The organism is Actinophytocola sediminis, assembly GCF_054779715.1.
The window spans coordinates 1-56181 of the sequence record NZ_BAAGXS010000020.1 but is presented as its reverse complement, the minus strand read 5'-3'; the positions used below and the strand labels follow the sequence as shown (position 1 = coordinate 56181).

Genomic DNA, 56181 nt, shown 5'->3' with positions numbered 1-56181 from the left:
GCAGAGTGAGATCGAGCACGGTTGTGTGGTCGCCGAGGCCGAGGGCCTGCACGGCGCCCAGATCTGGCTCGATTTCCCCAGCGTCGGCGCGACCGAGAACATCCTGATGGCCGCCGTGCTCGCCAACGGCACCACGGTGATCGACAACGCCGCACGCGAGCCGGAGATCGTGGACCTCTGCACGATGCTGCAGCAGATGGGCGGCAAGATCGAGGGCGCGGGCACGTCGACGTTGACCGTGCACGGCGTCGAGGCCCTCCAGCCGACCCAGCACCGGGTGATCGGCGACCGGATCGTCGGCGCGACCTGGGCCTTCGCCGCGGCGATGACCCAGGGCGACGTGACCGTGCGCGGAGTTGACCCGCACCACCTCGACCTCGTGCTGGACAAGCTACGCACCGCCGGCGCCGAGGTGACGAACGTCGACAGCCACGCCTTCCGGATCGTCCAGCACGACCGTCCGACCGCGGTCGACTTCGTGACGTTGCCCTATCCGGGTTTCGCCACCGACCTGCAGCCGTTCGCCATCGCCCTGAGCGCCATCGCCGACGGCACGTCGATGATCACCGAGAACCTCTTCGAGGCGCGGTTCCGGTTCATCGAGGAGATGATCCGCCTAGGCGCCGACGCCCGCACCGATGGCCACCACGCGGTGGTGCGCGGCGTGGACCGGTTGTCCAGCGCACCGGTATGGGCCTCCGACATCCGCGCCGGCGTCGGCCTGGTGCTCGCCGGATTGTGTGCCGACGGCGTCACCGAGGTGTGGGACGTCTTCCACATCGACCGCGGCTACCCACGTCTGGTCGAGAACATGGTCAGCCTCGGCGCCGACGTCCGCCGAGTAAACGCCGCGCCCGACCGCGCCTGATCGCACCGGACTGCGCCCAACTGCGCCCGAACGCGCCCCGCCGCCTCACCGCCCCGCCGCTTCACCGGCTCCACGCCCACCGCGCCCGACTGCGGCCCGAACGCGCCCGACCTGCGCCCGGCCGCGTTCGATTCGGGTTCGAACGCGCCCGCCCGCGCCTGGCCGCGACCGCCCCACGTTCGAACGCGACCGTCACGCGCTCGAACGTGCCCGCCCCACGTTCGAACGTGCCCGACCCGTGTCCGACCGCGACCGACCCGCACCCGAACGGGGGCCGGCATTGACCTGTTCGTACTCGGTTGACCACGAGTCGTTGTGTCTTGCCGCCTGGGCGAGTAAGACAGTCCGGGAAGGTCAACTCCAGGAGATGAGGGCGGCATGCGCGGAGGTCGTTTCGGGTCGGCATTGTCGGTAGGGCTCCTGTTGGCCACAGCGCTCACCGCCGGGGCGACGACCGCAGGCGCCGATCGGTCCGTCGACCAGTCTGCGGACCGGTCTGCCGATCAGTCGGCTGCTCGGTCGTCCGATCGGTCCGTCGAGCGGCCAGTGGCGGTTGGCTACGGCGGCGCGGTCGCATCCGACACCCTGGAGTCGACGGAAGCCGGGATCGAGGTGCTGCGCCACGGCGGCACCGCCGCCGACGCGGCGGTCGCGGTCGCGGCGACGCTCGGGGTCACCGACCCGTTCGTCGCCGGCCTCGGCGGCGGTGGCTTCATCGTCTACTACGACGCCCGCACCCGGCAGGTCTCGACCATCGACGGCCGGGAGACCACCCCAGCCGCGGGCGGCGAGACGATGTTCATCGACCCGGCGACCGGCGAGCCCTACGAGTTCTCCACGGCCGTCACCAGCGGCCTGTCCGTCGGCGTGCCCGGCATGCTGGCCACCTGGGAACGAGCGCTGCAGCGATGGGGCCGCTTCGAACTCGACGACCTGCTCAAGCCAGCCATCCGAGTAGCCGACAAGGGCTTCCCCCTGGACCAGGCCGTTCGCGGCCAGATCGCCTCGAACGCCGACCGGTTGGCGCAGTTCACCTCCAGCGCCGAGCTGTTCCTGCCCGGCGGTGAGGTGCCCGAGGTCGGCACCCTCATGCGCAACCCCGACCTGGCCGACACCTACCGGCAGATCGCCAAGCGCGGCACCGACGCCTTCTACGAGGGCGCCATTGGCCGCGACATGGTCGACGCCGTCCAGGAACCGCCACTGGCTCCGGACGCCACCATCGATCCGCCGGCCGGGTTGATGACGATGTCCGACGTCGAGGCCTACCGCACGGTCGACCGCCGGCCGACTCACTCGCGCTACCGCGACTACGACATCTATGGCATGGCTCCTCCTTCCAGCGGTGGCATCACGGTCAGCGAGGCGCTGAACATCCTCGAGCGGTTCGACATGTCCGGCATGGACCGGACGCAGGCCCTACATCACTACCTGGAGGCCAGTAGGCTCGCCTTCGCCGACCGGAACCGCTACATCGGCGACGCGGACTTCGTTGACGTTCCTCAGCGGCAACTCCTTTCTGATCGTTTCGCCGCCCAGCGCGCGTGCCAGATCGACCCGAACGCCGCCGGCACCAGCCCGGCCGCGCCCGGGGACCCGTTCGGCCCTGGTGGGTGCCAGACGGCAGGCCAGGCCACCCCCGGCGGTCTGGAAGGCACGCACACCAATCACTTCGTGGTCAGCGACCGCTGGGGCAACGTGGTGTCCTACACCAACACCATCGAGCAACTCGGCGGCAGCGGAATCGTCGTGCCGGGTCGCGGCTTCCTGCTGAACAATGAGCTGACCGACTTCAACTTCGCGCCGACCCAGGGCGACGCTCCCGACCCGAACCTCCCGGCCCCCGGCAAGCGCCCGCGGTCGAGCATGTCGCCGACGATCGTCCTTCATCACGGCAAGCCGTTCTTCGCGATCGGCTCCCCGGGCGGGACGACGATCATCACGACGGTGCTGCAGATCGTGGTCAACCGGCTGGACTTCGGGATGTCCCTGCCGGAGGCGATCGCCGCGCCTCGCGCCACGCAACGGAACACGGCCAAGACCCTGGCGGAGTCGGCATTCATCGACGCCCCCACCGGTGTTGCGCTCAAGGCACTCGGCCACGAGTTCGACACCAGTACGGGCATCGGTATCGCCGCCGGTCTGGAGTTCCGCCGAGACGGATCGGTCGTCGCGGCGGGTGAGCCGGTCCGCCACGGTGGCACGTCGGCGGCGGTGGTCCGCCCCGCGCGTTAGCGCTCAGTCGCCGCGGGTGGTCGGTTCGGCCTGCTCGCGGCGGCGCTCGCGCACCCGACGTACCACGAACACGACGATCACCAGGACGACGAGCCCGATGACGATCTTCTGGAACGTGCCCGCGTACTGGTCCACGACCTGCCAGTTGGCACCGAGGAGGTAGCCGGCCACCACGAAGCCGGAGTTCCAGATCAGGCTGCCCGCGGTGGTGAGGGCGAGGAACTTCCAGATCGGCATGCGTTCCACGCCCGCGGGTAAGGAGATCAGGCTCCGGAACAGGGGCACCATCCGGCCGAAGAACACCGCCTTGGTGCCATGCCGCTGGAACCATCTCTCAGTACGGTCGAAGTCGGACCCCTTCAGCAGTGGGGCCCTGATGATCAGTGACCTGGTTCGCTCGCGACCGAGCAGCGCACCGAGGTAGTAGGTGAGCATGGCGCCGGCCACCGAGCCCACAGTTGTCCAGATCAGCGCGCTGACGAGCGTCATCGTGCCCTGACTCGCGGCGAACCCGGCCAGCGGCAGCACCAGTTCGCTCGGCATCGGCGGGAACACGTTGTCGATGCCGACGAGCAGCGCGGCTCCCGGTCCACCCAACCTGTCCATCAGGTCCACGGCGAGACCGGCGATACCGTCCATCGGCTCGGCGGGTGCGGTGAGAGACAAGTTCATCAAACGGGCCTTTCGGTCGATCGGGGCGTTGACGATCTCCACGCTAGGGATGGCGGAGCCGGTCGGCCACGCGGTTGACCGCAGGATCTGAGGGGGAAATACCGCAGGTCAATCATGCGGGAAACCGCAATGTGCGGCTCGGCACACTCGCCTAACCTGGCCTCATGTTCGTCCCAACTCGCCGAAACCTCTCCCGGCGCGCGGTCCTCGGCTTCGCCGGGCTCGTGCTGGGAGGTGTTGGCGCGGTCGTCGAGATGGCCTACCTCGTCGTCGTGCTACCGGCACTCGCCGTGCCCGCCACGCGCCGCCGCGTGCGTGCGGGCGGGCGCCGGCTCGCGGAGGTCAACTGCGCGCGGGTCGCCCGGTACTTCGGTTACCCGAAGGAAGACGGCGACTACACCGGCGCCCAGGCCATGCGGTACCTGTCGATGCGCAGCGTGCTCGGCCTGTTCGGCGTCGGAACCATCTCGCTGTTGACGTACGGGCTGTACGGCGCCGCGATCGTGATCTGGCAGATCGTCACGGGGTCGCCCATCGGCGGCGACGACGGCTCTCCGACGGCGACGGCAGAGGAGGGTCTGGCCGTCATCGCCATCGGTGCGCTCCTGCTGTACATCATCGTGTGGGGACTCGTCGGCGTCGCCATCCTGGAGGGCGTGCTCGTCCGGCACTATCTCGGTCCGCGCGAGGCGGAACTGCTACGCCGTCGGGTGTCCGAACTGGCGACTTCTCGTGCGGGCGTGATCGAGGCGGTCAACGAGGAGCGCCGGCGCATCGAACGCGACCTGCACGACGGCGTGCAGCAACGTCTGGTCACGCTGGGCATGCTCGTCGGCAGAGCCCGACGTGCCACCAGCCGGGACCGTGTTGATGAGTTGATGGAGCTCGCGCACCTCGAAGCCCAACAAACTCTGAGCGATCTGCGGGAGGTGACCTGGCGGATCTTCCCGGTCGCACTCGACCAGGGCGGGCTGGCTCCCGCGCTGGAGTCGGTCGCGGAACGGTCCAGCGTGCCGGTCCGGCTGACGGTCGACCTGGCCGAGCGACCCGACCTGGCCACCGAGACCGTGGCGTATTTCGTCGTGTCGGAGTCGGTGACCAACGCGATCAAGCACGGCAGCCCCGATGGCATCGACATCTCCGTAGGTCGGGATGGCCACTGGCTCACGGTGAGTGTGCTCGACGACGGGAGCGGCGGGGCACGGCTCACCGGCACTGGGTTGTCCGGTCTGGCGAGACGTGTTGCCGCGGCCGACGGGGAGTTCAGTGTGGACAGCCCGCCTGGCGGGCCGACCTTGGTGTCAGCGAGGTTGCCGTGCGGCTGATCCTGGCGGAGGACCACGTCCTGTTGCTCGAGTCCTTTCGGCGAATGCTCATCGAGGAAGGGCACGAGGTGATCGCGTCGGTACGGGATGCCAAGGCATTGATCGACGCGGTCGAACGGGATCAGCCGGATGTGGTGGTGACCGATGTACGCATGCCGCCCGACCACACCGACGACGGGATGCGTGCCGCGCTGGAGGTGCGTCGCCGTTGGCCGGAGGTGGGCTTGCTGGTGTTGTCCCAGTACGTCGAGAAGCGGTACGCGGCGGAGCTGATCAGTGGGGACGGTGGGCGGGTCGGCTACCTGCTCAAGGACAGGGTGGTGCACGTAGGCGATTTCCTGGAGGCATTGGAACGAGTGGGCGCGGGTGGAACCGCGTTCGATCCGGAGGTGGTGCGGGGGTTGGTGGCGCGGACAACGCATACCGACCCGTTGGCGAAGCTCACTGTGCGGGAGCGTGCGGTGCTGGAGAAAATGGCGGAGGGCCGTACCAACGCGAACGTCGCGCAGGTGTTGTGCATCTCGTTGAGTTCCGTGGAGAAACACGTGAACGCGATCTTTGACAAATTGATGCTGGTTCCCCAGGCGGGTTACAGCCGGCGAGTGCTGGCAGTGCTGCGCTACCTCGGTTCGTAGCCGGCCAGCGCGGCGGACACCACGGCTGGTGGCGAGCCGAGGTGTCCACCGTGGCGACGGGTCTCCCGACAGGACGACGTGCACGTCGTGGTGACCGAGCGGCGCTGCATCGAGGTTCGCCGCTGGGGCCTGAAACCCGGCGACGGCCTCGGCGANACCTGAAGGGCGGACCTGAAGGGCGGACCTGAAGGGCGGACCTGAAGGGCGGACCCGGGCGGCGGACTCGGCGGTGAACTCCCGAAGGAACGGCCGTGGTCTGCGTGCGGGCTTCGGTCGAGGCTTCGGGGATCGTTGGTGGTCCTGGTGGTCAGCGTGCTCCGGGCCAGGGGCCTGGCGGCGATGCCGGTATGTCCTCGTCGGTGGTTTCCGTGCGGTAGATGCTCATGCCGCGCGCCTGGTAGTTCGCGAGCGCGGCTGGACCGTCCAGCGAGCAGGTATGCACCCACACCCGCTCGTCTGTCAGCTCCCACGCCCGCCGCAGCGCGACGGTCAACAGATGCCCACCGATGCCTCTGCCGACGAAGGCCGGTAGCAGCCCGAAGTACGCGATCTCGACGCCATCACCGGCATCACCGCCATCACCGGTGGCGCCGTCCAACTCGACGTACCCCACCGGGGTGCCGCGTAGGTATGCCACCCAGGTCTCCACTCCGGGGCGATTGAGCCAGTCCTGCCAGCGCTGCCACGACCAGTCGAGCCGGTCGATCCAGTGCCAGTCGCCGCCGACCGCGGTGTACAGGAATCGGCTGAACTCGGGGTTGGTCAGTTCCGAGCGAGTGCAGGTCACCGCTGCCGGGGCGGCGGGACGGAGCTGGTCGGCGGCGGTCTGTTCCAGGTACCAGGTCGTGATCTCCACAGACCGATAATGCCGTTGCGCCTGGTACGCCGCTGTCCGCGGGGGCATGCGGATGGCACGTGTTAGTCGTCGAGCAGGGTGCGTACCGCCGTGTCCTGATCGGTGGGGAAGACCAGGACGCGCAAACGTTCGCCATCCTCGGTTGGCACGGTGGTGGCCGTTACGCCCGCCGCCTGTAGCCGTTGCTCGACGAACCGGGCGGCGGCCGTGGACGGCACCGTCGCCACCTCGCGCAGCAGTCCGTAGTCCTTACGGTGCGCCTTGTCCGTGTCGAGGTTCGACGCCCACCACAGCACCGCCGCGAGCAGGCCGATCACGCCCAGCGGTATGAACAGGGTGTAGGCCACCATCCCATTGTCCTCCGTGCGGCGTTCACCACAACATCTGCTGACGGGGTTACTGGCCAGTACTCTCGGGTGAATCCGGGTCGACGGGGAGGTGTCCGATGCCGTATCCGACCGATGACGAGCGGGATCGTCCGTGGGTGATGCGTACCTACGCCGGGCACTCCTCGGCCGCCGCGTCGAACCGGCTCTACCGGCGTAACCTCGCCAAGGGGCAAACCGGGCTCTCGGTCGCGTTCGACCTGCCGACCCAGACCGGCTACGACCCCGACGACCTCCTCGCCCGCGGCGAGGTCGGCAAGGTCGGCGTCCCGGTCAGCCACCTCGGCGACATGCGTCAACTCTTCGACGGCATCCCGCTGGCCGAGGCCAACACCTCGATGACCATCAACGCCACCGCCATGTGGCTGTTGGCCCTCTACGTCTCCCTCGCCAAGGAGCAGGCCGACGAGCAGGGCGCGGACTGGCACGAGGTCGTCGGCAAGCTCAGCGGCACCACCCAGAACGACATCATCAAGGAATACCTCTCCCGCGGGACCTACGTCTTCCCGCCCGGGCCGAGCCTGCGCCTGATCACCGACATGGTCGCCTGGACCGTCGCCAACGTGCCCCGGTGGAACCCCACCAACATCTGCAGCTACCACCTCCAGGAAGCCGGCGCGACCCCGGTCCAGGAAGTCGCCTACGCGCTGTGCACGGCCATCGCGGTGCTCGACGCCGTTCGCGACTCCGGGCAGGTGCCGCAGGACAAACTCGGCGACGTCGTCGCGCGCATCTCCTTCTTCGTCAACGCCGGCGTGCGGTTCGTCGAGGAGACCTGCAAGCTGCGAGCCTTTGCGACGCTGTGGGACGAGATCACCCGCGACCGGTACGGCGTGCGAAACCCCAAGCACCGTCGGTTCCGCTACGGCGTGCAGGTCAACTCGCTCGGGCTCACCGAGGCCCAACCCGAGAACAACGTGCAGCGCATCGTGCTCGAGATGCTCGCGGTCACCCTCTCGCGCGGTGCCCGCGCCAGGGCGATCCAACTGCCGGCCTGGAACGAGGCACTCGGCCTGCCCCGGCCATGGGACCAGCAGTGGGCGCTGCGCATTCAGCAGGTACTCGCCTACGAGACCGACCTGCTCGAGTACGAGGACATCCTCGACGGCTCACCGGTGATCCAGGCCAAAGTGGACGAGATCGTCGCCGGCGCGAAGGCGGAGATCGAACGGGTGCAGGACCTGGGCGGCGCGGTGGCCGCCGTCGAGAGCGGCTACATGAAGACCCAACTCGTCGCCTCGCTGGCCGAACGCCGCAGGCGCATCGAGGGTGGCGAGGACATCGTCGTCGGGGTCAACCGGTTCGAGACCACCGAACCCAGCCCGTTGGCCGGCGACGGTGCGATCGAGACGATCACCCCCGGCGCCGAGGAGGAGGCCGTCGCGGCGATCGAGGCCTGGCGCGCGCAACGTAACGAGTCCGAAGTGGACAAGGCACTCGAACTGCTGACCACCGCCGCGCGCACGGACGCCAACCTCATGGAAGCCACCATGGAGTGCGCCCGCGCCGGGGTCACCACGGGAGAATGGGCAGGCGCGCTGCGCGAGGTGTTCGGCGAGTACCGAGCGCCGACCGGGGTCTCGGGTGCCGCCTCCGGGCACGACACCGCGAGCAGCCTCGCCACCGTCCGGGAGCGGGTGGCCGCCACCGGCGAGGCCCTCGGCGGTCGGCTGCGCATGCTGGTCGGCAAACCCGGTCTCGACGGCCACTCCAACGGCGCCGAGCAGATCGCCGTCCGCGCGCGGGACGTCGGCTTCGAGGTCGTCTACCAGGGCATCCGGCTCACCCCGGAGCAGATCGTGGCCGCCGCGGTCCAGGAGGGCGTGCACGTGGTCGGCCTGTCGATCCTGTCCGGCTCCCACCTCGCGGTGGTCCCGGAGGTCGTGGCCGGGCTACGGGCCGCGGGTGCGGGCGACGTGCCCGTCGTCGTCGGCGGAATCGTCCCGCCGGAGGACGCGCGCGTTCTGCGCGAACACGGCGTCGCCAGGGTGTTCACGCCCAAGGACTACGAACTCACCGAGATCATGGACCAGATCGTGGACGTCGTCCGGGAGGCGCACGGCATCCGTACCGCGGCGGAGTGAACCAGTCCACGACGCGTCGAAGTTCCGCGCTGGCGCCGCCGATGCACCGCACTCCGGAATGCGGCGAAATCCGGTACCGGCGCGGCGCGTGAGTTGCAGGTCAGCGGCGCATGGCCAAGGCTGGTCGAGCCAGGATTACCGCGATCGCCGGGCGTCCGTCGTGATCTCTACATCTCTTTTTGCTAACAGCACTCCATGATCCTTCACCTACCTTTGACCCGTTCGAACGATGCCCCTACGTTCATTTTTCATTCGGTGTAGCGAAACGTGAACGTGTGTACGAAAAGGACTGACATGGCTAATTGGACACGGCGGGACTTCTTCAGGGTCGGCGCGATCACCGGGGCGGTCGCCCTTGGCGGACCGACACTACTCGCGGGGTGCTCGGAGGTGCCGCAGGCCGGTGAGGGCGGCACACTGCAGCGGGTCAGAGACGCGGGCTCGATCAAGGTCGGCATCGCCGGCGAGGTCCCCTACGGCTACACCGAGAACGACGAGGTCACCGGCGAGGCCCCCGAGGTCGCCAGGGCCGTGTTCAAGGCCATGGGCATCGACCGGATCGAGGCGACGCAGGTCGAGTTCGACCAGCTGATCCAGGCGCTCACCGCCGGCCAGTACGACATGGTGGCCGCCGGCATGGCGATCCTGCCCAAACGCTGCAAGAACGCCCAGTTCTCCATCGTCGACTACGTCACGCCCACCGCGTTCCTGGTGCCCAAGGGCAACCCACAGCAGATCAACAACTTCGACGACCTCAAGGCCAAGGGTGCCGCGGTCGCGGTACTCGCCGGCACGGTGGAGGAGCAGGTCGCCGAGGACCTCGGGGTCCCCGCCGACAAGATCCAGCCCTACGAGGGTCAGCCCGAGATGCTGCAGGCCCTGCTCGACCAGCGCGCGTACTGCGGCGCGCTGACCGACATCTCGCTGCGTCGGATGGTCGAGGACAACCCCGACGCCCCGCTCGAGGTCACCGAGGGCTTCATCCCGGTGGTCAACGGCAAGGAGCAGGTCCAGGCAGGTGGGTTCGTGTTCCGCCCCGGCGACGCCGACCTCGTCGACGAGTTCAACACCGAGCTGAAGAAACTGCAGGACAGCGGCGAGTGGCTGCGTATCGTCGAGCCGTTCGGCTTCACCGAGGACAACCAGGTGCCCGACGGCGTGACCACCGAGAAGCTCTGCGAGGCCACCTGAGAGTAGGCGGCCATGTTCGACAACATCGGATTGTTCGTCGAGACCATCGCCGCGGGCCTGCTGCTGACCGTTGAGGCGACTCTCGGTGGCATCGTGATCGCCATCCTGCTGTCGTTCGTCTTCGGGCTGGCGATGCTGTCCCGCCTGCGGGTGGTCCGGGTGCTCGCCAGGATCTACGTGGAATTCTGGCGCGGCACGTCCGAGGTGGTCCAGCTGCTCTGGATCTACTTCGCGCTGCCGGTACTGATCGGCTACCAGATCGTGCCGCTGGTCGCGGGCATCGTGGTGCTCGGCCTGAACTTCGGCGCCTACGGCGCGGAGATCGTCCGCGGCGCCGTCCAGTCCGTGCCGAAAGCGCAGTACGAGGGCTGTGTCGCGCTCAACCTCACCCCCGCGCAGCGGATGCGGCGGGTGATCCTGCCGCAGGCACTGGTCGAGATGGTGCCGCCGTTCAACAACCTGTTCATCCAACTGCTCAAGGGCAGCGCCCTGCTGACCATGATCACCGTGCACGAGATGACCTACCAGGCCCGCGAGGTCCTGATCGACCGGCACGTCTCGCAGGCGGCCACGATCTGGATCGTCGTTCTGCTGTTCTACCTGGCGCTGGCGATCGTGATCACCTTCTGCATGCGGCTGCTCGAGCGCTGGGCCGGCCGGCTCGTCGGGCGCAAGCCACCACGACGGGGGATCTTCAGCCGGGACAAGAAAGCCGTGTTCGTCGACGCCGGCGTCGGCGGGCTGGCCAGTGCCGACCCCCGGCCAGGAGGTGACCGGTGATCTGGGACTGGGACTACGCCTGGGAGGTCCTCCCGGAGATCGTCTCGGACGGGTTGCGGACCACCCTCGTGGCGACCGTGCTCGGCTCGATCATCGCCTACACCTTCGGTCTGGTGCTCGCGTTGCTCCGCCGGTCACCGATCCGGGTCGTCAGCACCATCACCTGGGCGTTCATCGAGTTCATTCGCAGCACCCCGCTGCTGGTGCAGATTTTCTTCTTCTTCTTCGTGCTGCCCGACTTCGGGTTGAAGTTCGACCCGCTGACCACCGGTGTCATCGCGATCGGACTGCACTACTCGACCTACACCGCCGAGGTGTACCGGGCCGGCATCGAGGCCGTGCCGCCGGGGCAGTGGGAGGCGGCCACCGCGCTGAACCTGCCGCGCCGCCGGACGTGGACCGCGGTGATCCTGCCGCAGGCCATCCCGCGGGTACTGCCCGCGCTGGGCAACTACACGATCTCGATGCTCAAGGAGACACCGCTGCTGCTCATGATCGGTGTGCTGGACATCGCCGGGGAGGCCCGCCAGGCCGGTTCGCGCGCGTTCCGGTACGTCGAGCCGATCACGATCGCCGGCGTGCTGTTCCTGGTGTTGAGTCTCGCAGCGTCCCTACTGGTTCGAGGGTTGGAGCGGCGTGTCAGATACCGCAACTGAGATGATCCGATTCGACGACGTCGTCAAGAAGTTCGGCGACGTCGTGGTGCTCGACGAGCTGAACTTCTCGGTGCGGCCGGGCGAGTTCGTCACGCTCATCGGTCCGAGCGGATCGGGCAAGACGACGATCCTGCGGCTGCTGATGACCCTCGAACAGGTGACCAGCGGCCAGATCTCCGTCGACGGCGAGTACCTGAGCCACATGCGGCGCGGCACGCGGCTGGTCCCCGCCGACGAGAAGTACCAGCGGAAGGTGCGCCAGCGGATCGGGATGGTCTTCCAGCAGTTCAACCTGTTCCCGAACATGAAGGTGCTGCAGAACCTCACCGAGGCGCCCATCCGCTCGCTCGGCCTGTCCAGGCCGGAGGCGGAGGAGCGGGCGCACGAGCTGCTGGAACTGGTCGGCCTGACCGACAAGGTCAACGCCCACCCCTCCCAGCTCTCCGGTGGCCAGCAGCAGCGGGTCGCGATCGCCAGGGCGTTGGCGATGCGACCGGACGTGCTGCTGCTCGACGAGGTGACCTCGGCCCTGGACCCGGAACTGGTGGCCGGCGTGCTGGCGTTGCTCAAGGACATCGCGAGCACCACGGACATCACGTTCCTGTGCGTGACCCACGAGATGAACTTCGCGCGCGACGTGTCCGACCGGGTGCTGATGTTCGACAACGGCCAGATCGTGGAGGACGCCGCGCCGGACAAGCTGTTCAGCGAACCGGACAACGAGCGGACCCGCACGTTCCTGCGCGCGGTGTTGGAGCGCGGCTAGGCACGCGCGCCCAGACACGCGCGCCTAGGCTCGGCTCATGTACGAGCACCTGCTGGTCAACCGGGACGGCGACACGGTCCGGATCACGATGAACCGGCCGTCGCGCCGCAACTCGTTGTCCTTCGACCATCTCACCGAGCTGCTGGCCGCCTTTCGGGAGGCGGCCGGCACCGAGGCCACCGGGATCGTGCTGGCCGGCGAGGGTCCGGTGTTCTCCGCCGGTCACGACTTCGGTGACGTCGCCGCCCGCGACCTCGTCGGCGTGCGGGACCTGCTGGCGTTGTGCACCGACCTGATGCGCACCATCCAGTCGGTGCCGCAGGTGGTGGTCGCCCGCGTGCACGGCCTGGCCACCGCGGCCGGCTGCCAGCTGGTCGCCTCCTGCGACCTCGCGGTGGCCGCCGAGTCGGCGGGGTTCGCGCTGCCCGGCGGCAAGGGCGGCTGGTTCTGCCACACCCCGGCGGTCCCGGTCGCCCGCTCGATCGGCCGCAAACGGCTGATGGAGCTGGTGCTCACCGGCGACACCGTCGACGCCGCGACCGCTCAGGACTGGGGCCTGGTCAACCGGGTGGTGCCGGACGCCGACCTCGACGCCGCGGTGGCCGAGCTGCTCGGCAGGGCCACCCGGGGCAGCCGGGCGAGCAAGGCCATCGGCAAACAGACCATCTACGCCCAGCTCGACCGGCCAGAGGCCGACGCGTACGCCATCGCGGTGGAGGTGATGGCCTCGGCCGCCCAGCTGCCGGGCGCCCGCGAGGGCATGGCCGCGTTCCTGGAGAAGCGCGCCGCGCGATGGCCTGACTGAGCCGGGGAGGGGAGTCGGCTAGCCTGCCCTGCGTGCGTCTCGTGATCGCTCGTTGCCAGGTCGACTATGCCGGCCGACTGACCGCCCACCTGCCGATGGCCACCAGGTTGCTGTTGGTGAAAGCGGACGGCTCGGTGTCGGTGCACTCCGACGACCGCGCCTACAAGCCGCTGAACTGGATGAGCCCGCCCTGCTGGCTGACCGAGGAACCGGGGACGTGGACGGTCCAGAACAAGGCCGGGGAGAAGCTGATCATCACCCTGGAGGAGATCCACCACGACTCCAAGCACGAGCTCGGCGCCGAGCCCGGCCTGGTCAAGGACGGCGTGGAGGCTCATCTGCAGGCACTGCTCGCCGAGCACATCACCACCCTCGGCGATGGCTACGCCCTGGTCCGCCGCGAGTACCCGACCGCGATCGGTCCGGTGGACATCCTCTGCCGGGACGCGGCCGGCGTGGCCGTGGCCGTGGAGATCAAGCGGCGCGGGGAGATCGACGGGGTCGAACAGCTCACCCGGTACCTGGAACTGCTCAACCGGGACCCGCTGCTGGCGCCGGTGAACGGGGTCTTCGCGGCCCAGCAGATCAAGCCGCAGGCCCGCACGCTGGCCGAGGACCGCGGCATCCGCTGCGTCACCCTCGACTACGAGGCCCTGCGCGGCCGGGACTCCAACGAGTTCCGGCTGTTCTGACGGCGGCGAACAACGAGGTACCTCGCACATGCCGCCCGCCAAGTGGCTACGGTGCACGTGTGAGGGGATTCCTGTTGGCCGTGGCCACGCTGTTACTGGTCGCCGGGTGCGGTACCCAGGTCGACACGGCCAAGGTCACCTACCCGCGGACCACGCTGCCCGCCGGCCAGGCCGCGCCGACGGAGGCCACCGGCGGCACCGAGCCCCCCGTGGCCAAGACCAACGACCCCGCGTTCGCGCCGGACAAGCTCCGCGCGATCAACCCGTGCGACCTGCTCGACCCGGAGGTCCTCGAGGAGGTCGGCGCGCCGGCGGAGGAGCCCAACCACGGCGGGTTCGACGAGTGCGCGAACTACATGACCGACGGCAAGGGCAACGACCTCAACATCACGCTCACTCTCGGTGACGCGGTCGGGAACGCGGTCGACGCCACCGAGAACATCGGCGGCCTGCCGGCCATGGAGAAGACGCTCGACACCGGCGACGCCTGCTTCGTCACCGTGATCACCTCGACCTCGCCGAACCTCGGCCTGGTGGTGCAGGTCGGCGGGAGTGCCGAGGAGCTGTGCGCGGCCGGCCGCACGGTGATGACCTCGGTCGTCGAGCGCATCCGGTCCGACCCGCCTCCCTACGACCTGGCCAAGGGCTCGCTGATCGACCTCGACCCGTGCACGCTGTTCAAGGCCGACGAGCTGACCGAGCCGCTCGGCGGTGAGGTCGAGCAGCAGGCCTACGACCTGCACCAGTGCTCCTGGTCCAGCCCGGTGGTCAAGCTCGACGTCCGGCTGCGCCTCGGCTACGACCCCGACGCCAGCAGTGATGGCGCCACGGTGGACCTCGGCGGCGGGATCACCGGCCATCAGGAGAAGACCATCTCCGCCGCCGCGCGCTGTGTGCTGGACTGGAAGCACCGGTCGTTCGCCGGCGACGACGCGGAGATCGTCTCGCTGACCTACGAGAAGCGCACGGCCGAGGAAGGCGACGACCCCTGCGCGCCGGCCACGATGATGGCCAAGAACCTCATCTCGACCCTGCCGAAGGCCTGAGCGGCCACGACCGCCTCGTGAGCTGAGCCACGACCGCCCAGCCAATCTTGTTACCGGCAGGTAGCATCCGGCGTGCCCGGTTCGTCGGTCTTCGGAGGTTGCGATGGCGCGCGAGTTCGGCTGTGTCGGGGTTGTCGGGCTGGGCACGATGGGTGCGGGCATCGCGGAGGTCGTCGCGCGGACCGGCGTCACGGTGATCGGCGTCGAGCGCGACGCCGCCGGCATCGAGCGCGCCCGGGAGCATCTGGCGTACTCGACCGAGCGCGCGCTCGCCGGCGGCAAGCTCGACCCGGCGGCCAGGGAAGCCCTGCTGGCCCGGATCACCTACACCACCACGCTGGCCGACCTCGCCGACGCCGACCTGGTGGTCGAGGCGATCCCGGAGAGCCTCGAGCTCAAGACCCAGGTGTTCGCCGAGCTGGACCGGGTGTGCCGGCCGGACGCGGTACTCGCGTCCAACACCTCGTCGCTGTCGGTCACCGAGATCGGCGTGCACACCGGGCGCCCCGGCAAGGTCGTCGGGCTGCACTTCTTCAACCCGGCGCCGGTGCTCAAGTTCGTGGAGATCGTGCGCACGGTGGTGACCGAGCCGGACGTGGCCGCCGACGTCGAGGCGTTCGCGCGCAAGCTCGGCAAGGAGCCGGTGGTGATCGGCGACCGCGCCGGGTTCATCGCCAACGCGCTGCTGTTCGGCTACCTCAACCACGCGGCGTCGATGTTCGAGTCCCGCTACGCCACCCGGGAGGACCTGGACGCGGCGATGCGGTTCGGCTGCGGCTACCCGATGGGTCCGCTGGCGCTGCTGGACCTCATCGGACTGGACACCGCCTACGAGATCCTCGAGACGATGTACCGCCAGTCGCGCAACCGGTTGCACGCGCCCGCGCCGATCCTGCGCCAGCTGATCACCGCCGGGTTGCTCGGCCGCAAGAGCGGGCGCGGCTTCTACACCTACGACGCCGTCGACTCACCGGTCGTGGTGCCCGACGGGCACACCCCGACCCCGGCCGCCGCGGCCGGGCGGTCCACCCGGGAGGTCACGCGGGTCGGCGTGGTCGGCACCGGCACGATGGCGACCGGCATCGCGGAGGTGTTCGCCAAGAAGGGGTTCGACGTCGTGCTGCGGGCCCGCGCGCAGGACCGGGCGCGGGCCGCGCTGGCGGCGATCCGCGGGTCACTGGACCGGCAGGTGGTCAAGGGCAGGCTGGCCGAGGCCGACCGGGAGGCGGCACTGGGCCGGGTGCGCGGCGTCGTCGAGTTCGACGAGCTCGCCGACTGTGACCTGGTGATCGAGGCGGTGGCCGAGGAGCTGTCGATCAAGCGCGCGGTGTTCGGCGCGCTGGACGAGGTGGTGAAGCCGGGCGCGGTGCTGGCGACCACCACGTCATCACTGCCGGTGATCGAGTGCGCGGCGGCGACCACCCGCCCGGCTGATGTCGTCGGGCTGCACTTCTTCAACCCGGCGCCGGTGATGAAGCTGGTGGAGGTGGTGTCGACGATCTCCACCGCCGACGACGTGGTGGCGACCGTGGCGGCGCTGTGCCAGCGGGTCGGCAAACACCCGGTGCACTGTGCCGACCGGGCCGGGTTCATCGTGAACGCGCTGCTGTTCCCGTACCTGAACGACGCGGTGAAGATGCTGGAGGCGCACTACGCCGAGGCCGACGACATCGACACCGCGATGAAGGTCGGCTGTGGGCTGCCGATGGGCCCGTTCGAGCTGCTGGACGTCGTCGGCCTCGACGTGTCGCTGGCGATCGAACGGGCGCTGTACTACGAGTTCCGCGACGCGGGCTTCTCGCCGGCGCCGTTGCTTGAGCACCTGGTCACCGCGGGCCGGTTGGGCCGCAAGACGGGCAAGGGCTTCCGCGACTACGGCTGATCACGGCTAGCCGCAGCAGCCGCCACCGCAACAGCCGCCACCGCCACCGCCCGCGCCGGCCGGTGCCGGCGCGCCCGCCCCGCCGGTCAGCGCGACGGTGGAGAGCAGCTTGACGGTGTTGGCGTGGCCTGCCGGGCATTCAGCCGGGTCGCCGGAGGCGCTCATGGGGCGCTGGACATCGAAGGTCTGGGTGCACTCGTGGCAGCGGTACTCGTAGGTCGGCACGTCTGTATTGTGCCCTGCCGCTACCGTGAACAGTCGTGCCTCGCCGTAATCGGGAGCGCCGCGCCGCGGCGCCGCCATCCCCAGCGCTGACCGGTGGCTGGCAGCGGCTGGAGGCCGCGGCCGACGGCGAGTGGCTGGTCCGCCGGGTGACCGGCACGCAGACGACCAAGCAGTATCGATGTCCCGGTTGTGACCAGGAGATCCGGCCGGGTACCGCACACGTGGTGGTGTGGCCGGCCGACGAGACCGGCGGGGTGGCCGACCGCCGCCACTGGCACGAGTCCTGCTGGCAGGCCCGGCATCGCCGGGGTCCGATTTCCCGGCGCTGGTGAGGCCGCTGCTCCGTTCGGGTGGCCGGGGAGAAAGTTCGCGAAAATCATGGGCGCCCGTGTCTGTCCGAGCGTCTCCGTTTCGACGTGTCTGTAAGGAACGCGGAATTCGGAGGACACCATGTCGCACCCACTCGGCCCGCTCGCCCACAACCTCACCGCCTACGCCATCTACGCCACCGCGCAGTCCGAGATGCGGCGCGCGTACTCCCTCATCGACGCCGGCCGGTACCCCGACGCCGCCAGCGAGATCGACTCCGCCGCCCGCGCCGCCGAGGTGCTCGTCAGCGCGTCCGCCGCGGTGGACGAGAAGCACGCCGAACACTGGCGCCGGGTCGTCGTCGCCAGGCGGCGCTTCGCCGAACGGGTCCGCGCCGCCACGCCGGTCACCGCGCACGCGGCGTGAGGCGTCGAAGACCGTCGTAGGTGGACGGCGAGGGGACGGTCAGCGCTCGAACGCGCGGGCGGCGGCGAGGAACGCGTCGTTCTCCTCCGGCAGGCCGACGGTGACGCGGGCGCCCTCACCGAGGAACGCGCGCACCACGATCTTCTGCGCGAGCAGGTGCTCGTTGAACTCCGCGGTCCGGTCGCCCAGCGGCAGCCAGACGAAGTTCGCCTGCGACGCGGGCACCTCGTAGCCCATGGACACCAGCTCGGCGCGCACGCGTTCGCGCTCGGCGCTCACCGGCAGGCAGCGGGCGAGCAGCTCCGGCGCGGCGTCCATGGCGGCGATGGCGGCGGCCTGCGCGACCCGGCTGACCGCGAACGGGATCGCGACCTTGCGGACCGCGGCGGCCACCGTCGGTGACGCGACGGCGTAGCCGACCCGGATGCCGGCCAGACCGTAGGCCTTGGAGAAGGTGCGCACCACGGCCAGGTTCTCCCGGTCGGACACCAGGGTCAGGCCGTCGGGCAGGCCGGGGTCGGTGACGAACTCCCGGTAGGCCTCGTCCAGCACCACCAGCACGTGGTCGGGCACGGCGTCGAGGAACCGCGTGAACTCCTCGGTGTACAGCGCGGTGCCGGTGGGGTTGTTGGGGTTGGCGATGAACATGACCCGCGTGTTGTCGTTGACCGCGGCCAGCATCGCGTCCAGATCGTGGCGGTAGTCGCTGGTCAGCGGCACCCGGATGCCCTGAGCGCCGGCGATCTGCGTCACGATCGGGTACGCCTCGAACGACCGCCAGGCGAACACGACCTCCTGGCCGTCGACGCACATCGCCTGGATCAGCTGCTGGCACAGGCTGACCGACCCGCACCCGATCGCGAGCCGGTCCGCCGGCATGCCGACGTACTCGCTCGTGCGCGCCAGGAGATCGTCGTTGGCCATCTGCGGGTAGCGGTTGACCTCGGTCGCGGCCTCGGCGATCGCGGCCAGCACGGCCGCCGGCGCTGGGGTGGAGACTTCGTTGCTCGACAGGTTGACCGCGCCGGGGATCTTGCGTCCCGGGATGTAGTCCGGGAGGTTGGCGAGGTCAGCTCGGACGGTGAGGGCCATGCCCGCATCATTGCATTCGACGGTGGTGGATGGTGACCTGCACATGAGTGACCCGGTCGTGTTGTTGCACGCGTTCCCGCTCGACTCCCGGATGTGGGACGGGCTGCGGCCCGCGTTGGGGTCGCGCCTGGTCACCCCGGATCTGCCGGGCTTCGGCGGCGCGCCTGCGCCGGTGGCACCGTCGCTGGCGGCCGCGGCCGCCGCCGTGCTGGCGTCACTCGACGAGCGCGGGGTCTCCCGGGCGGTGTTCGGTGGCTGTTCGATGGGCGGCTACGTGGCACTGGCGGTGTTGCGCGCGGCGCCGGCCAGGGTGAGTGGGCTGGTGCTGGTCAACACGAAGGCGTCGGCGGACTCGGCGCGGGCGCGGGAGAACCGGTTCGCGATGGCCGAGCGGATCGACGCGGAGGGCACCGGCTGGCTGCCCGACGCGATGCGCACCGGTCTGCTCGGCGCGACGACGCTGGCGCATCGACCGGCGGTCGAGGCGCGGGTGCGGTCGCTGATCGCCGCCCAGCCAGCGGCGGCGGTGGCCTGGGCGCAGCGGGCGATGGCCGACCGGCCGGACTCGGTCGAGCTGTTGGCCGGCTCGGGGGTGCCCGCGCTGATCGTGCGCGGGGTCGAGGACACGATGATCCCGGCCGAGGAGGCCGAGGTGATGGCCTCGGCGTTGGCCGGCTCGACGTCGGTCGAGCTGGCCGGTGTCGGCCACCTCGCCCCGTTGGAGGACCCGGCCCACGTCGCCGACACGCTGACCGGCTGGCTGGCCCAACACTGAACGCCCCAGGTCAGCGGCGTCTGCGTCGCGCCCGGGGCTCGTCGTCCGGCCGCAGCGGGACGTGCGGTTCCTCGTCGCCGAGCAGGCCGAGGAACTCCGCGGCGATGCGCTGGGCCGACTCCGCCACGGTCGGCGGCTCCTCGCCCGCGCGGCGCAGGCTCGCCGAGCGGAGCCTGGCATAACCGCGCACCGCGGTCGGCCTGCGCTGGCGCACCACGAACGCCGGCTCGTCGGTGAGCACCTCGGACAGCTCACGGTCGATCAGCACGGTGCCCGGCCGGGCGATCGAGGTCAGCCGGCTGGCGATGTTCACCACCGAGCCGAAGATGTCGCCATATCGGCTCAGCACCCTGCCCAGCGCCAGGCCCGCGCGCAGCGGCGGCACGTCGGCCGCCGCCTCGGCCCGCTCCACCAGGGTCAGCGCGATCTCCGCGCCGTCGGCGGGGGAGTCGGCGACGAACAGCACCTCGTCGCCGAGCAGCTTCACGATCCGGCCGTGGTTCTCGGCGACCACCTCGGCGACGATCGCCTCGAAGTGCTCGATCACGGTCTCCAGCTCGGCCTCGGTGGAGCGGCGGGTAAGGCTGGTGAACCCGACCATGTCGGCGAACCCGACGACCTGCCGCCGCTCGTCGAGATCCTCGTCGGGGGCGACCAGCATGCGTACCGAGTACGCGGCGAGGTGCCGGCGCCACACGAAGTTCAGCAACTGCTCCATGGCCGGCGTGATGTGCTCGACGAGCTGGGCGAGTTGGCGCTCGTCGGTCAGCTCCGGGTGGGCCGTGAGCAGGTCGCGCAGCAGCAGGACCTGCGACTCGGCCAGCCGGGACATGTGCTGGCCGAGCATGCGCGTGGTGGACAGCGCGGCGGCTGGACCGACCACGCCCGCCTGGATCAGCCCGTTGGCGATGCGCAGGGCGCTGATGTCGCCGTCGGTGAACACTGTCGCGTCGTCGCCGACGGTGGCGAACCCCAGGGCACGCCACAGGTCCAACGCCCGGTCGACCGGCACGCCGGAGCGCTCGGCGACCTCGGCGCGGGTGTACTGGCGGGCGCCGCCGAGCAGGATGTGCTCGATGCGCTGCTGCAGCGCCTCGACATCCGGCTCGGTCACGTGGTGTGCACGATGAGCACGTCGACGTCGGACTTGCGGGCCACCTCGGCCGGCACCGAGCCGAGCAGCCGGCCGGCCAACGTGTTCAGGCCGCGGTTGCCGACCACCAGCAGGTCCGCGCCGCGCTCACGGACCACTGTGGACAGCGTGGGCACCGGCTCGCCGTCGACGACCACGGTGTCGATCTTCGTCGCGCCCGCGGCCCTGGCGCGATCGGCGGCCGCCCGGACCGAGTCCTCCGCGGGGGTCGAGCCGACGACCTGGTAGGCGACGTCCTCGCCGAGCTGGTCCTGCGCGCGGGCCACGTCCGGTGGCCGGGCGGGGTGGTAGGCGCACGCGATGACCAGCGTGGCGCCACTGTCCGCGGCGATGCGCGCGGCGCGGTCGACCGCGAGGTACGAGGAGTCCGAGCCGTCCGTGCCGACGACCACGGTCTGGTAAGCCGCCATCTGTGCCTCCCGGATAGCGCTATCTACTCGCGAGTAAACCTACCCTGCGGTGCAAGTGCCGCCTCCGGCCCCCGAGATCCAGCCCAATGACCGGCACCGACGGTTTCCTGGGCGTGGTTGGGTGGGGTATGGACGACGCGGTGGGGATGCTCGAGGTCGCGGTGGACGAGGCGCGCAGGGGACTGGCCGAGGGTGGGATCCCGATCGGCGCCGCGCTGTTCGGTCCCGACGGCGCGGTGCTCGGGCGCGGACACAACCGGCGGGTCCAGGACGGCGACCCGTCGACCCACGCCGAGACCGCCGCCTTCCGCGACGCCGGCCGCCGTCGCCACTACCGCGACACGACGATGGTCACCACGCTCTCGCCGTGCTGGTACTGCAGCGGCCTGGTGCGCCAGTTCGCCATCGGCCGGGTGATCATCGGTGAGGCGACCACCTTCCACGGCGGCCACGACTGGCTGGCCGACCACGGCGTGGCGATCACCGTCGTCGACGACGCGCGGTGTGTCGCGCTGATGCGGGAGTTCATCGCCGCGCGCCCCGACCTGTGGTTCGAGGACATCGGCGAGTAACCGCCCTGAATGCCCCATTCGGGACGGTGAACGTCGCCAATGCCTCATTCAGGGCATGGCGGCGGTGGGGTGACCTAGTTCTTGACGATGCGCCTGGTGGTGGCGTGTGCGACGTCGTCGGGGATGCGGTCGAGATTGGACTCCCACGGCTCCCTCGCCGGGCCGGGGCCTGGCCGGGGGCCGGGGGTCGGCTTCTCGGGCTGCTCGTCGGGCAGCGGCTCGAATGCCGGGGCCGCCAACTCCAGGCTCTCGTGCGCGTCGGTCACCAGGTCGCGGGCCGTCTTGAGCTGGTGGGACACCTTGGCCCGCAGCTGACGCAACGCGTTGACCCGCTGCGCGGCGTGCGCGATCCGGCGGTTGGCCTCCTCGGTCGCCTCGCGGACCCGGCGATGGGACTCGTCGGTGGCCTCCTGCAGCCGCGCGGTCGCCTCGGTCTTCGCCTCGTGCCGGCGGCGGTTGGCCTCCTCGGTCGCCTCCCGCACGCGGCGCTCGGCCTCCGACTTGCTCGTCGCCTCCTGGGTCGCCAGCGCGCGCATCGACTCGGTGCGCCGCGAGGCCATCGCGATCTCGAAGTCCTCCTCGACCGCGGTCCGCCGCTGCTCGGCCTCGGTGTCGAGCCGGGTGCGCTCCGCCTCCGCCGTGGCCGTGATCTCCGCAGCCTCGGCGCGGGCCTTCTCCAGGACGCCCTTGTGCTCGGCCTCCATCGCCGCGCGGCGATCGTTCAGTTCGGCCAGCTGCTTCTCGTGTCGCGCGCGCATCTGCGCGGCGTCCGCGTCGGCCTTGGCGCGGATGTGCTCCGCCTCGACGTCGGCCTTGGCCTTGGTCTCGTCGCGTTCCTCCTGGGCGAGGCGCAGCATCCGCTGCAGCCGCTCGCTCAGACCGGCCATCGTGGTCGGGGGCAGCGAAAGGCGCTCGACCTGACCGCGCAGGTCGTCGATGGCCGAGCGGGCCACCTCCAACTGCGCGGTGAGCTCGCCGGCCTGAGCCGCGGCCGCGTTGCGGTCGGCGGCCAGCAGCTTCAGTTGTCCGTCCAGCTGTTCGAGGTGCTCCTCCACCTGCGCGCGGCTGTAGCCCCGCTTGGTGATGTCGAAGCCGGCTCCCAGCGGTACGAGATCGCGCTCCTCACCTAACGCCATGCGCTCACGCTACCTTGCGCCGCTGATTCCCGTCGGGTGATGGCCATCCCGGCGCCTCAGACCCCCCGGAAACGGTTGATGGCAGGCAGGTGACGGGCCCGCGTCTCCTGGTCGGTGACCCCGAGACCCTCCTCCGGCGCGAGGCACAGCACGCCGACCTTTCCCTGGTGCGCGTTGCGATGCACGTCGTAGGCGGCCTGCCCGGTTCGTTCCATCGGGTACACACTGGACAGTGTCGGATGGATCTTGCCGCGGGCGATCAGCCGGTTGGCCTCCCACGCCTCGCGGTAGTTCGCGAAATGCGAGCCGACAATGCGCTTCAGATGCATCCACAGGTACCGGTTGTCGTACTGGTGGAGAAACCCGCTCGTCGACGCGCAGGTGACGATCGTGCCGCCGCGTTTGGTGACGAACACGCTCGCGCCGAACGTCTCCCGGCCGGGGTGCTCGAACACGATGTCGGGATCGTCGCCTCCGGTCAGCTCGCGGATCCGGGCGCCGAAGCGCTTCCACTCCTGCTGGTCCTGGGTGTGCTCGTCCTGCCAGAACCGGTAGCCCTCGGCGCTGCGGTCGATGATCAGCTCGGCGCCCATCCGCCGGCAGATCTCCGCCTTGCGCTCACTGGACACCACACACACCGGCGTCGCGCCGCCGTTGAGCGCGAACTGGGTGGCATACGAGCCGAGTCCGCCGGAGGCGCCCCAGATCAGCACCGTGTCGCCCTGCTTCATCCCGGCGCCGTTGGTGGAGACCAGCTGCCGGTAGGCCGTCGAGTTGACCAGCCCGGGACAGGCCGCCTCCTCCCAGGTGAGGTGTGCCGGCTTGGGCATCAGCTGGTTGGACTTCACCAGCGCGAGCTCGGCCAGCCCGCCGAAGTTGGTCTCGAAACCCCAGATCCGCTGCTCGGGGTCGAGCATCGTGTCGTTGTGCCCGTCCGGGTGTTCCAGCGCGACGTCCAGGCAGTGCGCGACGACCTGGTCGCCGGGCTGCCAGGCGTTCACCCCCTGCCCGGTGCGCAGGACGACGCCGGCGAGGTCGGAGCCGACCACGTGGTAGGGCAGGTCGTGCCGCTTGCCGAGCGGCGAGGTCCTGCCGAGGCGCCGCAGGAAGCCGAAGGTCGCCATCGGCTCGAAGATCGAGGTCCACACCGTGTTGTAGTTGATGGAACTGGCCATCACCGCGATGAGCGCCTCGCCTGGGCCGAGCTCGGGAGTGGGGATCTCGTCCACGTGCAGCGACCGGCGCGGGTCCTTGTCGCTGGTCGGCAGGTCGGCGAACATGTCGACCTCGTCGGCGTGCACGGTGACGCCCCGGTAGGACTGGGGGACCGGAAGGGAACCGAGCGCCGCGAAGTCGCCAGCGAGGATGGCGTCGATGAGCTTCCGCATGCCAGGTCACGCTACCGGCCAGTAACGGTCCAGGACCAGCAAGGTGAGCGGCGTGTCACATCGTTTGACCGGCCGGCCAATCAAGGAGCATGATGAGTGACGAGGCTTCCCAAGGCCGCAGAACACGGAGGTGGTCTCGATGACGAATGAATCCGCAACGGTCCGTCCATGGACCCGGCCATATGACTGGGCGGAGGTCGTGCTTGGCGTCGTGGCGGTGCTCGCCGCGATCATGGCGGACACCAACAACGCCGCGATGTGGACCATGATCATCCTCGGCGCGCTGGTCGCCCTGGATGGGCTCGCGTCGCTCGCGGCTCCCCGCCAGGTCTACGGCGAGGGGATCCAGATCGTGCTCGGCGTGCTCATGTTCATCTCCCCCTGGGTGCTGGGCTACACCGAGTTCGGCGGGATCTCCTGGACATCGTGGATCGTCGGCGCGCTGACGGTGATCGCCGGCGCGGCCGCACTCCCGGCCGCCCAGGCGGCGCACCGGGCGAGCGGTGGCATGGCCGGGCAACACTGAGGTGAGCCCCGGCGGCCGATTCCCGGAAATCGACTGAACGAGGACGCGGTCCACGACGTGCCCATTGACGGGCTACGTTGTGGACCGCGTTCCTGTCGAGAAGGGGGGACACGACATGCGACTGACCAAGAGAAAAGGCGCCGACCCGTCCGCGCGCGAGCGAATTCTGTCGGCGGCCGAGGAGTTGTTCGCCGAATCCGGCTTCGACGCGACCCCGACTTCCAGGATCGCCGAGCGGGCCGGGGTCCCCAAAGGCCTCGTGCACTACTACTTCCAGCGCAAACCCGACCTGTTGGCCGCGCTCGTGGAGCGGTTGCCCGACGAGCGGGTCGAGCCGGCGGGCGTGGTCGTGCCCGGCGACGTCGCGGCCAGTCTGCGCGGGCTGGTCGCCGAGCTGGACGCGCGGCTGCGCGCCTCCTACCTGCTGTCCCACCTGTTGTGGCGGGAGGCCGACACGCACGCCGCGGTGCGCGACGCGCTGCACCAGCGGTTCACCCACATCGTCGACCAGGTGCGGGCGGTGATCCTGGCCGCGTCCACCGGCAGCCCGCCATCGGCGATGGTGGACACCGCGGCCGGGCTGCTCGCGCTCGCGGTGAGCTACCGGCACTCGGTGGCCCGCCACGACGAGACCGACGGCATCGCCAGCGCGGCGGCGATCGAGCGGGAGGTCGACTTCATCGCCGGCGCGCTGACCAGGCCCGCGCGGGAGGCGTGAGGCCGCGGGGTCAGTCCTGCCGCGGGGCCTGCTCGACCAGCTCGACCAGCACGCCGCCGGCGTCCTTGGGATGCACGAAGTTGGCCCTGCTGTTCGCCGTGCCGATCATCGGCTGCTCATAGAGCAGCCGCAAACCTTTGGCCCGCAAGGCATCCATCGCCGCCTCCAGGTCGCTGACCCGGTAGGCGAGCTGCTGCATGCCGGGGCCGGCACGGTCGAGGAACTTGGCGATGGTGGAGTCGGCGTTCAGCGGGGCCAGCAGTTGGATGGCGGTGCCGCCGGTGTCGCCGGGGGCGCGCATCATCGCCTCGCGGACGCCCTGCGTCTCGTTGATCTCCTCGTGGTACAGCTCGAGGCCGAGGACGTCGCGGTAGAAGGCGATCCCCTCGTCCAGGTCGCGTACGGCGATGCCGACGTGGTCGATGCCGATGACATACGAGGTGAGCTCGTCCATACGTGACAAGGTATCGCGCGGATCACCGAGAGTCTGTGCGGCTACTCACATCGTGACCGGTCCGGCAGGCGAGTGCCGAGTATGGTCAAGTTAACGGCCGCTAGCATTTCTGGGAGGCACCAAGTGTCGGGTTCCGTCATCGTCGCCGGGGCGCGTACGCCGATCGGGCGTCTGTTGGGTTCGCTCAAGGACTTCACCGGCGCGCAGCTCGGCGGTATCGCGATCAGGGCCGCGCTCGAGCGCGCCGGGATCGCGCCTGAGCAGGTGCAGTACACGATCATGGGGCAGGTGCTGACCGCGGGCGCCGGCCAGATCCCCGCCCGCCAGGCCGCGGTCGCCGGCGGCATCCCGATGAGCGTGCCCGCGCTGACCATCAACAAGGTCTGCCTGTCCGGCCTGGACGCGATCGCGCTGGCCGACCAGCTCATCCGCGCCGGCGAGTTCGACATCGTCGTCGCCGGGGGACAGGAGTCGATGACCCAGGCCCCGCACCTGTTGCCGAAATCCAGGTCGGGCTTCAAGTACGGCGATGTGACGATGCTCGACCACATGGCCCACGACGGGTTGTTCTGTGCCTTCGACCAGGTCGCGATGGGCGCCTCGACGGAGAAGTACAACGCCCGCTACGGCGTCACCCGCGAGGAGCAGGACGCCTTCGCCGCCCGGTCCCACCAACTGGCCGCCGCCGCCCGCGAGCGGTTCGCCGAGGAGATCGCGCCGGTGGCCGTTCCCCGACGCAAGGGTGACCCGGTGGTGTTCGACACCGACGAGGGTGTCCGCGCGGACACCACGGTCGAGGGGCTGGCCAGGCTGCGCCCCGCGTTCGCCGCCGACGGGACGATCACCGCGGGCACCGCGTCCCAGATCTCCGACGGCGCGGCCGCGGTCGTCGTCATGAGCAAGGACAGGGCCCAGGAGCTCGGGCTGACCTGGCTGGCCGAGATCGACGCGCACGGCGTGGTCGCCGGGCCGGACGCGAGACTGCACGAGCAGCCGGCGAACGCGATCAACGCCGCGCTGGCCAAGGCCGGCCGGTCGGCCGCCGACCTGAGCCTGGTGGAGATCAACGAGGCCTTCGCCGCGGTCGGCATCGTGTCCACCCGGTCGCTGGGGATCAGCGAGGACATCGTGAACGTCAACGGCGGCGCGATCGCGCTCGGTCACCCGATCGGCGCGTCCGGGGCGCGGCTGGTCGTGCACCTGGCCTACGAACTGCGCAGGCGCGGTGGCGGTCTCGGTGCCGCGGCGCTCTGCGGCGGCGGCGGGCAGGGCGACGCGCTGCTGCTGAGTGTCTAGTGTGGACGTTCCGGCGCTGGTCGCGGACGCGCGGGCCGGTCAGGCCCGTGCGGTCGCCCGGCTGATCTCGCTGGTCGAGGACGAGAGCAAGTACCTGCGCGCGGTGGCCGCGGCGTTGTCGCCGCACGCCGGCCGGGCGCGGGTGCTCGGGTTGACCGGGCCGCCGGGGGTCGGCAAGTCGACGTCCACCTCGATGCTGATCTCCGCGTTGCGGGCGCGGGACCTGCGGGTCGGGGTGCTGGCGATCGACCCGTCGTCGCCGTTCTCCGGCGGGGCGCTGCTCGGCGACCGGATCCGGCTGCACGACCACACCACCGATCCGGGGGTGTTCATCCGGTCGATGGCCACCCGGGGGCACCTCGGCGGGCTGGCGACCGCGACCCCGCAGGCGGTGCGCGTCCTCGACGCCGCGGGTTTCGACGTGGTGCTGGTGGAGACCGTCGGAGTTGGACAGTCCGAAGTGGACATCGTGGCGCTCGCGGACACCACGGTCGTGTTGCTGGCGCCCGGAATGGGCGACGGGATCCAGGCGGTCAAGGCGGGCATCCTCGAGGTGGCCGACGTGCTGGTGGTGAACAAGGCCGACCGGGACGGGGTCGACCAGGCGGTGCGCGACCTGCAACACATGATCGCGCTGGGCAGGCGGGGGACCGGACCGTCGTGGCGGCAACCGATCGTGCGCACGGTGGCGACGACCGGCGCGGGCGCCGACGAGCTGATGGCCGCGCTGGACGCCCACCACGACTGGCTGGTCGAGCGCGGGGAGCTGGCGGTCCGGCGGAGCAGGCGCGCGCGCGGCGAGATCGAGGCGATCGCGGTGCGGGAGCTGCGTGCGCGGCTGGGTGGCGTGCGCGGCGGTGCGGTGCTCGACCGGTTGGCCGGGCAGGTGGCCGCCGGCGAACTCGACCCCTACACCGCCGCCGACGAACTCACCGGCTTCGCCACCCCTCGGCCTTAGTCATGCCCTGAATGAGGCATTGGGGACGGTGAACGTCCCGAATGACCCATTCAGGGCTTCAGCTGTCTGTCGGGGGGAGGCAGCGGATCGCCGACAGGTCGCCGTCGATGGTGACCGCGCCCGCCGCGTGGGGCAGGACGAACGTCTCGCCGGTGGTCACCGCGATCGAGCCGGCGTGCTCGGTGTGCAGGACACCGTTGCCGGACAGGGCGACCAACACCGCGAACGACGGCGCCAGCTCCGCTCCGGCCCGCACCCGCTCGGCACGGAAGAACGACTGCGCCGGCTGGCCGAACAGATCCCGCACCGGTGCCCCGGTGTCCTCCTGGTGGCGCACCAGTTCTCCGAGGTGCTCCCCGCCCCAGCCGCGCCGGTCGACACAACCCAGCGCCGTCTCGAAGCCGACGCCGAGGTGGCCGCCCGCCTCATCGTCGAGAAAGTCCTTCCACTCCAACGTGACCGACAGGTCCGTCGGCTGCTGGAGCTCCACGATGAACACCCCGGCGTCGATCGCGTGCGGCACCCCCGCCGGCACGAACACCGTGTCGCCCGGCCGGACCCGGACCTCGTTCAGCGCGCCGAGCATGGCTGCCGAGTCCTGGCGGGCGACCCAGTCGGCGACCGTGGCCGGTGACTGCTCCTCGGTGAATCCCACGTAGACGGTCGCGTCGTCCTCGGCCGTGCCGACCACGATCCACGCCTCGGTCTTGCCGTAGCGGGAGTTGTAGTGCGCCGAGGCGAACTCGTCGGACGGGTGGCAGTGCACCGGCAGCCGCTGGCCGGCGTCGAGCAGCTTGACCAGCAGCGCCGAGTCTGCCCCGTAGTTGGCCAGATGTGCCGCGCCGAGCCAGTTGTCGGCGTGTTCGGCGACCGCGTCGCGCAGCAGCCCACCGGAGGGCAGCCGGGACAGGCCGAGATCGCGCTGACCGTGGAGCGTGGTGCACGAGGCGACCCAGTCCTCCGGGCCGAACGTGCGCGCCCCGGCGTCTCCCCGCAGGGCGGCGATGGCCGCGCCGCCGCGGTAGAACCGCTCCGGCTGGTTCGCCGCCAGCAGCACTGGACGGCGTCCTTCGGTATCGGTCACGGGCCAACCTCTCCGGATCCTCGTGGTATGAGCCGAACCGGAAGCACGATACGGCGGGGTGGTGCACTGTCGCCGTCCAGCCGGGCGAACAGCAGCTCAGCGGCGGTCTGACCGAGCACGCCGGGGTCGACGGCGACCACGGTCACCGGCGGGTCGAGCAGGTCGGCCAGTTCGAAGTCGTCGAAGCCGACCAGTGCGGGGCGGGTGGGGGCGCCGGCGAGCGCGCGCAGCAGCAGCACGGTGATCCGGTTGTTGCCGGTGACCACGGCGGTGGCCGGGCTGGCGCCGCCGCGCAGCCTGGCCAGCACGCCGGGCAGCGCGGCCGCGGTGTGCGGGCCCATGGCCACCAGCGTGTCGTCGTAGGGGATGCCGGCGCGGGCGCAGCCCTCGCGGAAGCCGCGCAGGCGTTCGCCCGCGGTGAAGATCTCCTGCGCGTCGCCGAGGAAGGCGATCCGCCGGTGGCCGTGCCCGGCGAGGTGGGTGACCGCGGTGGCGGCGCCGGCGAGGTTGTCGACCAGCACGGTGTCGGCCACCACGTCGCCCGGCGGCCGGTCGACGAACACCACCGGCAGGCCGGAGGTGATCTCCGGCGCGAGGTAGGCGTGCTGGCGGCCGGCCGGGACCACGATCAGCCCGTCGACCCGGCGGGCGCAGAACTCCAGGGACAGCTCGCGTTCGCGGCCGGGGTCCTCATCGGACGAACCGGTGAGCACCTGGCGGCCGTTGCGCCGGGCGATCTCCTCGGCGGCGCGGGTCAGGCCGGAGTAGAACGGGTTCGCCACGTCCTCGAGCACGAGCCCGATGGTGCCCGTCGACGAGCCGCGGCGGAGGTTGAGCGCGCCGACGTTGCGCCGGAAGCCCAGCCGTTCGATGGCGGCCAGCACCCGCTCGGCGGTCTCGGCGTGCACGCCCGGCTCGTCGTTGACGACCCGGGACACCGTCTTGATGCTCACGCCGGCGAGCCGGGCCACGTCGCTCATGGTGGCTCGGCGAACGGTACGCGCGTGGGGCGTAGACAACGTTGTCATAGTGGCTGCGAGGAGTGGGGGTCGAGGGCTGGAGGTCGTCACCCATCCTGACGTGGCCGCAATGTTTCCGCAAGTCGCCCGCCCAGGGGGAAACCACCGACAAGGTTGTCACCCACCCCCCGGGCCTGAGCCCGAACCCCCAACTCACCTGTCCCGAACGTCGGACTCGCGAACCTCGCGAGTCCAACGCTCCCGCCCGGCGAGTCCAACCGTCCCGACAGCGCGGCCCGCTCGCCAACACGTCACCGGCGTTGGACTCGCGGGTCACGAGGGTTGGACTCGCGACGGTCAGGGGGTGGCTTTGGCGCCGGTGGGGGTGGCGGCGTGCCAGGTGCCGGCGACGCCGTGGCCGAGGGTGTCGCCGGGTTGGCGGTCGCCGGTGAAGCGGTAGAGGGGCCAGCCGTTGATGGTGACCTGGCGGTCGCCGTCGACCCGGGGCATGGTCGCGGCCAGTTCCCTGTCCAGGCCGGCGACGACGAGGTCACCTGCGGCCACCAGCGGCTGCCACGTCACCGTGCACGAGGCGTCGCATTCCGAGGTCGGTGGGTCGGCGCTGTCCTGGTCGAAGCGGTAGAGGGTCATGCCGTCCTGGTCGGTGAGGACCGCGCCGAGACCGTCGATCCGCGCCGCGTTGAGCGAGACCGTGGCCGGGGCAGGCGGCGGCGCCTGGCGCACCGCCGCGATCCTGACCGGCTCGGCGGAGCCGCCGGTGGTCTGGCCGCAGGCCGCGAGCATGCCTACTGCCGTGAAAGTTACCGTGACCAGCAGACTTTTGCTTGACACCAGCGTCCCCTCTCGTGCCCGGCAGGTGTTGACCTGTCCAGCACACGGATTTCGGCGCCGTTTGGTTCAATCTTTTTTCGAGAATTTCGCCGTCGCCGCGAGCAGCGCCTCGGCCATGCCGGTGGTCGCCGTCTCGTGTGCGCCGTCGTCGATCATGATCAGCTGCCCGGCTGGCCACGCGTGGTCGAGTTGCCACGGCGTCCCGGCGAGGTTGCCAAGGTCGAGCTGTCCCTGCACGATCACGCCCGGGATGTCGGCCAGCCGGCCGGCCTCGGCGAGCAGCACGCCGTCCTCGCCGAGGAAGTGCCCGTTGCTCCAGTAGTGCGTGACGATCCGCGCGAAGCCAAGGCGGAACCGCGGGTCCAGGTACCGGGCGCTTGGCGGCATCGTCGGCAGGATCGCGTCCTCCCACGCGGTCCACGCGCGTGCGGCCGCCTCCCGTTCGGCCGGGGACGGCGAGTTGAGCCGGCGGGCGAACCCGGTGGGGATGTCGTCGGTGAACTCGTCGAGGCCGGCCGCGTCCCGGAACGCCGCCCACGCCTCGGGGAACAGCTGCCCCAGCCCACGGACCAACAGGTCCACTTCGGACTGGCGGCCGGTGGCCACCGCGAACAGCACCAACTCCGACACCCGCGCGGGAAAGCGCTCGGCGTAGGCCAGCGCCAGCACCGAGCCCCACGAGCCGCCGAACACCAGCCACCGCTCGATGCCCAACGTGGTGCGCAGCGACTCGAGGTCGGCGAGGAGGTGCTGGGTGGTGTTCGCGGTGAGCGAGGTCGAATGTTCCGCCGCGTGTGGGGTCGATCGCCCACAGTTGCGTTGGTCGAGCAGCACGACCCGGTAGCGCTCGGGGTCGAACCACCGCCGTTGCCCTGGCGTGCAACCGGATCCGGGCCCGCCGTGCAACACCAGTGCCGGCTTGCCGTCCGGGTTCCCGCACTGTTCCCAGTAGACGCGGTTGCCCCCACCGACCTCCAGCATGCCGTGCTCGTAGGGCTCGATCTCGGGATACATGCGGTTCTCCTTCTCCTGCTCGACTATGTTCACGCAGGTGAACGGCAATGGGAACGCCGCGGTGGTGGTCGAGGACATCCGCAAGGCGTACGGCGATCTCCAGGCGGTGGACGGCGTCTCGCTGTCGGTCGCCGAGGGGGAGTTCTTCGGGATCCTCGGCCCCAACGGCGCGGGCAAAACCACGACCCTAGAGATCATCGAGGGTCTGCGTAAACCGGATTCCGGCTCGGTGACGCTGCTCGGCCAGTCGCCGTGGCCGCGCCGGGTCGAGCTGCTGCCCAGGATCGGGGTCCAGCTGCAGGCGTCGTCGTTCTTCGAGAAGCTCACCGCGCGTGAGCAGTTGGAGACGTTCGCCTCGCTGTACGGGGTCGGCACCACGCGGGCGCGCGAGATGCTCGAGCTGGTCGGGTTGACCGACAAGGCCGACACCCGCGAGGACAAGCTGTCCGGTGGTCAGCGTCAGCGGTTGTCGATCGCCTGCGCGCTGGTGCACGACCCGGACGTGGTGTTCCTCGACGAGCCGACCGCCGCGCTGGATCCCCAGGCGCGCCGCAACCTGTGGGACGTGCTGCGCGCGATCCAGGCCAGGGGCAAGACAATCGTCTACACCACCCATTACCTGGACGAGGCGGAGATCCTCTGCGACCGGGTGGCGATCATGGACCGGGGCCGCATCCTCGCGATGGACCGCCCGGCGGCGCTGGTTCGCGGCCTGGACGCGCCGACCCACGTGATCCTGGAACGCGGCTCACTGTCCACATCGGACGCCAAGGCGCTGCCGGGTGCGGAGGACGTCACCGAGGACGAGCTGTCGGTGACCATCACCACCCGCCGCGCGGCCGACACCCTCTCCGCGCTGGCCGACCGGGAGGCCCTGTCCGGCCTACAGGTCCGCACCGCCACCCTCGAGGACGTCTTCCTCGACCTGACCGGACGGGAGTACCGGGCGTGACCGCGTTCAAGAGCCTCTCGGTTGCCATGCTCAAGGGGTTCTTCCGCGACAAGGCGACCCTGTTCTTCACCTTCGTGTTCCCGTTGATGTTCCTGATCGTGTTCGGGCTGCTGTTCCGCGACGCGGGCACCGACAAGATCACCATCGGCGTGGTCGGCGAGGGCCCGGTGGTCTCCGCGCTCGGGGAGACCGGTGTGCTGGAGCTGGAGCGGTTCGACGACCTGGACGCCGCGGTCGAGAAGGTGAGCGACGGCGACCTGCCGGCGGTGGTCGCCCAGAACGGCAACGACGTCACCTTCCGGTTCGCGGCCAGCGACCAGACCCAGGCCGGCACGGTGCGCGGCATCGTGGTCGGCGTGGTGGACAAGATGAACCTGATGGCGACCAACCAGCCGCCGAGGTACCAACTTGACGTGTCCAATGTGGAGGACTCGTCGCTCAAGCCGATCCAGTTCATCACGCCGGGCATCATGTCCTGGGGCGTGGCGACCACGGCCGTCTTCGGCTCCGCGCTGACCCTGGTGAGCTGGCGCAAGAAGCAGGTCCTTCGCCGGATCCGGCTGGCGCCCATCCACGCCTCCACCGTGCTCACCTCGCGGGTGGTGGTGACCATCGGCGTGGCCGTCGTGCAGGCGGTGATCTTCCTCGGGATCGGTTCGTTGCCGCTGTTCGGGCTGCAGCTGGTCGGCACCTGGGCGCTCGCGCTACCGGTGTTCCTGCTCGGCGTGCTGGCGTTCTTCGCGATCGGCATGCTGGTCGGCGCGTTCTGCAAGACCGAGGAGGCGGCGACCGGCGCGGCCAACATCGTGGTGTTGCCGATGGCGTTCCTGTCCGGCACGTTCTTCCCGATCGACCAGGCGCCGCCGTGGATGCAGTCGGTGTCCTACGCGTTTCCGTTGCGGCACATGAACGACGGCATCATGGACTTCCTGGTGCGCGGTCAGGACGCGAGCGCGCTGCTGGTGCCGTGCCTGGTGCTCGGCGCGTTCACCGTGGTGGTCGGCGGGATCGCGGCGAAGGTGTTCCAGTGGGAGGACAAGTAGTTCGAGTCAGTCAGTCCTCGAAGTCACCGACGGCCTTGCGGACCTTGGCGAGCAGGTCGGTCAGCTGCGTGGTCTGGCGCTCGGTCAGGCCGCGCAGCCCGAAGTCGATGTCGGTGACCGCGGTGGTCGCCTCCTCGCGGCGCGCCCGGCCGGCGTCGGTGATCTCGGCGAGCGTGGTGCGCCGGTCGGTCGGGTGCGGCAGCCGCCGGACCAGCCCGTCGCCCTCCAACCGGTCGACGATGTTGGTCACACTCGTGGGGTGCAGTTGCAGGCGCTCGCCCATGACCCGCATCGGCAGGCTGCCGCGTTTGGCGAAGGTCAGCAGGACCAGCGCCTCGTACCGGGCGAAGGTCAGCCCGTGCGGGCGCAGCGCGGCGTCCACCGCCGACTGCAACACCTGCTGCACGCGCATGATGCTGGTGACCGCGGCCATCGTTCCGGACGGGCCGACCCGGTCCTCCCACATCTCCGCCGCACGGGCGATGGGGTCGAACGGTAGGACTCGCGGCGTCATGTCGGTTGAAGTTACCAGTCGGTACCGGCCAGGGTGCCTTCGCACAGTTCAGCGGGAGAGGAGACGCACGTGCTTGTCGCGTTCAGCGTGGCCCCAGCGGGTGGCGAGTCGGACAGTGTGAGCACCGCGGTGGCCGAGGCGGTGCGGGTGGTACGCGAGTCCGGACTGCCATCGGAGACCACGAGCATGTTCACCACGATCGAGGGGGAGTGGGACGAGGTCATGGCCGTGGTGAAACGGGCGGTCGACGTCGTCGCGGCCCTGGCGCCGAGGGTGAGTCTGGTGCTCAAGGCCGATATCCGGCCTGGCTACACCAACCAACTCGTGGCCAAGGTCGAGCGGGTCGAGCAGCACCTGGCGGACTAGTCCGGCGGTCGTGCCAGGATAGAAGTGTGACAAGGCCAGATCCACGTCAAACCGCAGCTCTGTCCGCCGCCCTGTCCGGCGCCGTGGACCTTTCCGCACTCAAGGCACGGGCGGACGCGGCCAGCAGGACGCCCGCGCAGCCGGCCGGGCAGGCGCCGCCCGCGGGTGGCGGCGCACCCAGCACGAACGGCGCCTTCGTGTTGGAAGTGACCGAAGACACCTTCCAGTCCGAAGTCGTCGAGCGATCGATGCAGGTCCCGGTGGTCGTGGACCTGTGGGCCGAGTGGTGTGGCCCGTGCAAGCAGCTCTCGCCGATGCTGGAGCGGCTGGCACAGGCCGCCAACGGCGCCTGGATCCTCGCGAAGGTCGACGTCGACGCGAACCCGAGGATCGCGCAGCTGTTCGGGGTGCAGTCGATCCCGACGGTGGTCGCGATCGCCGGCGGCCAGCCGGTGGAGGCGTTCGCCGGCGCGCAGCCAGAGCCGCAGGTCAAGCAGTGGCTCGCGAGCCTGCTCGACGCGCTGCGCGACCGGTTGCCCGGCATCCAGGCGGCCGAGGCGGGCGCGCCTGCCGGCGAGGTCGAGCCGGAGCCAGAGCCGGAGGACCCGAGGTTCGTCGCCGCCGAGACCGCCTTCGAGCAGGGTGACTACGCCGCCGCCGAGGCCGCCTACCAGAAGATCCTCGACGCCGAGCCGGCCAACGAGCAGGCCAAGGACGCGCTCGCGCAGGTCCGGTTCCTTGCTCGCGCCGACGCGGCCGATCCGGCGGTGGTCGCCAGGGCCGACGCCGCTCCCGACGACATCGACGCCCAGCTCGCGGCCGCCGACGTCGAGGTGGCGAGTCAGCGGATGGAGGAGGCGTTCAACCGGCTGCTGGACGTCATCCGCCGCACCGCCGGCCCCGACCGCGACCGCGCCCGCACCCACCTGGTGGAACTGTTCGGCCTGTTCCCCGCGGAGGACCCGGCCGTGGCCGCCGCCCGCCGCGCCCTGGCCAGCGCCCTCTACTGAGCCCCACCCCGCGAGTCCACTGCTCCAGGAGCGGTGGACTCGCGGGGGCTTGGGGTCAGGCGAAGTCGGTGGAGCAGGGGGCTGAGCCTTCGATGAAGCCTCGGCGGAAGGCTTCCACGCGGGCGAACCCGGAGGGGATCTGCTCGCCGTTGACGTCCGCGGCGATCAGGGAGTCCTCCTGGAGCAGCTCGGCCACCGCCTCGTCCAGGTCGCCGATGGCCAGCCGGAGCCGGCGCTCCTCCTGGTTGGTGTAGCCGGCCCAGGCGCCGGTCAGGCACGCGGTGCGCAGGCCGGCGTTCTCGTCGTCCAGCGGCGCGCCCTTCGCCTTCTGGATCGACAGCGCGTACCGGGAGGCGACCTCGGCGAACGCGGCGAAGTCGCCGAGCCCGCCGGAGCCGGTGTCGCCCGGTGCGGCGTTCGGGTCCGGCTTGGCGGCCAGGTCCCGCAGCGCGTCGGCGTCATAGCCGACGACGTTCTGCTCCGGGCAGTAGGTCACCGGCTTGGTGGCCTCACCGTTCTCGCAGGTCGAGCCGTTGTCGACGATATCGGGCTGCTCGGATGAGTTGTCCGCGAACGCCTCGTCGAGGCTCTCCTGCAGGGCGTCGATGGTCTCGGTCGGGTCGATGTCGCCCTCGTCGGACCTGCTCTGCTCGGTCTCGTCGCGCTCCTTCTCCGCGATCCGGCCCTCGATCTCCTCCTGGTCCATCTCCGCGCAGCGGGTCGGCGGGTTCTGGAACCCCTCCTGGAACGCGTACACCCGGTCGAAGGCCAGGCCGTGCGCGCCCTGCGTCCGGTGGTCGAGACCGGCGGGGTCGCGGATGAAGAACAACGTGGCGAGGATCTGGTTGAGGCCCTCGCCGGTGTTGATCTGGAAGTGCGTCGCCTTGTCCTCGGCCACGTACCGGAAGAAGTTCCCCATGTAGCAGTCGGCCTGCTGCTCGCGCACGATCGTCGACGTGGCCTGGTTGATGTTGCTCTTCTCCCCGAGCCGGTACTGCACCGCGTGGCCCATCTCGTGGGCCAGCACGCCGACCACCGACATCGAGCTGAACATCTCGTCCAGCGCCGGCAGCAGCTCACCTCGGTCCCAGGCGATGGCGTCCTCGCCGCCGCCACCGCAGTAGAACGCGTTCACCAGCCCGGCCGTGCTCTCGCCGCAGATCTCCACCCCGGCGCCGTTGGCGTCGTAGGACACCAGCCGGGCCAGCGGCTCGAACTCCTGGTCGAAGTGCTGTGGTAACTGGTCACCCCAGTACTCGTACAGGTCGGCGATCGCGTTGGTGGCCAGCCGGTCTATCTGCTCACTGTCGGTGCCCTCCACGTCGAGCCGCGCGTCCTCGGCACCTTCCCGAAGGCCGCTCGGGCCGTTGGTCACCGGCATGCCGCCGGCGTTGGTGGTGTCGATGCTGCCACCGGATGCCACCGGCGACCCCACGACGGTCTGCCCAGAACACGCCCCCAGCGAAGCCACCGTCGCCGCCACCACGGCGAGCGTCACGCCCGCCCGCAGCACACCTCGCATCAGCTTTCCCCTCCGTACAACTCCTACGCTGCTGGGCACAGTACTGGCCTGCGCAGATCGCTGTACGGACAACCGGCATTCGGGCATTCAGGACAGCTCGCAGGCCTCCACGCCCTCCAGCGTGCCGACGCGGAACACCGACACCCGCTCGTAGCCGGTCTGGATCGCGCCACCCGCGCCGTCGCGGCCGGGGTAGTCGTAGCGCAGCAACACCTGGATCGCCTCGTCGAGGTCGCCGGGGGACAGCGTGAAGCCCGACGTGCGGTCCAGCAGTACGCCGGTGTACGAGCCGGCCAGGCACAGCAGCTGCCGCTGGGTCTGCTCGCCCTCCAGCGGCTTGGCGAGCGCGTCCAGCGCGGCCATGCCGTAGCGGCTGGCCAGGATGATGCCGGTGGCGTAGTCGCCGACCTGCTGGTGCAGTTCCGGCAGCTCGCCGTCGGCGGAGATCTCGATCTCGTCACCCTCCGCGCAGAAGGCGATCGGCCCCTGGTCGCCGTCGCACTCCGGCTCGCCGTCGACGGGCACCAGCGACGGCGCGGTCCACTTCCCGCCCTGCCCGGTGACCACCGTGTTGAAGTAGCCCCCGAGGTCGTCGGTCATGTTCGCCACCAGGTCCTCGAACGGCAGGTTGCCGCCGCGCTCGGCGTCGTCGGCCGCCCGGAAGCCGCGTTGGGTGAACCGCCGGTTGTCCACGCTGATGTCGGCGCACAGCTGCGCGCCGGAGTCGTAGCCGTCCTGGAACGCCGACACCCGGTCGAACGCGTCGCCGTGCGCGCCGGCGTCGGTCGGCTCGGTGCCGATCGGGTCCCGGAAGGTGATCAGCGACTCCAGCGCGGAGTCCAGCCGGTCCTCGGCGATGCTCAGGTGCTCGGCGTTGTCCTCGACGACCCAGCGGACGAACGAGCCCGCGTAGCAGTCGGCCTGTGCCTCGATCAGGATCGTCGGGTACCGCTCGGGATCGGTGCGCTGCTTCTCGACGGTGACGCCCGCCCTGCGCTGCACCGCGTGCCCCATCTCGTGGGCCAGCACGAGCATCACCGACGCGTCGCCGAAGCGCTCCTTGAGCACCGGCAGCAGCGCGGCCCGGTCCCAGGCGATGATGTCCTCCGACGGGCAGTAGAACGCGTTGCCCTCCACGTCGGCGGCCTGTTCCACGCAGGGTGGGCTCGGCGCGTCCGCCGCGGCGGTGTCCACCGAGAAGTAGCCGCCCTCCAGGTCGGCCCACTCCTGGCCGTCGAAGGTGGCGGGGAAGGTCTCGGTCCAGTACGCGCGCACGTCGGTCAGCACGGCCGCGGCCAACTGGTCGATCTCGCCGCCGTCGGTGTTCTCGATGAACGACGGGTCGACCCCGCCGGGCTTGCCCGGCTCGGGGTTGGTCACCACCGATCCGGTGCCGACCGGCTCGCCGGCCACCGAGGTGGTGCATGCGGACACCGAGAGCACTGCCAGCGACAACAGCGGCACGGCAAGGCGGAGGGCGCGAGCGCGGGCGGTAGGCACCCGCCCAGTGTGCCGAACGCGGCGTGTCCAGTGGGTGAGTCCGGCGCGATCAGGTCACCGCCTTGGCGAACCCGGCGGCAGCCCGGACGCCGCGAGCGCCACCATGCCCAGCTGCGCCACACCGGCCGTGAGCAGGATCGGGCCGGTGTCCTCCGGCCCGGCCGCGGCCCCCGCGAGCAGCCCGCTGACGCCGTTGCCGATGCCGAACGCCGCCCACATCACGCTGTACACCCAGGCGAACGCCTCGATCCGTTGCGCTGGCGGGCTGTGCTCCCCGATCAGCAGCTGCTGCAACGTCTCCACCGGCCCGGTCAGCAGTCCGACCGACACGAACACCAGCCCGAACAGCAACAACCCGAACCCGGCCGGCCACACCAACGACCCGAGCGCCAGCGCGACCGCGGCGCCGAGATGCAACACCACCAGCTGCGCGCGCGCCGAGCCAGGCCAGGTCCGCGCGCCGTAGGCGATCCCGCTGACCACACCGCCGATCGCGAGCGCGCTGGTGAACAGCCCGGCCGTGCCCTCGGCCCGCATCGCGGCGACCGCCGCGAACTCCTGACAGCCGAGCGCGAACGCGTCGAGCCCGACGATCACCAGCATCAGCCGGACCGGTCCGCTGGCCAGCGGACCGAACCACCCCCGCCGCAGCCGGTCCGCCGGCGGCCTGGCCAGCAACGCGGGCGCCACGGCCACCAACACGTCCCCGGCGACACGCCCGACACCGGTCAGCGCGATCACCCAGACCGGCGGCAGGACCAGCAGCAGCCCGCCCGCCAGCGCCGGTCCGCCGATGAAGGTCCCGGTGTTCAGCGCCGCGTCGAACGCGTACGCGGTGGTCAGTCGCTCAGCGGGCACCAGGTGCGGCCACAGGCTGCGCACCACCGGGCCGGCCGGCGGCACGCTCACCCCGAGGACAACGGCCACCGCGAGCAGGACCCAGATCGGCGCGTGCGCGGCGATGCCCAGCACGAGCCCGAGGTAGGCGGGCGCCTGGAAGGCCAGCAGGAACAGCATCAGCCGCCGGGGCGATCGCCGGTCGGCCGCCCGCCCGCGCACCGGACCGGCGATCGCGTTGGCCAGCGCGAAGACCAGCATCACCGACCCCGCCGGCACGGGGCCGTAGATCACGGTCGCCGCCACGATCACCGACAGGTTGAACATCGACGTCGAGAGGCGGCCGAGCAGCACCGCCGAGGTCAGCCGGCGCACGCCGGGAATGCCGAGCAGCTCCCGATATCGGCGCATGCCTCAGGAGTCTGGCACCAACCAGGTGACGCCCTGCGGGGGCAGTTGCAGTACCGCCGAGGCGGGCTGGCCGTGCCATGGCTTGTCGGTGGCCAGCACGCCGCCGAGGTTGCCCCAGCCCGAGCCGCCGTAGTCGTGCGCGTCGGTGTTCAGCAACTCGCGCCAGCGGCCGGTGAACGGCAGGCCGACCCGGTAGTCCCGATGCGGATGTCCGGCGAAGTTGGCCACACAGGCCACGATCGCCCGCTCGTCGTCGGGGTCGCGGCGCAGGAAGCTCACCACGTTGTTGGCCGAGTCGTTGGCGTCGATCCAGGAGAAGCCCTCCGGGACGACGTCGGCGACATAGAGCGCAGGCTGCTCGCGGTAGTGCTGGTTGAGGTCGCGGACCAGCGACTGGATGCCGCTGTGTCGCGGGTACTCCAGCAGGTGCCAGTCGAGCGACTTGTTCTCCGACCACTCGTCGACCTGGCCGAACTCGCAGCCCATGAACAGCAGCTGCTTGCCGGGGTGGGCCCACATGAACGCCAGCAGGCAGCGCAGCGCGGCCGCCTTGTTCCAGTCGTCGCCCGGCATCCTGGCCCACAGCGAGCCCTTGCCGTGCACCACCTCGTCGTGCGACAGCGGCAGCACGAAGTTCTCGCTCCACGCGTACATCAGCGAGAAGGTGAGCTCGTTGTGGTGGTAGGAGCGGTGGACCGGGTCGTGCGCGATGTAGCTGAGCGTGTCGTGCATCCAGCCCATGTTCCACTTGAAACCGAAGCCGAGGCCGCCGAGATGGGTCGGCCGGGTGACGCCGGGCCAGGCGGTGGACTCCTCGGCGGCCATGATCGTGCCGGGGTGGTGTTTGTAGACGGTCGCGTTCAGCTCCTGCAGGAACCGCACGGCGTCCAGGTTCTCCCGGCCGCCGTGCTCGTTGGGCAGCCACTGGCCGTCCTCGCGGGAGTAGTCCAGATAGAGCATCGAGGCGACCGCGTCCACCCGCAGCCCGTCGATGTGGAACTCCTCGATCCAGTAGAGCGCGTTGGCCACCAGGAAGTTGCGCACCTCGGAGCGGCCGAAGTCGAACACCAGCGTGCCCCAGTCGGGGTGCTCGCCCCGGCGGGGATCGGCGTGCTCGTAGAGCGCGGTGCCGTCGAAGCGCGCCAGCGCCCATTCGTCCTTCGGGAAGTGCGCCGGTACCCAGTCCATGAGCACACCGATGTCCTTGGCGTGCAGGGCGTCGACCAGGTGGCGGAACTCGTCGGGGGAGCCGAACCGCGCGGTCGGCGCGTAGTAGGAGGTGACCTGGTAGCCCCACGACCCGCCGAACGGGTGCTCGGCGACCGGCAGCAGCTCGACGTGGGTGAAGCCCTGTGCGGCAACGTAGTCCGCGAGCTCGGTGGCCAGCTCGCGGTAGCCGAGGCCCGGCCGCCACGAGCCGAGGTGCACCTCGTAGACGCTCATCGGGGCGTTGTGCCAGGTGGTGGCGTCGCGGCGGCTGACCCACCGCTCGTCGGCCCACTCGTAGGTCGAGGCGGTCACCCGGGAGGCGGTGGCCGGCGGCACCTCGGTGGCGTAGGCCATCGGATCGGCCTTCTCGTGCCAGGTGCCGTCCTCGCCGAGGATGCGGAACTTGTAGTACGTGCCGGCGGGCAGGCCGGGGATGAACAGTTCCCACACGCCGGACGCGCCGAGGGAGCGCATGGGATTGGCCCGGCCGTCCCAGCCGTCGAAGTCGCCGATCACCCGGACGCCGCGCGCGTTGGGTGCCCACACCGCGAACGAGGTGCCCTCGACCAGGCCCGCCGGGGTGTCGTAGGACCGCACGTGCGCGCCGAGCACCTGCCAGAGGCGCTCGTGGCGGCCCTCGCGGATCAGGTGCTGGTCGAGCTCGCCGAGGGTCGGCAGCCAGCGGTACGGGTCGTCGACCAGCACCGGGTCGCCGCCATAGTCCACTTCGAACAGATAGCCGCCCGGCGGGTCGGGCAGGACGGCGGTGAACACGCCCTCCGCGGTCTCGCTGAGCGCGTGGCGGTGTTCCCCGGCGAGCAGGATCACCGTCTTGGCGCCGGGGCGGTAGGCCCGCACGACGGTGGTGCCCGCGTGGTCGGAGTGCACGCCGAGCACCGAATGGGGGTCGTGGTGGGCGCCGGTGACCAGCCGCCGGAGGTCGTCTGGCGGCAGGACACTCGGGTCGGCAGCCGGGTTCACGTCAGTCATTGGTGTTCATTCTGCCGCTGGGGCAGTTCGGCTGCCCAACGTGTCCCTCGACGCCAGTTGGATCGAGCGTTGCTCCCGGCTCCACGGGCGGTCGAGTCCGGTGTCAGAACCTTCGATCAGGGCCAGAAGTCCACTGCCCCCAGTTGGAGGAGCACAATGCGTACGCGGGTAATCGCCGCACTCGTCGCCCTACTTGCCACCTTCGCCCTAGCCGCTCCGGGAACCGCTCAGGCGGCGGCCGGCTGCGGGAGCAGTGTCGACCAGTGGGTCGGCACCTACACCGGCACCTACTTCTACCAGCCGTGGTGGGAGGAGCCCGACACCTACGCCCTGCGGGTCGAGTTCACCAGCGTCGCCTCCGGGAGCCTGCGGTCGGTCACGACCGTCGACGGGCAGGTCCTCGCGCAGCACGAGGAGCCAGAGTACCTCTCGGACGGGATCTTCAGCTGGACCACCACGGCGACCCACCCGCAGCGGTACTACGCCGACGAGGTGAGCTGTGCCGGCGGCGTCGTCTCGAGCGCCAGCGGTGAGATCTGGGCCCACGACGGGCCGCCGTACGGCTGGATTCCCATCGGGCACTACGAGTTGGTCCGCGGCGCCTGAGGTCAGCCCGCCACGTGCCGGTGGGGTTCGCGTGCTGTGGTGTCGCGGTGGTCAGCCCTGGGCGATGTAGGACTCGAGCTGTTCGCTCTCGGACTCGAGTTGCTCGATCCGGCTGCGCACCACGTCACCGATGCTGACCAGGCCGACGAGTTGGCCGTCGGCCACCACCGGCATGTGGCGGATGCGGCGTTCGGTCATGATCGCGGCCAGTCTGGTGACCGCCTCGCCGGGGCCGCAGGTGACCACCTGGGTGGTCATGATCTCCGCGATCGGCGCGTGCAGCAGTTCGGCGCCGCGTTCGTTGAGCTGCCGGACGACGTCGCGTTCGGACACGATGCCGACCAGGATGCCGGTCTGGTCGACCACGACGATGGCGCCGACGTTGTGCCGGGACAGATCCTCGAGCAGGCCGGAGACCGACAGCTCCGGAACCGCGGTTACTACCTCAGATCCCTTGTGTCGCAACAGATCCGCAATTCGCACCTGGACACCCCGATTCATATCGTCGAAGTACTCCTGTGTGCCAGGCTAACTTCGGGGGGTGGTGGCCGCTAGAGGAAACGCCAGCGGCGGATCGCCGCCAGCGGGATCGGCCGCCAGTCCGGGCGGTTGTGGTGCTCGTAGCGGACCTCGTAGACCGCCTTGTCCAACTCCAGCGCGCGCAGCAGGACCAGCTGGTCCCTCGGGTCGCCGGCGATCTCGCCGTAGCCCTCGCAGAACGCCGTGCGGTTGCGGTCGGACCACTCCTGGGCTCTGGCGCTCAGCTGTCGGTCGCTTTCCTCGCCCGCCAGTAAGTGGAACGCGGCGTAGTCGAACGAGCGGAGGATCCCGGCCACGTCGCGCAGCGGTGAGCGCGGGGCGCGGCGCTCCCGGGGCGAGGCGGCCGGCTCGCCCTCGAAGTCGATCAGCACCCAGCCGTTGGTGGTGCGCAGGGTCTGGCCGAGGTGCAGATCGCCGTGCACCTGCTGGACGGTCATCGGCTCGTGCAGCGCGCGGACCTGGTCGAAGGCGGCGCGGATGGTCGGCGCGTCCGCGCTGAGCTCGGGGACCTCGGCCAGCGCCGCGTCCAGGCGGGCGTGCATCGCGTCCACCTCGACCGAGACCGCGTCGGTCGTCGTGACCACGGTGCCCAGCGCCGAGGCGAGCGCCGCGTGCACCCTGGCCACCGCCGCGCCGAGGCGCCGCGCCTCACCGGCGAAGTCGCCGCCGACCTCGTCGGCGTGCAGGTCGCCCTCGGCGAGCAGGTCGCGGACGCTGGCGGTGGCGGTCGCCCAGCCCTCCACCGCGTCGGGCAGGAACCGCTGCAGGAAGCCGAGGACGAGCCCCTCCTCGGCGATCACGCCGAGCGGGGCCGCGATGTGCTCGCTGTCGGCCGAGCGCAGCGCCCGGTGCAGCCGCACGTCCCGGTTCGGGCCGGGGTCGGGCTGGCGGAAGAGCTTGAGGATGTACTCGGTGCCGAACACGATCGAGGTGTTGGACTGCTCGACGCCGATCGGCCGGGCCCGCAGGTCGGTCTCCAGCGTGACCCCTGGCTCGGCGTTGAAGGTCAGCCCGTCGACGGCCGCGCCCTTCACGATGAGCGCCAGCAGGTGGCCCATCAGCTCCGGGTCCTGGGTCGCGTCGTAGACCGCGGTGTCGCCGACGTGGCCGATCACCGCGCCGGCGAGATGGTCGGGGACCTCGGTGCGGGTGCCGAGGGGGAGTTGGTACAGCTCGGAGTCGACCTCGACCATGGTGTGCTGGAAGCCGGGCGCCAGCGGGGTGGACCGCACGGTGCGCACGGTGGTCGCGCCGCGGGCCTTCGCCCGGTACCACCGTTGGTCGACCAGCCAGGTCAGCAGCTCCGCGCCGAGATCCTCCGGTCGGATCACGGCGCCTCACCTTCGTCGAGCTCCGCGCCGACGTTGGTGAGCTGGAACCAGTAGAAGCCGTGGCCGGGCAGGGTCAACAGGTAGGGCCACTCGCCGACGGGTGGGAACCGCACGCCGCCGGTCAGCTCGACCGGCACCCAACCCTCGTGCTCGGCCAGGTTCAGCTCGACCGGCTGGGGGAAGCGCGACAGGTTGTTCACGCAGATCACCAGGTCCTCCTCGACCCCGTGCTCCGGGTCGGCGGACAGGTGTCGCAGGTAGGCCAGCACGCTGGGGTTGGACGAGCCGAGTTCGACGAACTCGCCGAGGCCGAACGCCGGGTGCTCGCGGCGAACCTGGAGCATGCGCCGGGTCCAGTGCAGCAGCGAGGAGCTGTTGTTCAGCTGGGCCTCGACGTTGACCGCCTGGTAGCCGTAGACCGGGTCGGCGATGACCGGCAGGTAGAGGCGGCCGGGGTCGCAGCGGGAGAAGCCGGCGTTGCGGTCGGGGGACCACTGCATGGGGGTGCGGACGGCGTCGCGGTCGCCCAGCCAGATGTTGTCGCCCATGCCGATCTCGTCGCCGTAGTACAGCACCGGGGAGCCGGGCAGGGACAGCAACAGCGCGGTGAACAGCTCCATCTGGTTGTCGTCGTTGTCCAGCAGTGGGGCCAGGCGGCGGCGGATGCCGATGTTCGCCTTCATCCTGGGGTCTTTGGCGTACTCGGCGTACATGTAGTCGCGCTCGTCGTCGGTGACCATCTCGAGGGTCAGCTCGTCGTGGTTGCGCAGGAAGATGCCCCACTGCGCGCCGGCGGGGATGGGTGGGGTCTGGGCGAGGATCTCCGAGATCGGGAACCGGGACTCGCGGCGTACGGCCATGAAGATGCGGGGCATGAGCGGGAAGTGGAAGGCCATGTGGCACTCGTCGCCGCCGATGGCCGGGTCGCCGAAGTAGGACACCACGTCGGCCGGCCACTGGTTGGCCTCGGCGAGCAGTACCCGCCCGGGGTACTCGTCGTCGACGACCTTGCGGCAGCGCTTGAGGAACTCGTGGGTGCGGGGGAGGTTCTCGCAGTTGGTGCCCTCCTCCTCGTAGAGGTAGGGCACCGCGTCGAGGCGGAAGCCGTCGATGCCCAGGTCGAGCCAGAACCGGAGGACGTCGATCATGGCGTCGGCGACTTCGGGGTTCTCGTAGTTGAGGTCGGGTTGGTGGGAGAAGAACCGGTGCCAGTAGAACTGGCCGCGGACCGGGTCGTAGGTCCAGTTCGAGGACTCGGTGTCGACGAAGATGATCCGGGCGTCCGGGTAGCGCTCGTCGGTGTCGGACCAGACGTAGTAGTCGCCGTAGTGCCCGTCCGGGTGATTGCGCGACTCCTGGAACCACGGGTGGGCGTCACTGGTGTGGTTGAGCACCAGGTCGGTGACTACCCGGATGCCGCGCTTGTGGGCCTGGTCGAGCAGGTGCACGAAGTCCTCGACCGTGCCGAACTCCGGCAGCACCGCGCGGAAGTCGGAGATGTCGTAGCCGCCGTCGCGCAGCGGCGAGGCGTAGAACGGCGGCAGCCAGAGGCAGTCGACGCCCAGCCAGTGCAGGTAGTCGAGCTTGTCGGCCAGGCCGCGCAGGTCGCCGGTGCCGTCGTTGGTGAAGTCGTTGAACGCGCGGACGAGAACCTCGTAGAAGACGGCCGTCTTGTACCACTGGTCGGCCTTCGGTGCGGATCTCGCGTGCGAGAAGTCGTCGGCCTGTGGCTCGACGAGGTGGCCGTCGGTGGTCATGGTCTCCCCGGTATGCGGCACGTCGTCCAGGCCGAGGTTGGCGTCCGGACGTGTCGTCTCGGGAGCTTCCGTCATTCCCGCACCCTCACCTACAAGTTTGGTCACCCGGCGCCGTTGCCGGATGGTGGTGATCATGGTGCCAGGTCGCCCCGGCACCATGTGTCCATGGTTACCGCTGCGGAGCGTTCCCGCACAGGGACGGCACTGGCGGACTGTCTCCTGTGGACCGAACCTCCGCCTGGGGAGGTGGTCCAGTCCATCATGCACCCAGGTCAGCCGGCCGGGGGTGAACGCGCGGTAACGTCGTCGACGAGTGACGCCTCGGCGTCCGGGACAGCGGGGCTGACCGGATCACGATGGCGTCGGGCCCGCTGGTCGGTCTCGACCGATCAAGGAGTCAGCGGAAAGTACGGTGCCACACCGGCGTCTCGGTGACGGTGTGCGCCTCAGTCTCGTACCTGGCCAAAGAAGCCGTTACGGACCAGTCGTGAACGGGTTCAACACAGGAACACCCGTCGAGCTGATGTCGGCCACGTTCCGGGTGACCAGCGTCCACCCGTGCGCCAACGCCGTCGCGGCCATCAGGCCGTCGACGATCGGTAGTGGGTCAGGAATGTTCAGCCTTCCCCAAAGTTCGGCGACATCCACGGTTACGGGTACGAGCCTGTCCGCATAGATCGTGACCAACTGACGAAGCCACTGCTCGAATACCGCGGCCCGCACCTCGTCGCGGCGGGCCAGCCTGTCGATCCCTCGTCGGATCTCGCCGACAACCAGTGCGCTCAAGAAAAGATCGCTGGTGGGAACCGAGTCGAACCACGCTGATACCCCTCTAGCTGGTGACGCGCATCAGCGGATCACGGTCAGGATGTGGCACACCGCCTCGGTCGGGGCCAGCCGGACGTAGTTGGCCTGGCCCCACTCCCAGACCTCGCCGCTGACCTCGTCGCGTACGGCGAACCGGTCGGTCCAGGCGAAGCCCAGCGTCGGCAGATCCAGCCGGACCGTGGTCTCCTGCAGATGGTGCGAGTCCAGGTTCACCACGACGATCACCGTGTCCCGGCCGCCGGGATCGGTCTTCGAGTACGCGATGATCGCGTCGTTGTCGGCGTGGTGGAAGCGCAGCGTGCGCAGCTGGCGCAGCGCGGGATGCGCCTGGCGGATCGCGTTCAGCCGCCCCAGCCACGGCTCCAGCGACCGGCCGTCGGCCAGTGCCTTCTCGAAGTCGCGCGGGCGCAGCTCGTACTTCTCCGAGTTCAGGTACTCCTCGCTGCCCTCGCGCACCGCCTCGTGCTCGTACAGCTCATATCCCGAGTACACGCCCCAGGTCGGCGACAGCGTCGCGGCCAGCGCGGCCCGCAGGGCGAACATCGCCGGGCCGCCGGACTGCAGTGAGGCGTGCAGGATGTCCGGGGTGTTCACGAACAGGTTCGGCCGGGCTTCGTCACAGCGCGCGACGATCTCCTGGCCGAAATCCACTAGTTCGTGTTTGAAGGTCTGCCAGGTGAAGTACGTGTACGACTGGGTGAACCCGAGCCTGGCCAGGCCGTACAGCCGCGCCCGCCGAGTGAACGCCTCGGACAGGAACAGCACGTCCGGCTCGACCGTCTTCACCTGGTGGATCAGCCAGTGCCAGAAGTTCGGCGGCTTGGTGTGCGGGTTGTCCACCCGGAAGATCCGCACCCCGTGGTTCACCCAGTGCATGACGACCCGGAGCACCTCGGCGTAGATGCCCTCCGGGTCGTTGTCGAAGTTCACCGGATAGATGTCCTGGTACTTCTTCGGGGGATTTTCCGCGTACGCGATGGAGCCGTCCGGCTTGGTGGTGAACCACTCCGGGTGATCGCTCACCCAGGGGTGGTCCGGCGCGCACTGCAACGCGAGGTCGAGCGCGACCTCCAGCCCCAGCTCGCCCGCCCGCGCGACGAAGTCGTCGAAGTCCTCGATCGTGCCCAGTTCCGGGTGGATCGCGTCGTGCCCGCCGTCGGCCGACCCGATGGCCCAGGTCGACCCGACATCCTCGGGCACGGACAGCACGCTGTTGTTCGGCCCCTTGCGGTTCATTGCGCCGATCGGGTGAATCGGCGGCAGGTACACCACGTCGAAGCCCATCGCGGCGACCCGGTCCAGTGCCTTGGCCGCGGTCGCGAACGTGCCGTGCACCGGCTTGCCGGCGGCGTCCACGCCGCCGGTCGAGCGCGGGAACAGCTCGTACCACGAACCGAACAACGCCCGCGGCCGGTCGACCCACAGCTGGTACTTGCGCCCCCGGGTGACCAGGTCACGCAGCGGGTTGGCGAGCATGTACCGCTGGATCGGCTCGGCCAGCGCCTCGGCGATCCGCGCGGGCAGCGGGCTGGTCTCGTCCCGCAGCGCGGCCGCCGCGGAGACCAGGTTGCGGCGCTCACCGTTGTGCGGGAACCGCCGTGCCGCCCGGTCGAGCAGCCGCGCACCGGTCTCCAGGTCGTTGGCCAACTCCTTGGCACCCTGGGCGGCGCCGACCTTGACCTCGACGGTGTGTCGCCAGGTGGCCCACGGATCGCTCCAGGCGTCCACCCGGTAGGTCCACATGCCGGTCGCGTCCGGCACGACCGTCGCGCTCCACACGTCGTCGAACGGGTCGTCGAGGACCATCCTGGTCTGCCGCTCGGCCTCGTCGTGTGGGCCACGCCACACCACGGTGGCGCCGACGGCGTCGTGCCCCTCACGCCAGACGGTCGCCCGAACGGGGATCTGTTCGCCGACCACGGCCTTGGCCGGATAGCGCCCACAGCTCACCATGGGGGTCACGTCGTCGATGCCAAGTCGACCGCTCACCGGTCACGTCCTCCTGTGCGCGTGCGTCAGCAATGCGAAGATCGTCCCCCTGTTGGGTGCAGTCTGCCCGGTCAGCCCAACCGGGTCACCGCCCGGCGGCTTGATTTTGCCGCATCTACTGCCGATAAGGTCGGTCGTCGTGAAAGCTGTGCGTCGCTTTACCGTCCGAGCCGGGCTCCCCGAGCCACTCGCCGAACTGGGCACCCTGGCCACCAACCTGCGCTGGACCTGGCATCCACCGACGCAGGAGTTGTTCGCGGCCATCGACCGGGCCACCTGGGACAGGTTGGGCGATCCACTGCGCCTGCTGGCCGAGGTGCCGGCCAACCGGCTCGAGCACCTCGCCACCGACGAGGAGTTCCTGGCCAGAGCCAACGCGCTGTCGGCCGACCTGCGCGAGTACCTCACCGGCCAGCGCTGGTACCAGCAGCGGCGCGCCGAGCTGACCGCCGGCGACCCGGAGGGCAACGGCCGGGGCGACCGGATGCCCTCCTCGATCGCGTACTTCTCGATGGAGTTCGGCGTCACCGAGGCACTGCCGAACTACTCCGGCGGCCTCGGCGTGCTCGCCGGCGACCACCTCAAGGCGGCATCGGACCTCGGGGTGCCGCTGATCGGCGTCGGCCTGCTGTACCGATCGGGCTACTTCCGCCAGTCGCTGTCGCTGGATGGCTGGCAGGTCGAGCACTACCCGGTGATCGACCCGAACGGGTTGCCGCTGAAGCCGTTGGTCGAGCCGTCCGGCGCGCCCATCCTCGTGCACGTGGCGATGCCCGGCGGCCGGGTGCTGCGGGCGCGGGTGTGGCAGGCGCTGGCCGGGCGGGTCCCGCTGCTGCTGCTCGACTCCGATGTGGACGGTAACGACGACGACCTGCGCGGGGTCACCGACCGGCTCTACGGCGGCGACCAGAACCACCGCATCCGCCAGGAGATCCTGGCCGGCGTCGGCGGCGTGCGCGCGGTGCGCACCTACTGCGAGCTGACCGGTCACCCGCAGCCGGAGGTCTTCCACACCAACGAGGGCCACGCCGGCTTCCTCGGCCTCGAGCGGCTGCGTGAGCTGATGTCGGGCCAGCGGCTGTCCTTCGACGAGGCACTGTCGGCGGTGCGCGCCGGCACGGTGTTCACCACGCACACCCCGGTGCCGGCTGGCATCGACCGGTTCCCGGTCGACCTGGTGCAGCACTACTTCGGCGACGGCGCGCTGCTGCCGGACGTGGACATCCGGCGGGTGCTCGCCCTTGGCGCCGAGGACAACCCCGGCATGTTCAACATGGCGCACATGGGTCTGCGGCTGGCGCAGCGGGCCAACGGCGTGTCGAAGCTGCACGGCGAGGTCAGCCGGCACATGTTCGGCGGGCTGTGGGCCGGGTTCGACACCGCCGAGGTGCCGATCACCTCGGTGACCAACGGCGTGCACGGGCCGACGTGGACCGCGCGTGAGGTGACCGAGGCGATCGGCGAGCCGTCGGCACCGCACCTCGAGCGGGTCACCGACGCCGAGCTGTGGGACCTGCGCGGCACGCTGCGGCGCCGGCTGGTGGCCGAGGTGCGCCGCCGGGTCCGCGACGCCTGGCTGCAGCGCGGGGCCTCCTCGCTCGAGCTGGCGTGGACGGACACGGTGTTCGACCCCGAGGTGCTCACCGTCGGGTTCGCCCGCCGGGTGCCGACCTACAAGCGGCTGACGCTGATGCTGCGCGACCAGGAGCGGCTGCGGGCGCTGCTGCTCGACCCGCAGCGGCCGGTGCAGCTGGTGGTCGCCGGCAAGTCACACCCGGCCGACGACGGCGGCAAGGCGCTGATCCAGCAGATCGTGAAGTTCGCCGACGACCCGGCGGTGCGCCACCGGATCGCGTTCCTGCCCGACTACGACATGTCGATGGCCAGGTACCTGTACTGGGGTTGTGACGTCTGGCTGAACAACCCGACGCGGCCGCTGGAGGCGTGTGGCACGTCCGGGATGAAGGCGGCGCTCAACGGCGGGCTCAACCTGTCCATCCGGGACGGGTGGTGGGACGAGTTCTACGACGGCAGCAACGGGTGGGCGATCCCCACCGCGGACGGCATCGCCGACCCGCTGCGGCGCGACGACCTGGAGGCGGCGGCGCTCTACGAGCTGCTCGGCTCGCAGGTCTCGCCGCTGTTCTACGACCGGGGCGCCGACGGCGTGCCGGCTCACTGGCTGGCCATGGTGCGCCACACGCTGGCCTCGCTCGGGCCGCAGGTGCAGGCCTCGCGGATGGTGCGGGAGTACGTCGAGTCGGCCTACAAGCCGGCGGCGACGGCGGTGGCGCTGGCCAACGCCGAGGACTTCCTGGCCGCGCGGGAGCTGGCCGCCTACCGCGACCGGATCGCGGTGGCCTGGAACCAGGTGCGGGTCACCCACTGTGAGGTCGACCTGGCGGGTGACGCCGCGCGCACGCCGGTGCTCGGCGAGCGGGTCGAGGTCCGGGCCGGGGTGGACCTCGCCGGGCTGTCGCCGTCGGACGTGCAGGTGCAGGTCGTGGTCGGCCGGGTGGCCGACAACGACGAGCTCTACGACGTGGTGACCGTCCAGATGACCCCGTCGGCCGACGGGGAGTACACCGCCGAGGTCCTCCTGCCGCACACCGGCACCCTCGGCGCCACCGCCCGCGTCCTGCCCAACCACCAACTCCTCGCCAGCCCGGTCGAACTCGGCCGCGTCGTAGTAGCCGGCTAACCCCGCGAGTCCAACGCTCGTGACCCGCGAGTCCAACGCTCCCGCACGGCGCCGAACGTTGGACTCGCGAGGGTGGCGGGTTAGCGTCGGGGGTATGGGCGAGACGATTGTGGTGCCGTTCCACCAGGACGAGCGGTTGCCGGCGGGGAGTCTGCCGGTGCCGGGGGATCGGCAGCTGACGGTGGAGCCGGAGCTTCCCGACGGCGATGTCTGGCGGCGGTTGGTGGCCCTGGATGACGCGGTGGCCGACGCGGTCGCCTCGGTGGCCGCGCCCACGGTGGTCTCCGGGGACTGTCTGGTCGCGCTCGGGGTGCTGGCCGGCGTGCAGCGCGCCGGGGTCGACCCTGGCGTCGTGTGGTTCGACGCCCACGGGGACGTGCACACGCTGGAGTCGTCGACCTCCGGGTACCTCGGCGGGATGTCGTTGCGGTTGGCCCTCGGCGCGCACCGCGAGCGGCTGGCCGACCCGCTCGGGCTGCGGCCGCTGGCCGAGCACCGGGCCACGCTCGTCGACGCGCGTGACCTGGATCCGGCCGAGGCCGACTACCTGGCGGGCGCCGGGGTGCGGCGGTGCTCGGTGGACGAGGTCGAGCCGCCGGACGGGCCGGTGGTGGTGCACGTCGACCTCGACGTGATCGACGCCGACGAGCTGCCGGGGCTGTTGTTCCCGGTGCGCGGCGGTCCGTCGGCCGACGCGGTGGTCGCGGCGGTCCGGCGGCTGCTGGACTCCGGGCAGGTGGCGGCACTGGACATCGCGTGTCCGTGGCACCCGGCCGAGGACCCTCGGCGCGCCGAGCTGCTGGCGGCCCTCACCCGGCCCTGGGGATCCGGAACACCAGCAGGCTCCTCGGCGGCATGGTGATCGTCTTGCCCGGCGGGAGCGGGGACTCCGAGGCCGGGACGCCGCGGCGGGTGGTGGTGTCCAGCACCGGGACGTAGACCTCCCCGTACTCGGCCGATGGCAGGGTCACCGGCGTCTCCAGCCCACCGGCGTGCAGGAGCAGCAGCCAGGTGTCGTCGGCCACCAGCTCACCGTCGCGGTCGCGGGACAGCGAGGTCGAGCCGTCGATCCACATGCCGACCGTGCGCCGGCCGTCGTCGAACCAGTCCTGGTCGGTCATCGGGGAGCCGGCCGGGGCCAACCACATCAGGTCGGGATGGCCGGAGATGGTCGGCCGGCCGTCGAAGAACTCCGGCTGGCGCAACGCGGGGGAGTCCGCGCGCAGGGCGGTCAGCCTGCGGGTGAAGGCCAGCATGTCCGCCGCGTTCTCGTCGAGCTCCCAGTCCAGCCACGAGGTCTCGTCGTCGAGGCAGTACGGGTTGTTGTTGCCGCCCTGGGTGCGCCAGCGCTCGTCGCCGGCGCAGAGCATCGGCGTGCCGGTGGACAGCAGCAGCGTGGCCATCAGGTTGCGCGCCTGGCGATCGCGCAGCAGGCCCACCGCGTGGTCGTCGGTCTCGCCCTCGATCCCACAGTTCCACGAGCGGTTGTTGTCGGTGCCGTCCCGGTTGTCCTCGCCGTTGGCCTCGTTGTGCTTGTCGTTGTAGGACACCAGATCGCGTAACGTGAAGCCGTCGTGCGCGGTGACGAAGTTGATCGAGGCCCACGGCCGGCGGGTGCTCATCGCGTAGAGATCCTCCGAGCCGGACAGCCGGTAGGCCAGGTCGCGCAACCCGGCGCCGCCGCGCCAGAACTCCCGCACCCCGTCGCGGAAGCGGTCGTTCCATTCCGTCCACTGTGGAGGGAAGCCGCCGACGCGGTAGCCGTCGCCGGTGGCGTCCCACGGCTCGGCGATCAGCTTGCACTGCGAGAGCACCGGATCGGTGCTGATCGCGGTCAGCAGCGGCGCGTTCGGCTCGAACCGGCCGCCGCCCGGCCGGCCGAGCGCGCTGGCCAGGTCGAGCCGGAACCCGTCCACGCCGAGCTCGGTGGCGAAGTAGCGCAACGAGTCGGTCACCAGGCGCACCACCGTCGGCGACGCGGGGTTCATCGTGTTCCCGCACCCCGTGATGTCCACATCGGACCCGTGGTCGTCCAGCAGGTAGTAGGCAGGGGCGTCCAGGCCGCGCATCGACAGGGTCGGGCCGGCGACCCCGCCCTCGCCGGTGTGGTTGAACACCACGTCCATGATCACTTCGATGCCGGCCGCGTGCAGCGCGGCCACCATGGTGGCGAACTCGGCCACCTCGCGGCCCGGCTCGCTGGCGTAACCCTCGTGCGGGGCGAGGAAGCCGAGCGAGGCGTAGCCCCAGTAGTTGTGCCGCCCGGTGCGCAGCAGCGCCGGCTCGTCGACAAAGCTGTGCACCGGCATCAGCTCGACCGCGGTCACCCCCAGCCGCAGCAGGTAGTCCACAACGGAGGGATGGGTGAGCCCGAGGTAGGTGCCCCGTTGGTGGGCCGGCACATCCGGGTGGCGCTGGGTGAACCCCCGCACGTGCAGCTCGTAGATCACCGTCTCCTCGAACGGCGTCTTCGGCGCGACGCCGGTGTCCGGCCCGCCGGGCGAGGTCACCACCGACAGCGGCACGTGGCCGAGCGAGTCGGTGTGCGAGCGCCCGCCGGTGACCGGATCGAGCCGGTAGCCGAGTGCGGCGTCCAGATCGGTCACCCGGCCGGTGATCCGCCGCGCGTACGGGTCGACCAGGATCTTCGCCGGGTTGCAGCGCAGCCCGTTCGCCGGGTCGTACGGGCCGTGCACGCGGTAGCCGTAGCGCTGGCCGGGTGTCACCCCGGGCACCACCCCGTGCCAGATGCCGAACGTCCGCTCGGTGAGCCCGATCCGGTGCTCGGAGCCGTCCTCGGCGACCAGACACAGGTCGACGGCGTCCGCGACCGACGAGGCCACCGCGAACCGCACGCCGCCCGCCTCGGGATGGGCGCCGAGGGGGAACGGGCGGCCGGGGTGAACATGGGACGCTGGCATCTGTCCATCTTGCCCAATGCCTGATCAGACCCGGTAGGTGTGTTCCTCGAACGACTCCTCCCGCACCTGGTCGGCCGAGGCGACCAGCGCGGCGAACAACTCCTGGTGGGCGGCCCAACCGTGCACCGACGGGCAGGCGAGCGTGAGCAACAACATGCGCCCGGAGTCCGGTTCGGGCACGAACGCCTGCAACCGCACGGTCAGCGCCCGGCGCTCCCGCGCCTGCTCCACCCCGGGCACCTGCTGCACGAGCACCGCGGGCCCGAGCCCGGTCGCCAGCGCCGCGGTCTCCCGCACGTCCGGGCCGCCGACGTCCTCCAGCGCGTCCCGCAGCGACTCCGCGGTGTCCCGGTCCCAGGCCGGCGGCACGGCGAGCACCACTCCGGTGAGGATCGCCGGGGCCGCGGCCGGCGGGGTCACCACCGCCAGCAGGAACGCGCCCGCGCGCAGCGTGGTCTCGACCACCTCGACCGCGATCGGCTCCAGGTCGGCCGCCGCGCCGTCGCGCACCTGGCCGAGGATCTCGGTCAGCCGCGCGACGGCCTGGTCGGGATGGTCGATCGGGACGCGCCGGATCTCCTCCGGGAAGGCCAGCCTCATCGGCTCAGCTCGTCCCGGGTGAGGTTCACCACCGCGTTCTGCGCGGCGTCCCCGCGCGGGTTGGCGAGCAGCTTGAGCAGCTCCAGCTCGCGTTTGCGCTCGGCGGTGAGCGCACCGCCCTCGGCGGTGACCGCGCGCGCGGTCGCGTCCACACCGTTGGCGAACGCCTCCCCCGCCAGCCGCGCGTCGCCCTTGCTCACCTGGTTGACGCCGTCGGTGGCGATCTTGGTGCGCAGGCCGTGCCGGCGCACCTCGTCGACGCCGCGCACGACGTGCGGCAGCCCGGCGGTGGTGAACGCCTCGACCGCGCCGCCGCCCGCCCCGGTGG

The 56181-nt window shown here is 70.5% G+C and carries 54 protein-coding genes and 1 pseudogene (1 of these 55 only partly in view); 28 read left to right on the top strand and 27 right to left on the bottom strand.

What is annotated here, in order from left to right:
- A protein-coding gene (murA, locus tag ACYVIP_RS13325; protein WP_460395794.1) for a UDP-N-acetylglucosamine 1-carboxyvinyltransferase crosses the window boundary here: on the top strand, positions 1–868 show its 3' portion. 407 nt of this gene lie to the left of the window's left edge; the window shows 868 of its 1275 coding nt (coding positions 408–1275); its start codon lies beyond the left edge, outside the window; the stop codon is at positions 866–868.
- Between the two features lie 378 nt (positions 869–1246).
- Complete coding sequence (gene ggt, locus ACYVIP_RS13320) at positions 1247–3103, top strand: gamma-glutamyltransferase (RefSeq protein WP_460395792.1); 1857 nt, start codon at positions 1247–1249, stop codon at positions 3101–3103.
- A gap of 3 nt (positions 3104–3106) precedes the next feature.
- On the opposite strand, the gene ACYVIP_RS13315 is transcribed toward ggt, so the two are convergent.
- The gene (locus tag ACYVIP_RS13315) at positions 3107–3775 is read right to left on the bottom strand and encodes a DedA family protein (protein WP_460395790.1); all 669 of its coding nucleotides are present in this window, start codon (positions 3773–3775) and stop codon (positions 3107–3109) included.
- A 164-nt stretch (positions 3776–3939) separates the two neighbouring features.
- On the opposite strand from ACYVIP_RS13315, the gene ACYVIP_RS13310 reads away from it, so the two are divergent.
- On the top strand, positions 3940–5100 hold the full coding sequence (locus ACYVIP_RS13310; protein ID WP_460395788.1) for a sensor histidine kinase: 1161 nt from the start codon (positions 3940–3942) through the stop codon (positions 5098–5100).
- On the top strand, positions 5091–5735 hold the full coding sequence (locus tag ACYVIP_RS13305; protein ID WP_460395786.1) for a response regulator: 645 nt from the start codon (positions 5091–5093) through the stop codon (positions 5733–5735). The genes ACYVIP_RS13310 and ACYVIP_RS13305 overlap by 10 nt, the downstream gene beginning before the upstream one ends.
- 307 nt (positions 5736–6042) lie before the next feature.
- On the opposite strand, the gene ACYVIP_RS13300 is transcribed toward ACYVIP_RS13305, so the two are convergent.
- The gene (locus ACYVIP_RS13300; protein ID WP_460395784.1) at positions 6043–6591 is read right to left on the bottom strand and encodes a GNAT family N-acetyltransferase; all 549 of its coding nucleotides are present in this window, start codon (positions 6589–6591) and stop codon (positions 6043–6045) included.
- 62 nt (positions 6592–6653) lie between these two features.
- Positions 6654–6941 (bottom strand): hypothetical protein, encoded by a 288-nt coding sequence (locus ACYVIP_RS13295; RefSeq protein WP_460395782.1) that lies wholly within the window; start codon positions 6939–6941, stop codon positions 6654–6656.
- 95 nt (positions 6942–7036) lie between these two features.
- On the opposite strand from ACYVIP_RS13295, the gene ACYVIP_RS13290 reads away from it, so the two are divergent.
- From ACYVIP_RS13290 to ACYVIP_RS13250, 9 genes are all read left to right on the top strand, one after another.
- Positions 7037–9061 (top strand): protein meaA, encoded by a 2025-nt coding sequence (locus tag ACYVIP_RS13290; RefSeq protein WP_460395780.1) that lies wholly within the window; start codon positions 7037–7039, stop codon positions 9059–9061.
- Positions 9062–9355: 294 nt separating this feature from the next.
- On the top strand, positions 9356–10252 hold the full coding sequence (gene ehuB / locus ACYVIP_RS13285) for an ectoine/hydroxyectoine ABC transporter substrate-binding protein EhuB (RefSeq protein ID WP_460395778.1): 897 nt from the start codon (positions 9356–9358) through the stop codon (positions 10250–10252).
- Positions 10253–10264: 12 nt separating this feature from the next.
- The gene (ehuC, locus tag ACYVIP_RS13280; RefSeq protein ID WP_460395776.1) at positions 10265–11032 is read left to right on the top strand and encodes an ectoine/hydroxyectoine ABC transporter permease subunit EhuC; all 768 of its coding nucleotides are present in this window, start codon (positions 10265–10267) and stop codon (positions 11030–11032) included.
- On the top strand, positions 11029–11688 hold the full coding sequence (gene ehuD, locus ACYVIP_RS13275; RefSeq protein ID WP_460395774.1) for an ectoine/hydroxyectoine ABC transporter permease subunit EhuD: 660 nt from the start codon (positions 11029–11031) through the stop codon (positions 11686–11688). The genes ehuC and ehuD overlap by 4 nt, the downstream gene beginning before the upstream one ends.
- Before the next feature lies 1 nt (position 11689).
- The gene (ehuA, locus tag ACYVIP_RS13270; RefSeq protein ID WP_460395772.1) at positions 11690–12454 is read left to right on the top strand and encodes an ectoine/hydroxyectoine ABC transporter ATP-binding protein EhuA; all 765 of its coding nucleotides are present in this window, start codon (positions 11690–11692) and stop codon (positions 12452–12454) included.
- Positions 12455–12491: 37 nt separating this feature from the next.
- On the top strand, positions 12492–13259 hold the full coding sequence (locus ACYVIP_RS13265; RefSeq protein WP_460395770.1) for an enoyl-CoA hydratase-related protein: 768 nt from the start codon (positions 12492–12494) through the stop codon (positions 13257–13259).
- A gap of 32 nt (positions 13260–13291) precedes the next feature.
- Positions 13292–13951: an endonuclease NucS gene (nucS, locus tag ACYVIP_RS13260; protein ID WP_460395768.1), complete on the top strand. Its 660-nt coding sequence runs from the start codon at positions 13292–13294 to the stop codon at positions 13949–13951.
- A 59-nt stretch (positions 13952–14010) separates the two neighbouring features.
- Positions 14011–14997, top strand: coding sequence for a DUF3558 family protein (locus ACYVIP_RS13255; RefSeq protein WP_460395766.1), 987 nt, complete (start codon positions 14011–14013; stop codon positions 14995–14997).
- A gap of 103 nt (positions 14998–15100) precedes the next feature.
- Positions 15101–16879 carry a 3-hydroxyacyl-CoA dehydrogenase family protein gene (locus tag ACYVIP_RS13250; protein ID WP_460395764.1) on the top strand — a complete coding sequence of 593 codons (1779 nt, stop codon included), beginning with the start codon at positions 15101–15103 and terminating at the stop codon, positions 16877–16879.
- 6 nt (positions 16880–16885) lie between these two features.
- On the opposite strand, the gene ACYVIP_RS13245 is transcribed toward ACYVIP_RS13250, so the two are convergent.
- A complete protein-coding gene (locus ACYVIP_RS13245) occupies positions 16886–17104 on the bottom strand; it encodes an FmdB family zinc ribbon protein (protein ID WP_460395762.1) in 219 nt (72 codons plus the stop codon).
- 35 nt (positions 17105–17139) lie between these two features.
- Between ACYVIP_RS13245 and ACYVIP_RS13240 the strand changes: the two genes are divergently transcribed.
- Complete coding sequence (locus tag ACYVIP_RS13240) at positions 17140–17436, top strand: hypothetical protein (protein WP_460395760.1); 297 nt, start codon at positions 17140–17142, stop codon at positions 17434–17436.
- A gap of 118 nt (positions 17437–17554) precedes the next feature.
- On the top strand, positions 17555–17839 hold the full coding sequence (locus ACYVIP_RS13235; RefSeq protein WP_460395758.1) for a hypothetical protein: 285 nt from the start codon (positions 17555–17557) through the stop codon (positions 17837–17839).
- Between the two features lie 39 nt (positions 17840–17878).
- Here the strand turns inward: ACYVIP_RS13235 and hisC are convergent, their stop codons facing one another.
- Entirely contained in the window at positions 17879–18931 is a 1053-nt protein-coding gene (gene hisC, locus ACYVIP_RS13230) for a histidinol-phosphate transaminase (RefSeq protein ID WP_460395756.1), read from the bottom strand.
- A gap of 43 nt (positions 18932–18974) precedes the next feature.
- On the opposite strand from hisC, the gene ACYVIP_RS13225 reads away from it, so the two are divergent.
- Complete coding sequence (locus ACYVIP_RS13225) at positions 18975–19706, top strand: alpha/beta fold hydrolase (protein ID WP_460395754.1); 732 nt, start codon at positions 18975–18977, stop codon at positions 19704–19706.
- Between the two features lie 10 nt (positions 19707–19716).
- Here ACYVIP_RS13225 and ACYVIP_RS13220 read toward each other — a convergent pair whose 3' ends face one another.
- Entirely contained in the window at positions 19717–20820 is a 1104-nt protein-coding gene (locus ACYVIP_RS13220; protein WP_460395752.1) for an adenylate/guanylate cyclase domain-containing protein, read from the bottom strand.
- Positions 20817–21269 (bottom strand): universal stress protein, encoded by a 453-nt coding sequence (locus tag ACYVIP_RS13215; RefSeq protein ID WP_460395750.1) that lies wholly within the window; start codon positions 21267–21269, stop codon positions 20817–20819. The genes ACYVIP_RS13220 and ACYVIP_RS13215 overlap by 4 nt, the downstream gene beginning before the upstream one ends.
- A gap of 128 nt (positions 21270–21397) precedes the next feature.
- Between ACYVIP_RS13215 and ACYVIP_RS13210 the strand changes: the two genes are divergently transcribed.
- Complete coding sequence (locus ACYVIP_RS13210) at positions 21398–21841, top strand: nucleoside deaminase (RefSeq protein WP_460395748.1); 444 nt, start codon at positions 21398–21400, stop codon at positions 21839–21841.
- A 74-nt stretch (positions 21842–21915) separates the two neighbouring features.
- On the opposite strand, the gene ACYVIP_RS13205 is transcribed toward ACYVIP_RS13210, so the two are convergent.
- Together ACYVIP_RS13205 and ccrA are read right to left on the bottom strand one after the other, a co-directional pair.
- Positions 21916–22977 carry a chromosome segregation protein gene (locus ACYVIP_RS13205; protein ID WP_460395746.1) on the bottom strand — a complete coding sequence of 354 codons (1062 nt, stop codon included), beginning with the start codon at positions 22975–22977 and terminating at the stop codon, positions 21916–21918.
- Positions 22978–23033: 56 nt separating this feature from the next.
- On the bottom strand, positions 23034–24365 hold the full coding sequence (gene ccrA / locus ACYVIP_RS13200) for a crotonyl-CoA carboxylase/reductase (protein WP_460395744.1): 1332 nt from the start codon (positions 24363–24365) through the stop codon (positions 23034–23036).
- Positions 24366–24504: 139 nt separating this feature from the next.
- Between ccrA and ACYVIP_RS13195 the strand changes: the two genes are divergently transcribed.
- Positions 24505–24891, top strand: a complete 387-nt coding sequence (locus ACYVIP_RS13195; protein ID WP_460395742.1) for an SPW repeat protein — start codon at positions 24505–24507, stop codon at positions 24889–24891.
- Positions 24892–25006: 115 nt separating this feature from the next.
- Positions 25007–25609: a TetR/AcrR family transcriptional regulator gene (locus ACYVIP_RS13190; protein ID WP_460395740.1), complete on the top strand. Its 603-nt coding sequence runs from the start codon at positions 25007–25009 to the stop codon at positions 25607–25609.
- A 10-nt stretch (positions 25610–25619) separates the two neighbouring features.
- On the opposite strand, the gene mce is transcribed toward ACYVIP_RS13190, so the two are convergent.
- Positions 25620–26063 carry a methylmalonyl-CoA epimerase gene (mce, locus tag ACYVIP_RS13185; protein ID WP_460395738.1) on the bottom strand — a complete coding sequence of 148 codons (444 nt, stop codon included), beginning with the start codon at positions 26061–26063 and terminating at the stop codon, positions 25620–25622.
- Between the two features lie 123 nt (positions 26064–26186).
- On the opposite strand from mce, the gene ACYVIP_RS13180 reads away from it, so the two are divergent.
- On the top strand, positions 26187–27359 hold the full coding sequence (locus tag ACYVIP_RS13180; protein WP_460395736.1) for an acetyl-CoA C-acetyltransferase: 1173 nt from the start codon (positions 26187–26189) through the stop codon (positions 27357–27359).
- Position 27360: 1 nt separating this feature from the next.
- Positions 27361–28317: a methylmalonyl Co-A mutase-associated GTPase MeaB gene (gene meaB / locus ACYVIP_RS13175; protein WP_460395734.1), complete on the top strand. Its 957-nt coding sequence runs from the start codon at positions 27361–27363 to the stop codon at positions 28315–28317.
- 58 nt (positions 28318–28375) lie between these two features.
- Here the strand turns inward: meaB and ACYVIP_RS13170 are convergent, their stop codons facing one another.
- The 4 genes from ACYVIP_RS13170 to pip form a co-directional block, all read right to left on the bottom strand.
- Positions 28376–29401: a class I mannose-6-phosphate isomerase gene (locus ACYVIP_RS13170; RefSeq protein ID WP_460395732.1), complete on the bottom strand. Its 1026-nt coding sequence runs from the start codon at positions 29399–29401 to the stop codon at positions 28376–28378.
- Positions 29398–30381, bottom strand: coding sequence for a LacI family DNA-binding transcriptional regulator (locus ACYVIP_RS13165; protein ID WP_460395730.1), 984 nt, complete (start codon positions 30379–30381; stop codon positions 29398–29400). Before ACYVIP_RS13165 ends, ACYVIP_RS13170 begins: the two co-directional genes overlap by 4 nt.
- A 336-nt stretch (positions 30382–30717) precedes the next feature.
- On the bottom strand, positions 30718–31164 hold the full coding sequence (locus ACYVIP_RS13160; RefSeq protein ID WP_460395728.1) for a hypothetical protein: 447 nt from the start codon (positions 31162–31164) through the stop codon (positions 30718–30720).
- Between the two features lie 114 nt (positions 31165–31278).
- Positions 31279–32226 carry a prolyl aminopeptidase gene (pip, locus tag ACYVIP_RS13155; protein WP_460395726.1) on the bottom strand — a complete coding sequence of 316 codons (948 nt, stop codon included), beginning with the start codon at positions 32224–32226 and terminating at the stop codon, positions 31279–31281.
- Between the two features lie 37 nt (positions 32227–32263).
- Here pip and ACYVIP_RS13150 point away from each other — a divergent pair, with 37 nt between their 5' ends.
- Positions 32264–33178 carry an ABC transporter ATP-binding protein gene (locus ACYVIP_RS13150; protein ID WP_460395724.1) on the top strand — a complete coding sequence of 305 codons (915 nt, stop codon included), beginning with the start codon at positions 32264–32266 and terminating at the stop codon, positions 33176–33178.
- Positions 33175–34221 (top strand): ABC transporter permease, encoded by a 1047-nt coding sequence (locus ACYVIP_RS13145; RefSeq protein WP_460395722.1) that lies wholly within the window; start codon positions 33175–33177, stop codon positions 34219–34221. The genes ACYVIP_RS13150 and ACYVIP_RS13145 overlap by 4 nt, the downstream gene beginning before the upstream one ends.
- A 10-nt stretch (positions 34222–34231) precedes the next feature.
- On the opposite strand, the gene ACYVIP_RS13140 is transcribed toward ACYVIP_RS13145, so the two are convergent.
- Positions 34232–34735, bottom strand: a complete 504-nt coding sequence (locus ACYVIP_RS13140; RefSeq protein WP_460395720.1) for a MarR family winged helix-turn-helix transcriptional regulator — start codon at positions 34733–34735, stop codon at positions 34232–34234.
- A 69-nt stretch (positions 34736–34804) separates the two neighbouring features.
- On the opposite strand from ACYVIP_RS13140, the gene ACYVIP_RS13135 reads away from it, so the two are divergent.
- Together ACYVIP_RS13135 and ACYVIP_RS13130 are read left to right on the top strand one after the other, a co-directional pair.
- Complete coding sequence (locus ACYVIP_RS13135) at positions 34805–35101, top strand: MTH1187 family thiamine-binding protein (protein WP_460395718.1); 297 nt, start codon at positions 34805–34807, stop codon at positions 35099–35101.
- A gap of 26 nt (positions 35102–35127) precedes the next feature.
- Positions 35128–36111, top strand: a complete 984-nt coding sequence (locus ACYVIP_RS13130; RefSeq protein WP_460395716.1) for a tetratricopeptide repeat protein — start codon at positions 35128–35130, stop codon at positions 36109–36111.
- Between the two features lie 55 nt (positions 36112–36166).
- Here the strand turns inward: ACYVIP_RS13130 and ACYVIP_RS13125 are convergent, their stop codons facing one another.
- The 4 genes from ACYVIP_RS13125 to glgB all read right to left on the bottom strand — a co-directional run bounded on the left by ACYVIP_RS13125 (position 36167) and on the right by glgB (position 42580).
- Entirely contained in the window at positions 36167–37633 is a 1467-nt protein-coding gene (locus tag ACYVIP_RS13125) for a neutral zinc metallopeptidase (protein ID WP_460395714.1), read from the bottom strand.
- A gap of 87 nt (positions 37634–37720) precedes the next feature.
- Positions 37721–39133 carry a neutral zinc metallopeptidase gene (locus ACYVIP_RS13120; protein ID WP_460395712.1) on the bottom strand — a complete coding sequence of 471 codons (1413 nt, stop codon included), beginning with the start codon at positions 39131–39133 and terminating at the stop codon, positions 37721–37723.
- Positions 39134–39187: 54 nt separating this feature from the next.
- Complete coding sequence (locus tag ACYVIP_RS13115; protein WP_460395710.1) at positions 39188–40381, bottom strand: MFS transporter; 1194 nt, start codon at positions 40379–40381, stop codon at positions 39188–39190.
- Positions 40382–40384: 3 nt separating this feature from the next.
- A complete protein-coding gene (gene glgB, locus ACYVIP_RS13110; protein ID WP_460395708.1) occupies positions 40385–42580 on the bottom strand; it encodes a 1,4-alpha-glucan branching protein GlgB in 2196 nt (731 codons plus the stop codon).
- Positions 42581–42736: 156 nt separating this feature from the next.
- Here glgB and ACYVIP_RS13105 point away from each other — a divergent pair, with 156 nt between their 5' ends.
- Positions 42737–43186, top strand: a complete 450-nt coding sequence (locus ACYVIP_RS13105) for a hypothetical protein (protein WP_460395706.1) — start codon at positions 42737–42739, stop codon at positions 43184–43186.
- A 51-nt stretch (positions 43187–43237) separates the two neighbouring features.
- Here ACYVIP_RS13105 and ACYVIP_RS13100 read toward each other — a convergent pair whose 3' ends face one another.
- From ACYVIP_RS13100 to ACYVIP_RS13080, 5 genes and pseudogenes are all read right to left on the bottom strand, one after another.
- A complete protein-coding gene (locus ACYVIP_RS13100; protein WP_460395704.1) occupies positions 43238–43669 on the bottom strand; it encodes a CBS domain-containing protein in 432 nt (143 codons plus the stop codon).
- Between the two features lie 68 nt (positions 43670–43737).
- Positions 43738–45057: a maltokinase N-terminal cap-like domain-containing protein gene (locus tag ACYVIP_RS13095; protein ID WP_460395702.1), complete on the bottom strand. Its 1320-nt coding sequence runs from the start codon at positions 45055–45057 to the stop codon at positions 43738–43740.
- Positions 45054–46889 carry a maltose alpha-D-glucosyltransferase gene (gene treS / locus ACYVIP_RS13090; protein WP_460395700.1) on the bottom strand — a complete coding sequence of 612 codons (1836 nt, stop codon included), beginning with the start codon at positions 46887–46889 and terminating at the stop codon, positions 45054–45056. Before treS ends, ACYVIP_RS13095 begins: the two co-directional genes overlap by 4 nt.
- A gap of 399 nt (positions 46890–47288) precedes the next feature.
- Positions 47289–47624, bottom strand: a pseudogene (locus ACYVIP_RS13085) (PIN domain-containing protein); the annotation flags it as partial.
- Between the two features lie 39 nt (positions 47625–47663).
- Positions 47664–49631, bottom strand: coding sequence for a maltotransferase domain-containing protein (locus ACYVIP_RS13080; protein WP_460395698.1), 1968 nt, complete (start codon positions 49629–49631; stop codon positions 47664–47666).
- 139 nt (positions 49632–49770) lie between these two features.
- Between ACYVIP_RS13080 and glgP the strand changes: the two genes are divergently transcribed.
- The gene (gene glgP, locus ACYVIP_RS13075; protein ID WP_460395696.1) at positions 49771–52332 is read left to right on the top strand and encodes an alpha-glucan family phosphorylase; all 2562 of its coding nucleotides are present in this window, start codon (positions 49771–49773) and stop codon (positions 52330–52332) included.
- Positions 52333–52426: 94 nt separating this feature from the next.
- Positions 52427–53194 carry an arginase family protein gene (locus ACYVIP_RS13070; RefSeq protein ID WP_460395694.1) on the top strand — a complete coding sequence of 256 codons (768 nt, stop codon included), beginning with the start codon at positions 52427–52429 and terminating at the stop codon, positions 53192–53194.
- Here ACYVIP_RS13070 and glgX read toward each other — a convergent pair.
- From glgX to ACYVIP_RS13055, 3 genes are all read right to left on the bottom strand, one after another.
- A complete protein-coding gene (gene glgX, locus ACYVIP_RS13065) occupies positions 53142–55253 on the bottom strand; it encodes a glycogen debranching protein GlgX (RefSeq protein WP_460395692.1) in 2112 nt (703 codons plus the stop codon). The genes ACYVIP_RS13070 and glgX overlap by 53 nt on opposite strands.
- A 24-nt stretch (positions 55254–55277) precedes the next feature.
- Positions 55278–55853, bottom strand: a complete 576-nt coding sequence (locus ACYVIP_RS13060; RefSeq protein ID WP_460395690.1) for a hypothetical protein — start codon at positions 55851–55853, stop codon at positions 55278–55280.
- On the bottom strand, positions 55850–56181 hold a 332-nt coding region (locus ACYVIP_RS13055), incomplete at its 5' end, for a hypothetical protein (protein WP_460395688.1). The genes ACYVIP_RS13055 and ACYVIP_RS13060, both read right to left, overlap by 4 nt.

Bases quoted from the DNA above. Each gene is read 5' to 3' on its own strand.
- ggt (WP_460395792.1), top strand. From the start codon at position 1,247: ATGCGCGGAGGTCGTTTCGGGTCGGCATTGTCGGTAGGGCTCCTGTTG.
- ACYVIP_RS13315 (WP_460395790.1), bottom strand. From the start codon at position 3,775: ATGAACTTGTCTCTCACCGCACCCGCCGAGCCGATGGACGGTATCGCC.
- ACYVIP_RS13310 (WP_460395788.1), top strand. From the start codon at position 3,940: ATGTTCGTCCCAACTCGCCGAAACCTCTCCCGGCGCGCGGTCCTCGGC.
- ACYVIP_RS13295 (WP_460395782.1), bottom strand. From the start codon at position 6,941: ATGGTGGCCTACACCCTGTTCATACCGCTGGGCGTGATCGGCCTGCTC.
- ACYVIP_RS13290 (WP_460395780.1), top strand. From the start codon at position 7,037: ATGCCGTATCCGACCGATGACGAGCGGGATCGTCCGTGGGTGATGCGT.
- ehuB (WP_460395778.1), top strand. From the start codon at position 9,356: ATGGCTAATTGGACACGGCGGGACTTCTTCAGGGTCGGCGCGATCACC.
- ehuC (WP_460395776.1), top strand. From the start codon at position 10,265: ATGTTCGACAACATCGGATTGTTCGTCGAGACCATCGCCGCGGGCCTG.
- ehuA (WP_460395772.1), top strand. From the start codon at position 11,690: ATGATCCGATTCGACGACGTCGTCAAGAAGTTCGGCGACGTCGTGGTG.
- ACYVIP_RS13265 (WP_460395770.1), top strand. From the start codon at position 12,492: ATGTACGAGCACCTGCTGGTCAACCGGGACGGCGACACGGTCCGGATC.
- ACYVIP_RS13250 (WP_460395764.1), top strand. From the start codon at position 15,101: ATGGCGCGCGAGTTCGGCTGTGTCGGGGTTGTCGGGCTGGGCACGATG.
- ACYVIP_RS13235 (WP_460395758.1), top strand. From the start codon at position 17,555: ATGTCGCACCCACTCGGCCCGCTCGCCCACAACCTCACCGCCTACGCC.
- hisC (WP_460395756.1), bottom strand. From the start codon at position 18,931: ATGGCCCTCACCGTCCGAGCTGACCTCGCCAACCTCCCGGACTACATC.
- ACYVIP_RS13225 (WP_460395754.1), top strand. From the start codon at position 18,975: ATGAGTGACCCGGTCGTGTTGTTGCACGCGTTCCCGCTCGACTCCCGG.
- ACYVIP_RS13215 (WP_460395750.1), bottom strand. From the start codon at position 21,269: ATGGCGGCTTACCAGACCGTGGTCGTCGGCACGGACGGCTCGGACTCC.
- ACYVIP_RS13210 (WP_460395748.1), top strand. From the start codon at position 21,398: ATGGACGACGCGGTGGGGATGCTCGAGGTCGCGGTGGACGAGGCGCGC.
- ACYVIP_RS13205 (WP_460395746.1), bottom strand. From the start codon at position 22,977: ATGGCGTTAGGTGAGGAGCGCGATCTCGTACCGCTGGGAGCCGGCTTC.
- ccrA (WP_460395744.1), bottom strand. From the start codon at position 24,365: ATGCGGAAGCTCATCGACGCCATCCTCGCTGGCGACTTCGCGGCGCTC.
- ACYVIP_RS13195 (WP_460395742.1), top strand. From the start codon at position 24,505: ATGACGAATGAATCCGCAACGGTCCGTCCATGGACCCGGCCATATGAC.
- ACYVIP_RS13190 (WP_460395740.1), top strand. From the start codon at position 25,007: ATGCGACTGACCAAGAGAAAAGGCGCCGACCCGTCCGCGCGCGAGCGA.
- mce (WP_460395738.1), bottom strand. From the start codon at position 26,063: ATGGACGAGCTCACCTCGTATGTCATCGGCATCGACCACGTCGGCATC.
- ACYVIP_RS13165 (WP_460395730.1), bottom strand. From the start codon at position 30,381: ATGAGCGACGTGGCCCGGCTCGCCGGCGTGAGCATCAAGACGGTGTCC.
- ACYVIP_RS13160 (WP_460395728.1), bottom strand. From the start codon at position 31,164: ATGCTCGCGGCCTGCGGCCAGACCACCGGCGGCTCCGCCGAGCCGGTC.
- pip (WP_460395726.1), bottom strand. From the start codon at position 32,226: ATGTATCCCGAGATCGAGCCCTACGAGCACGGCATGCTGGAGGTCGGT.
- ACYVIP_RS13140 (WP_460395720.1), bottom strand. From the start codon at position 34,735: ATGACGCCGCGAGTCCTACCGTTCGACCCCATCGCCCGTGCGGCGGAG.
- ACYVIP_RS13125 (WP_460395714.1), bottom strand. From the start codon at position 37,633: ATGCGAGGTGTGCTGCGGGCGGGCGTGACGCTCGCCGTGGTGGCGGCG.
- ACYVIP_RS13115 (WP_460395710.1), bottom strand. From the start codon at position 40,381: ATGCGCCGATATCGGGAGCTGCTCGGCATTCCCGGCGTGCGCCGGCTG.
- glgB (WP_460395708.1), bottom strand. From the start codon at position 42,580: ATGACTGACGTGAACCCGGCTGCCGACCCGAGTGTCCTGCCGCCAGAC.
- ACYVIP_RS13105 (WP_460395706.1), top strand. From the start codon at position 42,737: ATGCGTACGCGGGTAATCGCCGCACTCGTCGCCCTACTTGCCACCTTC.
- treS (WP_460395700.1), bottom strand. From the start codon at position 46,889: ATGACGGAAGCTCCCGAGACGACACGTCCGGACGCCAACCTCGGCCTG.
- ACYVIP_RS13070 (WP_460395694.1), top strand. From the start codon at position 52,427: ATGGGCGAGACGATTGTGGTGCCGTTCCACCAGGACGAGCGGTTGCCG.
- glgX (WP_460395692.1), bottom strand. From the start codon at position 55,253: ATGCCAGCGTCCCATGTTCACCCCGGCCGCCCGTTCCCCCTCGGCGCC.
- ACYVIP_RS13060 (WP_460395690.1), bottom strand. From the start codon at position 55,853: ATGAGGCTGGCCTTCCCGGAGGAGATCCGGCGCGTCCCGATCGACCAT.